This is a genomic window from Tessaracoccus sp. MC1865 (assembly GCF_017815535.1).
GTDB lineage: Bacteria > Actinomycetota > Actinomycetes > Propionibacteriales > Propionibacteriaceae > Arachnia.
In genome coordinates this window covers 461,374-517,851 of sequence record NZ_CP072596.1, presented here as the reverse complement: position 1 = coordinate 517,851, position 56,478 = coordinate 461,374, and the positions used below count along the sequence as shown (strand labels likewise).

Here is a 56,478-nt window from a genome sequence, read left to right as displayed (position 1 = left end):
GTTGGACGCCGAAGAAGCTCCAACTCCCACTCACTGGCGGTGTCACCGAGCGAGCTGTGGTGCCCCAGATCAGGAGTGCCAGGTCCGCGAAGATCAGCACCAGTGCATACGTCGCCAGCAGCTGAAGGAGGTGCTCCTTGCCGTAGGTTCGCCGCATGATCGCCCACTCGACGAGCATGGCGAGCAGGTAGACGGCACCGGCGGCCAGCGGGATCGCAACGACCACGGGGACCCCGAGACGGGTCGAGATCTCGTAGATCCCGTACGCACCAAGCATGTAGAAACTGCCGTGGGCGAGGTTAATGACGCGCATGGCCCCGAAGATGAGGGACATCCCTGCGCCCACCAGGAAGAGCAGAGAGGCGGTGCTGATACCGGTGAACAGGCTGAGCACAATATCTGACATCAGTGTCTCCTTCCGAGAGGGGGCGCCCCGTGCTGTGTGCGTCGGGGCGCCCTGTCCGACTCAGCGATTCTCTTCGGCCTGCTCGCAGGTCAACATGACGCTGTCCGCCTCGACGACCATCACATCCTCGAAGGTCTTGAATCCGTAGTCCGGGTTGACTTCGGGGCTCAGCTTGCCCACGTATTCGGGGAGTGAAGCTTGGTGATCACACTCGCGGAAACTGATGTCGCCCAGGAGGGTGTCCGCAGTGATCCCGGCGAGCGAGTCGCGCACCGCCTGCGGTTCGACAGAGCCGGCCTCTTCCACTGCTTGGGCCCAGAGTTGCGCACCGCTGTAGCCAAGAAGCGACCAGTCGGTGGGCCACTCTTCGTACTTCTCGTGGTACTTCTGGGCAAACTCCTGGACAGCGGCGTCGTCCATGGCATGGAAGGGAGCGCGGGCGTACGTCACGACGCCGTCGGGAATGTCCTCCCCGAGCACTTCCAGGAGGTTCCAGCCGTAGGGCGCGACGACTTCCGCCTGATCGAACAACCCATAGGACTCGGCCTGACGGGTCCAGGTCACGAGGTCCGCACCTGAGATGACCGCGAAGACAATGTCCGGGTCCGAGGAGAGGATCGCGGTGATCTCGGAACTGAAATCCGTGGTGCCGAGTGCCGGGAACTGGGAGTTGACGACTTCGCCCACCCCTGCCTCCTCGATCCGCGCACCGAACTCGCCGACCGTCGTGCGGCCCTGGTTGTAGTCGGGCGCGATGGTGGCGACCTTCAGGCCAGTCTTGCCCTCGTTGGCCTTGATGACGTACTCCGCCACCGCCGTGGCTTCCATATGCGTGTTGGGCACGAACTGGAAGACCCAGTCGGAGTAGTCGGTGGTCGTGAGCGCGATGTCGTTTGCGATGGTGTTGATCAGCGGGATCTCCATCTGCGTGGCGAGCGTGGATTGAGCCACACCCGTTGCGCTCGACACGGGGCCGAACAGCCCGACGACCTCGTCGTCGGTGATCAGGTTGCGAACGTTGGTGGTCGCGGTGGCGGGATCGGCCGCGTTGTCGCGGGTGATGAGTTCAACCTGCCGGTCCAGCACGCCTCCGCCGTCATTGAGTTCCTCAAGGAAGAGCTCGATGCCGCGCTGGTTCTGTTCACCCAGTTCACCGATCGCCCCTGAGAGAGCGGTGTCGAGCCCCATGACGATCGGGCCGTCGCCAGAGTCACCCGTGGCTCCGCCTGCACAGGCGGAGAGCGCGAGAGCCGCCACAGTCGCCATAGCGACCAGGGGGGCCCCCGGAATCTTGGAAAGCTTCATAAAAAACTCCTCACTACTTTGTGTTGAAGTTCACACCGCTGCCTGTGGATCACCTGGCTTGCTGGTGCGGATGGTGCAGCTTTGCACACTGTTTCCACTAGGCAACAGCACCGAACTCTGCATTTTCGCTCTGCGGGAAGCGAATTCCCGCTCTACGGAAAGCTGAGTTTGTGATTGTCGCTCAGCGACAACTTGTAGTAGCGATCAAACCCGATGTGAGCGGCCTAAAGGGTACTCTAGGGGCACTTCCGAGGAGCCGCTGAGGGCCGGCCCGTCAGCGCCGCAGGCCCGGTGCAAGGGCCAGAGCGGCCCCGGCGAGGAGAAGAGCGCCACCCACCGCTGCGAAGAACGTGGGAACCTCCCCGTGAACGAGCCAGGCCGCCAGCATGCCGACGACGGGCACGAGAAGTGAGAAGGGAGCGACCCGACTGGAAGGATTCCTTGCCAGCAGTCCAGTCCAGAGAATGTAGGCGACGCCGCTTGCGCCGAACGCGGTGAACAGGAGTCCGATGTTTGCGGGCACAGCAGCCACCGTCAGGGCAGAATCCCAGGCCCGGTGGATGGCAGCAGTGCCCTCGAACAACACGGACAGGACAAGAAGGGGGACCGGCGGAACGACTGTCATCCACATCGCGAGGTGCAGCGGCCGCACCTCTCGCGCCATGCGTCCCACGACGTTGCCACCGGCCCAACTTGCTGCACCGGCTACCACGAGGATCAGAGGCAGCGCAGCCCCTGCTGACATACGATCCCAGGCAATCACGCCGATGCCACCGAGCGCCACGCCCGTGCCGACGAGCGCCAGACGGCTCAGCGGCTCGTTCAGGAGCAGTGAGGCCAAGAGCACCGTCAGGGGGGCCGAGATCTGGACCACGACGGACGCCAATCCAGGTGGCACCCCCATCGCCATACCGACATACAGGAGGCCGAACTGCCCCGTTCCGATCCACAGTCCATACTGGACAACCCACCTCCAGGAGCCCCGCGGCTTCGGCAGAAACACCATCGCCAGCAGAGCCAGCGGTACGAACCTGAGCGCTGCGCCGAGCAACGGTGGGTAGAAGTCTGAGACGGACGACACTGCGAGGAAATTGATCCCCCAAATGATCACCACCACCATGGCAGCCGCGACGTCACGGCCACTCAAAGCCAGGCCCGCCCATCGCGGTGGGCCTCAGACTGCTGCACTGATCTGACCCGCCGCTTTGTGAAGCAAGGCGAGGTGCTTCTGCTCGACGGGCGTCAAGGATTTCCGCTGCCGCGGGTTGAACCTCGAAGTCGGTCCGCTGACCGACAGGGAGAAGACCGGGAGTTCACTCCCGAAGAACAAAGGGACGGCGAGCGCTGCGATACCTTCCTCGACCTCGGAGTGCTGCCGGCCGTAGCCGTTCTTCCGACATTCCCTCAATTGCTCCAGGAGCGTCTTGACATCGACGATGGTGTTCTGGGTCAGCTTGGGCAGCCCTCCCCTCCCGTAGAGGCGGATGATCTCCTCCTCCGGGCGATACGCGAGGAGGCACTTGCCCACCGCGGTGGAGTAAGCCGGTAGCCGTTTGCCGACGTGGCTTGTCGTCCTCATCATGTGCGGGGACTCGGCCAGTGCGAGGTAGTAGATGCTCCTTCCCCCGAGCAGGCAGAGGTGGACGGTTTCGCCCGACTCGTCGCGCACGCGGGCCATGATGGGAAAGGCGAACTCGATCACGGAGCTGATCTCGACCCCGGTGATGGGCGCCGTCCCCCCGCCAAAAGTGAGCCGGTACTTCCGGTCTGCGGAACGACGGATGAAGGACGACTCTTCGAGTGTTGCCAGAAGCCGATGGGCGCGCGAGGAACTGATGCCCAGGCGTTTCGCCACCTCTGCCAGGCCATAGGTCTCCCCGTCCTCCAGGAGTCGAAGGACGTCAAGTGCCTTGGCGACTGAATCTAGCGTCTCTGCCATGCGGCGATGCTAGCAACCAAGAGCTCGGAACAAGCGATTCTGCGCGGGGCTTTCCGCTGTGCGGAAGTTTCCCCCCTAGTACTTCTGCTGCTCGGGACCCCGTGGCACCATGGTCGCACTCGGGGGGAGCACCCCTGGACCACCGAACAAGGAGGCTCTGTGGATCCAACAAACACTCCAATTTCCGACGGCAGTGCGGTCGTTGAAGAGAGGACCTACGTCTTGCACACCGGGTCCTCACTCAGGGATTACCTGTCAACCTACGAGCGACTGGGACTCCCCGTTCAGCTCCGGATCCTCGAAGGCTTCTTGGGCTACTTCGTGACGGAGTTCGGCACCCAGAATCAGCTGGTCCACCTGTGGACGTACTCCGATCTGGAGGACCGGCGGCGAAGACGCGCGCTCTTGGCCAAGGACCCGCAATGGCTGGAGTGCCTGTCCATCATCCGCCCAATGATCGCCACCATGGAGAACCGGATCATGTACCCGACGCGGTTCTCCCCACTCCCCGACAGTCTTCGCGCAAACGCGTCAACCACCAAGAGATAGGACCAGCACATGACAGAAGAACTCCGATGGGACGACGTCCCGCAGGTCACGCGAGCCGGGCAGGAGGACACGCAGACCCTGCAGTCCGGTGACTGCATCCGAGTATCGGGTGTCGGTCCGCAGCACACGCCGGCGACCAAGCTGTGGTTCGGCAAGGTCACCAACAAGCCCGGCTACCGGTCGCTCCCGCACCATCATGGGGAAGCCGAGACCGGAGGCTATGTCTTGAAGGGCAAGGGACGCATCTACTACGGACCCGATTACGCCCAGTACGTGGACATGGAGGAGGGAGACTGGGTCTGGGTACCGCCGTTCATGCCGCATGTCGAATGCAACATGTCCACCACAGATGATCTCATTTGGCTCACCACCCGGACCCCCGAGAACCTGGTGTTCAACCTGGACGACGTCGAGGATTCTGACCTGGACGGGTACCGACGCTCGTGAGCGCCGGCCGCACGGCTCTCGTCGTGGGCGGTTCAGCGGGTATCGGGCTCGCGACCGCCCACCACCTGGCGCAGCGCTGCGCCGTCGTGGTCCTGGCCGGCAGGGATGCTGACCGACTGCGGCACGCGGCCGAGCAATTTCAGGAGGCGGCAGCCACCGTCGACACTCTCCTACTTGACGTCGGCGATGCCGCAGCCGTCAGCGAAGGATGGGCAGCCCTGCAAGCGCGTTACGGTTCCATCGACATCCTGGTCAACTCGGCCGGAAGCGCGCAGTCCGGCGAGATCGGGGACATCAGCGACGATCAGTGGCTTGGCGCCTTCCAGACCAAGGTTCTCGGGGCCGTGCGCATGATGCGGGCTGTCCTCCCAGGCATGGAGGCCAACGGCTTCGGGCGCATCATCAACGTGGCAGGAACCGCGGGCAAGGAACCGGATCCCTGGATGGTCGTCCCAGGCACGGTGAACGCTGCCCTCATCGCCGTGAGCCAGGCCACGTCCCGAAGCGCCGCGGCCAGCGGTGTCACCGTCAATGCCGTCTGTCCCGGCCCAACCCAGACAGGGCGCTGGGACGGGCTGGTCGCCGCGCATGCGGCCAGGACCGGTGCCGACCTGGACAGAGCCCGTCATGAACTGATCTCGGCAATCCCGACAGGCCATCCCGCATCAGTGGATGATGTCGCGGCGTTGATCGGCTTCCTGGCCTCTGAGCAGGCTCGGCACATCACCGGCACCGCAATCAACATCGACGGTGGTCAAGCCCGGGGCTACTAGCCACCCCTCAACTGGAAGAGCGTGAAAGGAACACAAATGTTTACCCGTGATGGCGAACCCGACGATTCTCCCCCGTTCGACGAGGACGAAGCTGCGCTCGAGGATCTCTACGAGAGTTTCGCCGAGAACGATCTGATCCCCTTGTGGACGCAGATCGCAGACCTCATGCCCATGGAACCGCGACCCAAAGCCCGGCCCCACATATGGAGGTGGGCGACTCTCTATCCGCTTGCCCAGCGCTCGGGGGACCTCGTCCCAGTTGGCCGCGGCGGAGAGCGCCGAGCCATCGGGCTTGCGAACCCCGGGATGGAAGGGAAGGCGTACCTGTCCCCGACGCTCTGGTGCGCCGTGCAGTACTTGGGGCCGCGGGAAACGGCACCTGAACACCGGCACGCCCAGAACGCCTTCCGGTTCGTGATCGAAGGCGAAGGGGTATGGACCGTCGTCAACGGGGATCCGGTGAGGATGTCCCGCGGGGACTTCCTGATTACCCCAGGCTGGAACTTCCACGGGCACTACAACAGCTCCGATCAGCCCATGGCTTGGCTTGATGGCCTGGACATCCCGTTCTCGTACCACAACGACGTCGGCTTCTTCGAGTACGGCTCCGAGCGGGTGACCGACGAATCCTCACCGCGCTTCTCACGTGGCGAACGGCTCTGGGCTCACCCTGGGGTCCGGCCCGTGTCTGCCCTCGAAGAGACCATTTCCTCGCCCCTGGCTGCTTACCGATGGGAGCACACGGATCGGGCGCTGACCGAGCAGTTGCTGCTCGAGGAGGAGGGCCAGCCCGCCACCGTGGCGCCCGGGCATGCCGCGATCCGGTACATCAACCCCACCACCGGGGGTGACGTGATGCCGACCATCCGGGCAGAATTCCATCGCCTGCGGCCCGGGACGACGACGGCAGTCAAAAGGGAAGTCGGCACGAGTGCCTTCCAGGTGTTCGAAGGATCCGGGACCATCCTGATGGACGGTGAGACAAGGAATCTCGAGAAGGGCGACATCTTCGTGATCCCGTCGTGGGTGCCCTGGTCGCTCCACGCCGACACCACTCTCGACCTGTTCCGCTTTTCCGATGCGCCCATCATGGAGCGCCTTCACTTTGCACGAACCCACATCGAAGGAACCGAACGATGAAACTGGCAACACTCCGCCTCGGAGATGAAACCCGAGCTGTGCGCATCCAAGGAGAGGAGGTCATCGAAGTGCCCGGCAGTCATGCTGACGTCGCGTCCCTGATCGTCAGCGGCGTTGCTCTAGACACCGATGGGGGCGTCACCGAACGCGTCCACGACCTACGCAGTGCCCAGTTGGCCCCGCCGATCCTCAAGCCGGGCAAGGTCATCTGCGTCGGCCTCAACTACCGCACGCACATCCTGGAGATGGGCCGAGAGTTGCCCGAGTTCCCCACCCTTTTCACCAAGGTCCCCGAGGCCCTCATCGGGCCGAAGGACCCGATCCAGGTGCCCCCAGAATCGTCGTCGATCGATTGGGAGGGGGAACTTGTGGTGGTCGTCGGAAAACAGGTGCGCCGCGCCTGCCGCGACGAGGCCGAGGACGCCATCTTCGGCTACACGATCATGAACGACATCACTATGCGGGACTACCAATACCGGACGCCCCAGTGGTTCCAAGGCAAGACCTGGGAGAACAGCACGCCGATCGGCCCCGTCATCGTCACGGCGGACGAGCTGTCTCCTCACGCATCGCTCGTTACACGCGTCGACGGCGAAGAGGTTCAGAGGGCGTCGATCGACGACCTCGTTTTCGACGCTGCCGCCCTCGTCCAGTACATCTCAACGATCTTCACACTCAATCCCGGGGATCTGATTGCGACTGGGACGCCCGGCGGCGTGGGTCACGCTCACAAGCCGGCCCGCTACCTGGTTCCGGGTCAGCAGGTCAGCGTCGCCATCGACGGGATCGGGGAGCTCACGAACCAAGTCGTTGCGGAAGACTCGGGACGTTGACGATGCCTGTGCAGGGTCGCGATGACCTGTCCGACGCGCTGGCGGAACTGCGGCTTCGGCAGGGCCAAGGGGCACGAGCCGACTCGGACGCGGCGCCCCACGATGCGCTGCGGTGGGCGCGAGTCGGGACGGCATACTTCGCGCGCCTGCTCCGCAGTCTCCGGGACGCCGACCTGGCCCAGCCGTCGTTGTTGCCCGGCTGGTCAAGGGCGCACGTGGTGGCACACGTGGGCTACAACGCCAGGGCGCTTGCCCGCCTTTGCGAATGGGCCGAGACGGGCGTGGAGACTCCGATGTATTCCTCCCCCGAGGCGCGCAATCACGAGATCGACCGTGGCGCCACCCTCCCCAGCCGCGCGCTTCGCCACCTGTTCGATCACTCCGCCGTGCATCTCAATGTGATGTGGCGCGATCTGGCCGACGCCGCATGGGAGCGCCCTGTTCGCACGGCTCGGGGCCGCCAGGTGCCGGTCACCGAGACGGCCTTCATGCGGGCACGAGAGGTGTGGGTTCACGCCGTGGACCTGGACAACGGCGGATCCTTTCTGGACTTCCCCACCGACTTCCTTGAGGCACTGTTGCGAGACGTAATCGACTCGTGGGAACGACGCGGACCAGAGCCAGCGTTCACCCTCCAACTCCAGGAGACGGGCAGGACCTTCACCATTGGGTCGGGTGAGGGTCCAATTGTCAGCGGCACACTGCCAGACGCCGTGCGCTGGATGACGGGCCGAGGTGATCGGCGGCTGGCGGCGGCGGGCGGTGCTCTGCCGACGCTGCCGGAGTGGTTGTAGACGAAGATGAGGAGGACCCCCTTTCGAGGGGGTCCTCCTGTCTGTAGCCCCGCCGGGAGTGAACCCCGCTCCCGTGTGGGCTCCAAGTTGGGCAACTGCCCACCACCCGCTCACCTGCGAAGCCGCGGGCCGCGTGGTTGGATATCCCCAGGGCCCCCCTCACCCGAAAGGCACAGTCATGGACATCCTGTTCGACACGGCCAACCTGGACGACATCGAGCGGCTCACGCCGATCTACCCTGTCACCGGGGTGACCACCAACCCGTCGATCCTCAAGAGCGAGGGCAAGATCGACTTCTACGCGCACTTCCGCCAGATCCGCTCGATCATCGGCCCCAACCGCACCCTCCACGTGCAGGTGCTGTCCAAGGAAACCCAGGGCATGGTCGACGAGGCCCACCGCCTGCTGGACAAGATTGACGCCAACGTCTACCCCAAGATCCCCCTCACCGAGGCCGGTCTCCACGCCATGCGCATCCTCAAGAGCGAAGGCGTGAAGGTGACCGCCACCGCCATCTACTCCAAGACACAGGGCTTCCTGGCCATCGCCTCGGGTGTCGACTACCTGGCGCCGTACTACAACCGGATGCAGTCGATCGACATCAACACCCGCGAGACCATCGAGGCCTTGGCCGGCTTCATCAAGCGATTCGACGCCCCGAGCAAGATCATGGCGGCCAGCTTCAAGAACATCGCTCAGGTGTCGCACGCACTGCAGAGCGGCGCCGACGCGGTGACGCTGTCGCCGCAGCTGTTGCAGCAGGCGCTGTCCGCGCCCGACATCATCACCGCGGTGGACCGCTTCGTCGACGACTGGGAAGAGATTCACGGCACCACCGAACTGCCTTTCGAGTAGACACCCGGCTCCGCAGAGCGCCTCGCGGTGAAACCAATTTGCCCTGCGGAACAATCGTTTGCTCAAACTGGTTGACAACCCTGGAAGACGTGTCCTAACGTTGGCGTCACGACGTTGCGCAAACGTTTGTGCAACTGGACGAAGTTGTCCCAAGTCGGACGAATCAAAGGAGATCACGTCGTGGAAAGAATCCGGATCCCAGCCAGCGAATACGCTGATCGGGCCAAGCGTGCCGGAGAGTTGATGCGAGAGCGGAACCTGGATGCCTTGCTCCTCTACGGAAACGAGGCCGATTACGCCAACGCCCGGTACTTCAGTGGTTTTTGGCCGGTCTTCGAGCGCGCCGGCGTCGCCATCAACCCCGATGGCAAGACCGCGCTCCTTGTGGGCCCTGAGTCGGACATCTTCGCCAAGGACACCGCCGCAATCCAGGACATCTTCGTCTTGGCGGAGTACCGCGAAGCCGCAGACCCCGCCTACCCGCACCTCAGCCTCCAGACGTTCCAGGACGTCTTCGGCCACCTCGGCATCAGTGGCCAGCAGCTGCGGATCGGCGTGTGCTCCATTCTCGACACCAACGTGGTGGTCTGGAACTCCCTCCAGAGCAATTTCCCCGGTGCGGAACTCGTCGATGCCCGCGACATCATGGTTGAGCTACGTTCGGTCAAGTCCGACGCGGAGGTGGCCTGTCTCAGGGAGGCCGGCCGCATCACCGATCTCGCCGTCCAAGACGTCATCGCCGCCATCCGCCCGGGAATGACCGAGCTCCAACTCGTCGGCGTGGCGCAGAAGTCGATGTACGAGAACGGTGCGGAGTACGAGGGTCTCCCCCAGTACTGCTTCGCCGAGGAGAGCACCAAGCACGCTATCTCCCGCTCCGGCTATCGGGTCCTCAAGCCGGGCGACATCATCCAGCTCAACCTGTCTGCCGCGGTGGATGGTTACAGCCCCGCCATCGGGCTGCCCGTCTCCCTCGGCCCGCTCAAGGGCGAGAAGAAGGACATCGTGGACTTCATCCTCGAGATGCACATGTGGACGGAGCGTGAGTTCGCGGCCGGCCGCGTCGCCGGCGAGATCGCCCGCGACTACGAGCAGAAGTTCCTGGACGCCGGCCGTAAGGACGCCTACGTCTACGGCCCTGCTCACGGCCTCGGCCTCACCGAGGTAGAGGCACCGTGGATGGAGACCAGCTCCGAGTACACCCTGAAGCCCAACATGACCTTCCAGCTCGACACGTTCGGCATCGGATCCAACTTCGGCGTTCGCTGGGAGAAGCCGGTCGTGGTCCGTGAGGGCGGAGTGGACTTCCTCGCCAACCAGATCGGCACGATCTACGAAGTCGGTATCTGAGCCCGCTGGTGTGCGGCCGCCCTCCCCCAGGCCGCACACCAGCCCCATCGCCCGCATCTGAGAAGGTGCACCACCCAAGCTCCTTGCAGAGCAATGCAGCACCGCAAGGCACAACGCCCGACACATCGAAGGGCACCTAGCCAGGTCCGCAAGGACCGCACGTAACGGACGAGGAAGCCTGCCAACGACGGCGGTCCGATCGTTCCCCGACCGGAAACCTCCTGTCGCACCCAGACCGTGGGAGCACCTTCCACGGCCACTACCTCTGGGTTGGTCCGAAGCCGACCCGCCACCCATTTCATGAATGGAGCAGTTATGCGACTCAAGTCTGCAGCAGTGGCCATGCTGGCCGCTGGAGCCCTAACCCTCACGGCCTGCGGAAACGCGACAAGCGACCCCACGGCCACCGAACCCGCCAACGGCACGACGACCAGCACCACCGAGGCAGCAGGCTCGGACGGGCACGTCTTCGGCGAGGACGAGACCCTCATCGGCGGCAGCATCTTCACCCTCCAGTACGCCTGGTTCCTGGGCGCTCAGGAAGGCATGGAGAAGTGGGCCGAGGAGAACCCTGAGGCGAAGGTCCGTTTCCAGTTCGAAGACAGCCAGCAGGATATCCAGACCAACATCTCCAACCTGGAGAATCTTGTTGCCGCAGGCGCCAAGGGCATCGTCGTCTTCCCCACCGACTCCCGCGCAATCATCCCCACCATGGTTGACCTGCACAAGCGCAACGGCACCCAGTTCGTGGTGGGTGACTACCCGCAGCAGCCCGACGACCCGGCAGACGCCGTCTGGAACACCTTCGTGGGCCACGACATGGTGGCGCTGGGCGAAACGGCAGGCCAGGTCGCCGTCGACTACTTCGAGAGCGCCGGCAAGAAGGACCCGACCATCGTCTACATCTCCGTCCCCACCTCCGGCGAGGTGAGCATCGACCGCTTCGAGGGCTTCAGCAAGGTGGTTCTCGAGGCCTTCCCGGACGCCAAGATCATCGAGGAAGGCGACACCGGCGGTGGCGACCGCAACTCTGCGCAGAGCCTCATGGAGAACGTTCTGCAGCGCGAGCCTGTCATTGACCTGGTGGCCGGCCACAACGACGCAGAGGTCATCGGTGCTTACAACGCTGCCGTTGGCGCCAACCGGGCAGCCGAGATCAAGTTCGTGGGTATCGCGGGCGATAAGGAAGTCCTCCAGTACATCCAGGACGGCAACGAGTCGTGGATCGGGGAGGTTCTCCAGGATCCCGTCGTGTTGGGCTACACCGCGATGGACGCCCTGTGGAAGTCCATGGCCGAGGGCGAAGAGATGCCCGAGCAGTACGACCTCCCCAAGCCTGAGGCCATCACGCCGGCCAACGTCGCCGACTACGACTGGCAGAACTGGAGCTGGCTGGGCTGACCGGCCGCCGTGTGGGCGGGCGGGATTCCCGCGAATCCCGCCCGCCACCCTCCCATCCATGAAAGGTTTCCCGCCATGATCAGCATCCTGCCCGAGCCCAAACACCTCATTCACCACGACGGTTCCACGCGAGCTTTCACCCATCTGCGGCTGACGGCCGACGATGTGGACGCGCTGACGCCCGACGAGGTCCGGGATCTCGCGGTGCTCCGCTTCCACAACTACCCGGGCATCTTCGCCGACGCCCCTGACGCGTTCCCCGTGCACGTGCACCAGGGCAGTATCGAGGACGCGGCAGTGAATCTGGCCAAGCCGGAGATGTTCGCGGAGCAGGGTTACGTTCTGGACATCCGGGACGACGGAGTCAGGCTCTCGGCCCAGGCAAGAGACGGACTGATCAATGGCCTCACCTCACTGAAGCAGCTCCTCGCCGAGCGCGAGGTGCGCGGTGACAACCCGCCCGGCACTCTCTCGCTGCCCACCTGCCTCATGGTCGATTACCCCTCCATCCCCGTGCGCGCCGTCGCTCCCACCTTCAGCTGGTACGCCGGCTACGGACGGATCGGGTTCGACATGCAGCTGTGGGGCTACGACGAATGGGAATTGTTCCTGCATCAGTGCGTCGACCAGAAGATCAACCAGCTGAACATGGTGATGTACGGCTATTGGCCCTTCGAGTTCCCTGAGTATCCCGAAACCTCGTTCACCGACATCCCCGTCGAGGTGTGGAACCAGGAGAACGGGCGCTTCATCAAGGTCAAGTACTCCCACCCCAACGTTGCCGACAACTACTTGCCGCGTTTCATCGAACTCGCCCATCGCATGGGTGTGAAGATCATGGCCTACGTGGGCCTCAACTCCTACAACGGCGGATGGACCATCGCGCACCCCGAGAAGCGGATGGTCCCCCCGGCCGGCAGCGACTTCCTGAACGATTTCGATTCGGTGTGCCTCTCGGACAAGGAGTCCGTCAGCTACATCCTCACCGCGATGCGCCGCATCGCCGAACTCGGCTTCGACGGCTACACCTTGGAGGAAAGCGAGGAGGGCTTCTGGTTCTGCACCTGCCAACGCTGCACCGAGCGGTGGGGGCAGCACGCGGACACGCCCGGCGAAGCGAAGCACCAGGCGAACCTGGAGCTGCTGATGAAGATCCGGGAGGAGGTGCGACAGGTCAACCCGGACATCATCATCGGGATCCGGGCCTTCCGCCAGCCACCCCTCGAGAAGGACCCCGCGTGGCTCCAGGCCACCGCCGATGCCCTGCCGGACGACATCGTGCTGTTCTGGGCCCCTGCGCTCTACGTGCCCCCGACGGAGTTCCAGAAGTGGGTCAAGGCGTTCGGCAAGCACCGGATCTGGGCGCGAGACACGGAGTCCAACTCCATCACCTCGACGATGGGCCGCCTGTACCGCACCTTCGAGTCCAACATGATCCGCTACGGGGATGAGCCCAACGTCCAGGTCATCGAACGAGACATCGAGCAGCACATCGGCAGCGTGGAAGCGGACGTCCACGGCATCAACGGCTACATCTTCGAATGGTTCGGCCTGTTCCTGCATCTCTTCGCGCACGGCAACTACGGTTGGGGCTCACGGCTGGAACAGGACGAGTTCTTCGCCCGCGTGGGCACCACTACCTTCGGCCCGGCTCTAGGTGCCCGCGTGCTACGGGTGATGCGGGAGATTCTCACCATCCACGAGAGCCAGATCCCCCTCTACACGACGCCGTTCCCGTTCCAGTCGAACAAGATGACCGACGCGGACATCCCCCGCATCGAGCAGGCCGTCGCCAACCACGAGCCGCTCTTGACCGAGATCCGGGCGATCCGGGCCGAGCTGCAGGTTAACCCGCGCCTGAAGGTGTGGTCGAAGCACTTCGATCGCCTGGAGAACGCCGAGCGTCGCAACCGGGTCATCTATGACCTCGTCCTGGCGGCGTTGGCCTACGAACGCGAGCGCGAGCCCGAGAAGAGAGACCTTCTCCTGGACGAGGTGCTCCATCTCAACGAGCGCGATTTCGACATCGCCAAAGAGATGTTCTTCGACCTCATGCCGGTGGGATGGACCGGGGTCCGCAGCTGCATGATGCCGTATCACGAGATGAAGCGGCTGATCCACAACCTGCGTCACCCGGAGGACACGGACAACGACATCATCTGCTCCGGCATCGAAGCGCTGGGGTGGCTCTGGCTCTCAGACAAGGACGCATCATGAGCGCGGTCGCACAGGAAGTGACACCCCAGGAGATCACCACCACGCCACTGGTCGAGATCCGCAACGCCCGCATGGAGTTTCCCGGGGTACTGGCCCTCGACGGCGTCTCGTTCGACCTGCGCCCCGGCGAATGCCACGCGCTGGTGGGCGAGAACGGCGCGGGTAAGTCCACCCTGGCCAAGTGCATCATCGGCGAGAACACCCTCACCTCGGGCGAGCTGTTCGTGGGAGGCCAGAGGGTCCCGAAGCACTATGACGTGCGGGACTCGCAGGCCCTCGGGATCGCCGTGGTCCATCAGGAGTTCCAACTGATGGAGGAGATGACCGCGCTGGAGAACATCTACGTCGGCAACTACTCGAAGCGTGGGCCGTTCATCGACCGACGCGCCCAGCGTGCCCGCGCGGCTGAACTGCTCACCTACCTGGGCGTCGACATCCACCTCGACGTGCCGGTCAAGTACCTCCGCACCGCCGAGAAACAACTCGTGCAGTTGGCGAGGGCGCTGTCCCAGGAAGCCCAGGTGATCATCCTGGACGAGCTGACCGCCGTGCTGCCCGAGAACGACATCGAGAACATCTTCCGCATCGTCGAGCTCCTCAAACGAGACGGCAAGGGCATCATCTACATCTCCCACCGTTTGGATGAGATCTTCAGCGTCTGTGATCGCTACACGGTGCTGATGGACGGCCGCCACATCAGGACCGGGGACGTGACCGAGTTGACGAAGCCCAAGCTCGTCGAACTGATCGCGGGGCGCGAATTAAGCCAGGTCTACCCCACCCTCAACCCCCCGGACGACGACGTGGTGTTGCAGGTGGAAGGGCTCACCAGCGACGCGTTCTTCGACGTGGATCTGGAAGTGCGCCGGGGCGAGGTTGTGGGCATTGCCGGCCTTGTGGGAGCCGGTAAGTCCGAGTTGCTGCTGGCGATTTTCGGAGACTACAAGGTCAAGAAGGGCACCATCCGTGTCAACGGCGAAGCGGTCTCCATGACGTCCCCGCGCAAAGCCATCCAGCATGGGCTTGGCCTCATCCCTGACGAACGCAAGCGCCTGGGCCTGAACAGCGCGCTGGATGTCAGGAAGAATGCCACCCTTCCTTCGATGCGCAAGTTCAAGAAGTGGGGTGTGTTCATGGACGACGAGGCTGAGCTGCGAAAGTCCTACGACACCTTGGAGTCGCTTCAGCTCCGCTACTCCAACCTATGGCAGCCCACGACAAAGTTGTCCGGGGGAAACCAACAGAAGATCGTCATCGGGAAGTGGCTGATCGCCGACACAGAGATCTTCCTGATGGATGAGCCCACCCGGGGAATTGATGTCGGGGCGAAGAGCGAGATCTACAGACTCATCGCGGCTCTCACCGCCGAGGGAAAGTCGGTGATCCTCGTCTCGCCCGAGATTGAGGAACTGCTCGGCTTATCGCACCGCATATACGTCCTCTACGAAGGGCGGATCCGTGACTCCTTCGAAGGAGACCGGTTGAACCAATCTGAAGTAATGACCAGTCTGTTGGGAGCAGAGAGATGACTACCGCAACCGCAACCTACGCCGCGAAGAGCACCCGCTTCTCTGGAGGCGTGAGGGCCTTCGTCAACGAGTGGATGATCCTCTTCCTCTTCCTGGCGTTGTTCGCCATCTGCTCCGTGACCATCGACCGGTTCTTGGAACTCGGCAACCTCATGAACATCGCGCGCCAGATCTCGTTCCTGTCGATCGTGGCGTTGGGGCAGTTCTTCGTCATCCTCATCGGTCACCTGGATCTGTCGATCGGCTCGGCCATCGGGCTCCAATCGGTTCTCCTGGCCGGTCTCGTCGCGAACCAGGGGCTCAGCATCTGGGTGGCGCTCCTCATGGTCATGCTGAGTTCGATCGTCCTGGGGATGGTGAACGGGCTGTTCGTCATTTACGGCAAGGTTCCCTCCTTCATTGCAACGCTCGTCACCATGAACGTTCTGACGGGCATCGCGTTCCTGTACTCGCGCGGGCTTCCCATCAGTGGTCTGCCGAGCTGGCTCAACTATCTGGGCATGGGGTACCTGTTCTCGGTGCCTGTGCCCGTCTACCTGATGGTGCTGGTCACGGCGGCATGCTACGTCTTCACGCAGCACACCGAGCTGGGGCGGAGCTTCTACGCGGTTGGCGGTAACGCAGACGCGGCGCGGCTGTCGGGGATCAACGTGAAGTTCATCGGCATGGTGGCCTTCATCATCTGTTCGTTCCTGGCCACGCTGGGCAGCATCGGCCTGACGGCCCGCACAATGTCGGGCTCCGCCACGCTGGGCGACGCGATGCTGTTCGAGGTAATGACCGTCGTCGTCCTCGGTGGAACCTCGCTATTCGGCGGCCGCGGAAACGTCCTCGGAGTTGTGTTGGGCGCCTTCCTCATCGGTGTCATCTCCAACGCGATGGTGCTCATCGGCGTGAACACCTATTTCCAGTGGATCGTCAAGGGCCTCATCCTCATTACGGTGGTGCTCATCGACGTGAACTCCAAGCGCAAGTAGAGCAGCAGGTGCATTACCAAGGCGGTGAGAGATGCCCACTCTGAGAGACATAGCCAACGAACTCGGCGTCAGCGAGTCCACCATCTCGCGGGTCCTGAACGGCAAGGGGAGGGTGAGCGAAGAGACTCGCGAGAAGGTCCTGGCCTATGCGGGCAAGATTCACTACTTGCCGAATCAGATGGCCCAGGCCCTGAAAATGCAGCGGGTGAACTCACTTGGCGTAGTGGTACCAGACATCAGCAACGAGTTCTACGCCCTCCTCTTCAAGTCCATCGACCGGTTGGTGAGCCACGCCGGGTACACCCCGATGCTGTTCAACATTGGTGAGGACGCGGCACGCGAGGAGGCCTTCGTCACGCATCTCCGCTCGTCGACTGTGGGCGGGCTGGTAGTCGCCACCGCAGGGGCCGACGTATATTCGTCGCTGCCCGAATCGCTCCTGCAGCAGATCGTCTTCGTTGACAACCTGCCGAAGGGGGACTTCGGCTGCAACTTCGTGGGTGCCGACAACGTGGGGTCCTCCTACAGCCTGACGCAGCACCTCATCGACCGTGGCCACCGCCGGATCGCCACCGTGGTGGGGCCGGCCGGCGAATCCTCCGCTCGTGAGCGTCTCGACGGGTTCGAGGGGTGCCTGGTGGCCAATGGCCTGGCGCTCAATCCGGAGTGGATCGTGCGCACCAACTTCCAGTACGCCGACGGGTACGCCAAAGTGGGCGCCATCATGGAGGGCGATGATCGCCCGACTGCCGTGATCGCGCAGAACAACGTTCTGGCGTATGCCACTGTCCGGATGGCCCGCCAACGGGGAATGACGGTCCCCCGCGACCTCGCCGTCGCTTGTTTCGACCACATCGACACGTACGGATTCATGCGACCCGTCATCACCACGATGGTTCAGCCCGTGGACCAGATCGCCGAAAAGGCCTGGGAACTCCTCCAGGACGGCATGGACGGCCACTACAGCGGCGAGACGCACCTCTTCGATGCCGAGTTCCATCTCGGCGAAACCACCTGAGCAGCATGCAGAACGAAGCAAGACAGAAAGACAATCACATGAATCAGAACCCCATCACCGTGGTCATCGGCACCGACATGGAGACCGACGTCGGAAGCTTCACGCCCTATTACGAGGGCCTGACGAAGGGCACGCCGCTCCTCCTGGATCTCTTCGAGGAGACCGACGTGACCACCACCTTCCTGTTCACCGGGGATTCGGTGGAGGCACATCCCGAGGTGGCCCGTGAGTGCCTCGCCCGGGGCCACGAGGTGGGATCCCACTCGCTTCAGCACGAGACCGTCGGCGACCCGCTCTTCGACCTGCCCGGCACCAAGCCGATCCTAGAACACGAGGTGCTGCCCCGCCTCAGGCTCAACACCGAGCTGATCGAGCAGGCCACCGGGGTCCGCCCGGTCTCGTTCCGCTGCCCCCGGCTGTGGGGCTCCACCGCAGTGGTGAGGGCCCTGGACGAACTGGGCTACGTAGCGGATCTCACCTACCCCATGTACTTCCACCGCGAGCAGTTCGCGCCGTACTTCTCCAGCCTCGAGGACTGGACCCAGCGGGGCGATTCCTCGGTCCTGCAGATCCCGAACTTCGCCGACATGGTGATGGAGTCCAACGACCCTGGCCTGGAGCGAGATCGAGATCAATGGCCCCTGTTCCGCACCAAGGGCGGGCGGTACATGCTGGAGCGCTCGATGGCGTTCAAGCAGTTCTGCGACGGCAAGCAGATCGACACCTACCTCTGCTTCTACATCCATCCCTGGGAGTTCTGGCCCATGGAGAAGAGCTACAACTTCGGCGAGGCCACGGTGATCCCGGAGTCATTCATCACCGAGAACGTGGGTCCGGGCGCCATCGACGAACTGCGCATCCTCATCGAGGGCCTCAAGGCCGAGGGCGCGGTCTTCATGCAGGCGAAGGACGTCCCCGCTCTTGTCAGGGAGCGGCAGTCACAGCGGGTGGGTGTGTGATGGCGGGCAAGAAGACCTGGTACTTCCCCGACGGGGAACTGCCGCCCCCGGGCGACGGGGACCCGCAGGGGCACGAGTCCATCATCATCCTCAATCCCAACTCGGAGGAAGCCCGGGTGGAGGTGGCCCTGTACTGGGCGGACAAAGCACCTGACAGGTTCACCGTCGACGTCGAACCGGAGCGGGTGCGGTGCCTGCGCACCAACGTGACTACCGACATGGGCGGGTTCGAACTCCCGCGCGAGGTCCAGTACGGCATCCGGCTCACCTCCGACGTGGGCATCGTCGCCCAGTACGGGCGCCTTGATGTGCGGCAGCCGAACATGGCGTTCTACACCACTCCCGGATATCACGAAGACTGAGCCAGAAGGAGACGTCATGGAGACACCGCTGCGCAGCATCCTCCTGCGGGAGGCCATGTTCGAGGCCCACGAGCAGCCCCTGCTGGACTCCCCCGGCGCGGCGGTGTCCACCTTCCGCTACGCCTCCGGCGTAGCCGCGCTGCGGCTCGTCACCGAGCGTGTCGAACTCATCGTGTTGCCATTCCGCGGGCAGCAGGTGTGGCGCTACACCGTCGATGGCGAGCCGCTGACCATGATCAGCACGTTCGACGAGCCTTCGGCGTCAACCGCGTTCGGCGAGACCTACGGCGGCTTCCTCCTGCATTGCGGGCTCTCGGGCCTGGGCGCGCCCGGGCCGGAGGACACTCACCCGCACCACGGCGAACTGCCCAACGGCCTCTTCGGTGACGCTCGCCTCCTCCTCGGTGACGGATGGGTCGGGGTTACCGGGCAGTTCCGACACCGCGTGAGCCATACGGCCGACGTCACGTTCCAGCCAACGCTCACGCTCCGCGAGGACGGCACGGGCCTCGAACTCAACGTCCAGATCTCGAATCATCGCAGCAACCCGTTCGGCTACACGTACCTCTGCCACGTGAACTGGCCGCTCTTCGAGGGTGGACGGCTCGTCCAAACGGTCCCGTTCGACGATCAGCACTTCGAGCTTGCTCCACACCCCGCGCAGGAGCCCGCGACGGCCGCTTATCTGGAGGGCATCGGCTCTGACCTGCGCAAGGGGGACTCCGTCGACCCCCAACGCCGGATCGTTCCCGAGTACTGCGCGATCCTCCGGCCGACACCAGACGCCGACGGATGGGCTCACTTCATGCAGACCAGGCCTGACGGGCGGGCGGCGTGCGTGAGCTACGAAACCGAACATCTGCCGTTGGCGATCAGGTGGATCTCGAACACGGGCGAGGAGCAGGCTGCCGGCTTCTGCCTGCCCGCCAGCGCCCACCATCGCGGCAGGGCGGCAGCGGACAGGGACGGTCTGATCCGCTGGATCCCGGGCGGATCCAGCGTCGCCTTCAACATTGAGGTGGACTTCTTCGACCCTGATGAGACTGCCGCCCCGCTCCTGTGACCACCCCGGCGGGCACTCGCGGCCGGCACCTCCTCGCGACGGTAGCAATCGACGATTAGGCGCAGTACTACGGATGCAGTTGATCGACATCACGCCGCTGCGCCCACGATCGGAAAGAGATCCACGACACCACCGAACTACCGTTTGGATAGGCGCCGGTTCCCGTGACCACCTGATATATCACACAAACAGATGGGCACAAGGCAGGGGGCCGATTAGCAGCAAATGCGGTCCAGCTAGGGGCTCTCCTGATGGTGGCTGTGGGCGTGTTTGCGGCCGAGGCGTCCCGAGCAGCCAACCCTCCTCCAGAAATGCAGCGCCGGCAGGGGGCTGCACACCCCGTACGGAGTCCTGCTCACAGAGTGCAGCGCAGTAATCCCCCCGCGCGGCTAAACCTGTAACTATCCGCCCCCTGCGCGAGCAACAGCGAACACCGCCCACCTCTCGAGGTGGGCGGGGTTCTTGTGCGTTTGATACCGCTAACGGTTGAATCGGAGGCTCAACCTGCCTCCCGCTGACGCACACGCTGGCGGCTCATCGTCTCGGCCCCAGAGATCCCCTCATCCATGAGATGCTCGGGCCAGACGACGTCTGGACGCATGACACGGACGCCTTCGACGTCGTGGCCAAGAGGGAAGGCCTCGTCGTGCGTCATTAGGAAGTCGCATTTGAGACGAATGGCGGCGGCAAGATGCGTGGCATCCGCTCCGCCGAGCTTGCCGTCGGGGTTCGCCATATACGGCTTCCACTCCTTGGCGAGCCGGCCAGCCTCTCTCGCCAAGAAGCGGTCGACCTCTGTCCACTCTGTCGCCGGAGCGCGGAACCACTCGCGAACCCTCTCCAGATTGTGATGCTTGTTCCTCACGTCACCAAGGCACAAGACCTCAGCCTCGATGAGTGAGGAAGCGCAGAGAATGATCCGATCATCGTTCACCGCATCGAAGACCTTCTTCGCAATAATCCAGCGATGCTGGCCACTGTCCTTGTCGCGCTCCTTGTTCTTGCCGAGCAAATCACAGTAGATGTTCGAGTCGACATAGATGCGCACGCGTTCACTCACGAATCTGCTCCAGGAACTGGTCAACCGTCATGTCTGTGAACCACTCGGCACCGATACCGAGCAGCTCGTCCGTCGAGGGACGAAGGGAGTTGTCTTCGGGCATCTGCTCGAGGTGTTCCACGTCAATAAGGAGGGGTTGTCCTTGAGCGTTCCGGCGAATCCGGCCGAGAACCGAGACGCGATGCCGCCACAGCGATCGGAGACGATCCGCCAACTGCTCAGGGACGAGGCCTTTCACGACGAGGTTAGTGGAGGTCTTGACGCCCACCTTTACGGCACCCTTCTGCTTGGCGTCAGACAAAGTCGTCAGGTACCCGGTCACAGTTCCGTGGGCCACCTCGAAGGGCCTCACAGCCGCGGCTGCGTTGGCTCTCACTGCCTCATCGAGCGCGACGGGCCGATTGGCCGAGCCGTTGTATGTTGCCAGCGTCACGTGCTGGACGCCGTCTTTAGGTTCGGCCAAACCACCGAGCCTCTGCACTGTCCTCGGCGCAAATAGAGGCGGCACCTCGGGTAGCTCCCGAAGAACCCGCGCCCCAGCTACCAGCGCCTCGGCTGGCACCAGCAAATCGGCCATCTCTCGACGCCGCTGGTGGCGGGCCTCAAGCCTTATCACCAGGACCTGATCCACCCGATCCATGTCAGCCATAACCCACGTCGGCCGAACGGCCCGGAGCAGGTACATCTGGTCGATCTCATGCAGGGACGCAAGGACCTGGTCGACCGTATTGGTGACACGCTTCGCCTCCGCGCGTTCACGCCCTTCGTGAACACGCACCTCGAGACCCGTCGCGGTCGCCATGCGGGTTAGCGTAGCTAGTATCCCGAGAACTCGTGCAGCAACGGACTAGCCTCAGCTCCCCGCGCCTACTGAAGCCTCGATGACTGCATCGTAGGCAGAGTGCACGCGACTCACGCCGCAGAACAAAAAGCGTAGTGAATCACCTATTGTGCGCAGGTTCGAGGCCGGTGTGGTGGGCGGGGAAGGCGAGAAGGTCCGCCCACTCACTGGCGACCATCTGCAACGACTTCCCCGCACCGTGACCGGCTGAGGTCTCCACCCGGAGCCACGCCTCGGCGGGCGACACGGCCTGCAGGGCCGCCGCGAACTTGAAGCTGTGCAGCGGCACCACCCGGTCGTCGTGGTCAGCGGTGAGGATCATCGTCGGCGGGTACTGGGTGCCCTCCTGGATGCGGTGCAGCGGCGAGTAGGCGAAGGCCGCATCGAAGCCCTCGGGGGTGTCGGGGTCGCCGAAGTCACTGATCCACGCCGAGCCGATCGTGAACTTGTGGAACCTCAGCACGTCCAGCACGCCGACGGTGGGCAGCGCCGCGGCGAACAGGTCCGGGCGCTGCGTGAGCGCGGCGCCGACGAGGAGGCCGCCGTTGGAGCGGCCGTAGATCGCCAGCTGCTTCGAGGTGGTGACGCCCGTGGAGATGAGGTGTTCGGCCACCCCGATGAAGTCGTCGAACACGCGCTGCTTGTTGGCTACGCGGCCGTCATCGTACCAGCGGGTGCCGAACTCGCCGCCGCCGCGGAGGTTGGCGAGCGCGAGCGCTCCCCCGGCCGCCAGCCACGCGGACCAGCCGGGGCGGTAGTCGGCGAGGACGGGGATCTTGAAGCCGCCGTAGCCGTAGAGGAGCGTGGGGCGGGGGCCTGAGTGGTCGTCGTCGGGGGTGATGAGGAAGTACGGGACGGGGGTGCCGTCTGCGCTGGGCGCGCGGTGTCGCTCCATGGTGAAGGACGGCGCGAACGGTTCGGAGGCCGCCGAGAGGGTGACGGGCTCGGCGGGGAGGGTGCGGGGGCCCTTCGGCCTGCCCGGCTCCTCCGTCGCAGGGGCAGCCTCGGTCACCGGCAGCGGGACGTGGAAGGACGCGGTGGGGGCGGCGATGGTGCTGAGGCCCACGAAGGCCTCGTCGCGCAGCGGGGAGGAGTCGAGGGCCACCAGGGCGCCGGCTGGGAGGTCGACGGGGCGCGGATCTGAGCCGTCGAGGTTGCGGTACTCGACGCGGTGCTGGGCGTCGTCGAGGTAGGCCAGGAGCAGGCCCTCCCCCGCGGCTTCGACGGCGGCGAGCGTCGCGTCGGATTCCGGGACGACCCCGGTCAGTTCACCGCCGGCCACGTTCAGGCGGATGACCCGGCCCAGCGGGGCGTCGAGGTCGGTGTGAACGTAGATGTGGCCACCGTCGGTGCGGATGAGGGTGTACTCGGCGTCGGCGGTGTCGAGGAGCTTGACGGGTTCGCCGAGGGTGGAGCGACCGTCCGCCGTGGTGATCGGGTAGACCCACAGGCGGTTGACGTTCTCGGTGCCGCGGAAGATGCTCACGACGAGCCAGTTGTCGTCGTGGCTCACCTCGCCGCTGGCCATGGTGTGCGGCTCGTCGGGGAAGGTCAACAGCAGCTCGTCGTCGCCGCCGGGGCGGTGGATCATGAGGCGGGCCACCCCGAGGCCGGCCGTCGCGGTGCCGCGGGCGTCGTCGGCCTCGTCGAACGTGGTGTACAGGAACGAGCTGTTGTCCGGCAGCCACGCGGGGCTGGAGAACTTCGCGGTGACCTCGCCGTCGAGGTCCTCGCCGGTGCGGAGGTCGCGGGTGCGGATGTGCTGCCAGTCCGAGCCGCCGTCGCTGCGGGCGTAGGCCATCAGCGAGCCGTCGCGGGCGACGGTGAAGGTGGACAGCGAGGACGTGCCGTCGTCGCTCCACGTGTTGGGGTCCAGGACGACCTCTCCCCCGTCGACCAGCTCCTCGAGCGTGGGCGCGGTGTACCAGAGGTCCTGCGCGCTGGTGCCGTCGTTGCGGCTGACGAACCAGCGGCCGCCGCGCTTCAGCGGCACGCCCGCCCGGGGTTGCGCGACGATGCGACCCATCAGCTCCGTGAACCAGCCGCGGGCGGGGAGGTGCTGGAGTTGGGCCTCGGTGAAGTCGCGCTGCGCCGCCACCCACTCCTGCACCTCCGGGTTGTCGGCGTCCTCGAGCCAGCGGTACGGATCCGGGACGGCGGTGCCATGGAGGTTGTCGACGGTGTCGTCGCGGCGGGTGTGGGGGTAGGTCATGGAACCAGCCTATGGGGCGTGTTCCAGGAGGGGTGGGGGTGGTGGTTGGTGTCTTCCGTCGATGCACCTCGGTGGCCACTGCTACCGTCCGACCATGACGTCATCGACGATGTCCGCCTACGAGGCGGTCCGCTGGAGCGAACTGGAAGCGCACTGGCAGAAGAAGGCCAACCGCAAGCAGTTGGTGCCGGCACCGATCAGGCGTGCCGCAGCTCGGGCCGGTGATGCGGCTGGCGAGTTCGCCAAACGTGCCGGCACAGCCATCTCCGACCACACTCCTCAAGTCGTCAAGGACAAGCTCGGAGACGCTGGCGATGCGTTTCTGGAACCCACCGTCGAGGCGGCCGGACATCTCATCGAGCTCGTCAACGACTGGATCGTTGAGCTGATCGACCCCGACAAGGTTGTTGCCTTTCATCGGAGACGAGGCCGCGACGTCAACGCCATTCCCGACATCCGCACCCTTGACCTGAGGGAGGCCGACGAACTAGTCCACGGCATGACCCTGAAGTGGCGCACGCTCGGCGCAGCTGAAGGCGCGGGCCTCGGCGCCTTGGCGCTGGTCCCTGTTGCAGGAGGGGCTGCGGCTATCACCTTGGACATCGTGCTGATGCAGATGCTGGCGACGGCCATCGCGACCCGAGTCTGCTACGCATACGGATTGGACCCCAAAGATCCCGAGGCCAAAGAGGTCTTGAGCAGGATGGTCAAACGGACCTTCCGCAAACAGGTACCGAAGGCCGGAATCGCCCGCGACGCCAACTACGCCATGCAGGCGGTCAAGGACCGTGTGCGTTGGAGCGACAAACTGCGCAACGACCATCGCATCGTCCAGGCGCTCGAGAAGCTGATGAAGACGTGGAACAAGGGCAACCTCGTCCCCGTACGCCAGGTGGCCAAGGGCATCCCTGTGGTGGCGCTCATCACAACCACTGGGACCAACGCCTGGGTGATGGGGGATGTGGCCAAGCAGTCGCGCTTCTACGGGCAGACGCTCTTCATGGCCGACAAGTACGGACTCCAACTGCCAGCCAGCCTTGCCGAGCTCGCCGACGACAGGGACCAGGGCCCGGACGCGAGCGAAACATGGACGTAGGACTTGCAAGCTGGACGGGCGCCTTAACGGCAGCGGCAAACCGCACCTCGATGCTTGCGGCGGCGTGAGAGATCCACGGCAGCGGGGTGTACGCCAACAGGTCCAGCGCCGCGTGCAGTCCATTCCTGTAGATATAGTCTGGCATAGGCCGGAGGGGACGCAGCCGCCCTTTCACGCGGTTGCATTGCATGGAAGGTCGTGGACGCTGACGTGAGAGATGAGCACCCCGCGGTTCACTTCGCCCTTGGCGACCCAGGCATAGCGCCGTTCTCAGACCGGCTTTGCGGTGTCCTAGAACCTTCACAATCGACGAGCATCGCACTGGCACGCGCTTTGTCTGTCGGCTGCTTGAGCAGGTTGGACCAGAGCTTGCCCTCTGTCGACGTTTGGGACCCAGCGGCAGGCTCGGGGTTCGCCGGGTTTCTGCTCACTCACGCCTTGGAATCTTCAGGGGTGCACGTTCGTTACCGAGGCCAGGACATAAGTGGCGCCGCGGTGACAACGAGCAGGCGGCGGTTTGAGGGCGTCGCGGATGCGCAGATCGCAGTAGGCAACACGATAGAGGCTGATGAGTTCGACGCCTTCATCGCCGATCTTGTCATCGTCGATGCGCCCTGGGGCATGGATTGGCATAGTTCGAGGTCAGTCGTGGAGTCCCGCAGGATGTCAGGGGCTTTCAGCTTTGGTCTCCCTCCGGCGACGGACGCTACGTGGCTCTTCATCTCCTTGGCGATTGAGAAGCTACGGCCCGCTCGCGAGGGAGGGGGGCGGGTTGCCGCTCTCGTCAACCCGAGCGCGCTAAGCGCGGACAGCAGCGAGCCCATACGGCGAAGGATAATCGACGCTGGACTCCTCGAATCCGTAACACGGTTGCCTGAGGGTCTGGGTCCCACAACGTCAATACCGCTATATCTTCTGACATTCACCAACAAAGTTGATAAGGACCGCAGAGACCGGACAGTGATTGCCGATCTTCAGACACAGTTCACGACGGAACATCGCAGTCGCTCAATGCCGGTCTCGGCATTCCGTCAACTTGAATCAGCGTTGCGGACAGGACGCTCAGGGCCACGAACTCGTTCGGTTGCCCCCAACCAGTTCATACGGAGGGAGGCCCTGCTTTCGCGCGTATCCAGAACGGGCAGCCACCTCCGGTGGCGCCTCACGACTTACTGCGACGCGGTGATCAACGACGAGTTCATCGAATCTCGCTATGGGCCGGATTCCGGAATTTCGATCGAACGTGGCCCGCGCGAGTTCATTGATTTAGACCCCAGCCGGATCTTCGCTGACGACTCGCGCGAAGTGCTGAAGGACTTGGAAGCAAAGGGGTGGCCCAACAGGCGTCTCATCAGTCTGATTTGTGCAGCGCCGTCCGTGCTCTCTCAAGATGGGGGCACGGTCAGCGGAGACCAGATTTTCGTGCCCACCAGCGCAAATGGGGACGCATCCTCGCGCCCACCCGATACCAAGGCGACCGGCCGAGTTCTCGCCGTGCAACTCGACGATGAGAGGGTGCTTGCGCCCTTCCTGGTGGCTTGGCTCAACTCGGAGGCGGGCATCATGAGTCGACAGCGCTCGCTCGAAGCTAGCAGCACCGGCACACTACCCAAGGCATTGCGCTCGGATCCCAGATCATTGATGAGTTGGGCGGACGAACTCATCGTTCCTCTGCCCGAGCCCAGTGTTCAGCGCAGGCTCGCCTCAGCGGATGAACGGTTGGGCTCTTTTCAAGCAGAACTCAGCACTCAGCGTGAGAGCATGTGGTCGGCTCCTGAAAACATCGACGAGATATTGAACAGATTTTCTCGGGCCTTTGACGATTCGCTCAGCTCTTGGCTTGAGGATTTGCCGTTCCCCATCGCCTCCGCCCTGTGGACAGCGAGAGCGGCTTCCTCGCCGGGAGAACAGCAACGCGCGTATCTGCATGCGTGGGAAGCAATCGTGACTTTCCACGCCACGGTGCTTCTCTCCGCGAACCGGAGCGACGTAGGCAACAGTGCCGAACTCGAAGGGTCCATCAGCGAGACTTTAAAAGACCAAAACCTGGGAATTGAACGATCCACATTCGGGACGTGGGTAGTCATCACCGAGCGAACTTCCAAGGAACTTCGCACCGCACTGGCCAGAGGTGATGCTGACGAAGCGGCTCGCATTCGTAGAGCCTTCGGCGATTTGAGCCGCACGGCGATTGAACGTCTAGCTTCAAAGGGCATTGTCACCAAGTTCAAGGAGGTGAACGCCAAGCGAAACAGTTGGCTGGGACACAACGGGTACACATCCGATGACGAGTACCGAGCCCAAGTTCAATCTCTCGTTTCGGATCTCAGAGACCTTCGGCAACTGCTGGGTAGTGTGTGGACCCAACTTCTACTAGTCCGTGCCGGCAGCGCGAGACGTGGACGCGACGGGCTCGTCCAATCCGCAGAGGTAGCCATCGGCACTCGCTCCCCCTTTGCAACTCAGGATTTCAGCGTAGGTGACCTGATGATCGACGGCGAGCTGTATTTAGTTCGAGACGGCTCGGAGTCCCCCCTGCGGCTAGTCCAATTCGTGCAACTCAGGGCCGCTCCGCAGCATGCTCACTACACCACCTACTTCTACAACCGCACCGACGGCATTCGCGTTCGGATGATCAGTTACCAGCATGGCTCTGAGAGCGAACTACAAGACGACCTCGAGGGATTCCGTCACGAGTTCGGCGCACTGAACCGGAACGCGCTTGAGAACAACGCTGGTGTCGAGTGAGATTTGCGGACCGCAGATTGCCTTCTCTGATTCGAGTGCCACGGTCAAGCCCATCAGCATGAGGAACGGCGACAGCTTGCCTATTGATCAAGAAGGGCTGGCAGGCAGGCAGCGACTGTCTCCCAATCCCTTCCTGCAGGGCGGTGGTCAGGGTCGCTGCCGTCCTCTCATGTCACCGGAGACGGCTAGGTCGCTTCTGCGCTCCGGTGAGACGCTGCTGCGCGTGCTGTACGAGAAGGCAGGGCCTCCGGCAGCGGCATGCCCGACCGGGGTCGCGCGACGATGCTGCCCATCAGCTCCGTGAACCAGCCGCGGGCGGGGAGGTGCTGGAGTTGGGCCTCAGTGAAGTCGCGTTGCGCCGCCACCCACTCCTGCACCTCCGGGTTGTCGGCGTCCTCGAGCCAGCGGTACGGATCAGGGACGGCGGTGCCATGGAGGTTGTCGACGGTGTCGTCGCGGCGGGTGTGGGGGTAGGTCATGGAACCAGCCTATGGGGCCAGTTGCTGCCGAGCCGTTCGGAGGTCGCCCTCCCACTGCTGGCAGAGGCTGCGGGCGTCGTCGAGGGCCGCCTGGCGCTCATCGAGGTGCCGGGCGAGCTGTGCGAGGGCGGCGAGTCCGGCGTCGATCCTCTGCACCGGCGAGTCCTCGCCGCGCTTCACGGCCATGAGGTCGCCGATCTCCCGGATGCCGAAGCCCGCCTTCCGCAGCGCGGTGATGACGCGCAGTGCGTCGACATCAACCTCGCGGTAGCGGCGGCGGCCGGAGTCGTCTCTGGGTGGGGCGATCAGGCCCTCCGCCTCGTAGTAGCGGACGGCCTCGACGCTCACACCGACGGTGCGGGCGACGGCGCCGATGGACGAGAGAGTAGCCATGCGCCAAGAATGCCCGCCAGGACGAGGATGCGGACGACGTGGTGCCAGATGTCGAATGGCTCGACGCCGGAGAGGCCCACAGCCAGCGGCGCGATGACGGCGAGGGCCGAACCGAGGATGAGGTTACGGCGGCAGCCTCGGAGCGCGCCGCGGCCGAGGAGGGCGGCGGCTGCCAGGAAGAGGAGGGAGATCCACCAAGCGCGGGGAAGGACGGCGACGGCGAGGACGAGCTGGAGGGCCGCAGCGGCAGCGAAGACGATGCGGAGGGCGATGTTGAGCTGCTTCATGGAGCTGACGCTAAGAGCTGAAGTGCACTTCAGGTCAAGGCGCGAGGGCCGGCGTGTGTGTCGGCGGTTTAGCCACGCTCGCGGAGCTCGCGGCTCAACCAGCGTTGGCGGCGGGATCGGCGATGCTCGCCAGGAACAACGGCCAGCCGGTACGCGTGTCGAGCACGCGCAAGACGTAGGGGCGGTCCACCTCGAACACGCCGTCGAGCATGGGGGCGCTCTCCGCCACCGCCAACTCGGTGACGGCCGCGCCCACGGTGCCCTTCGCGCTGACCTGGAGGATCACCTGCTGCACCCACTGTTCGCCGTAGCCGCCGGGGAAAATGCCGCTGAGGTCGCTGAGGTCGATCTCAGGGAGGGCCTCCATGAGGTCCGTTTTGGATTTGAGGTCGAACGACGGCATGACCACCATCACCTGCTGCTCCGAGGCGTCGTTGAGGGCGGCGGTCGCTGCCTCGAGGTCCTCCGCGGCCAATTCCTCCGGGCCCGTCCCCTCGTCGGGGAGCACGACATCGGCGGCCAGATTGTCGTCGTAGGGCAGCCGCACGGCCGTCCAACCGTCGCCCTCGGCGAGGCGGGCCGTCACGATGCCGCTCACGCCGTCCACCTCACCCGCGCCGGCCGGGCCGGTGAACGGGACCTTGCGCTCCTGCTCGAACGGGGTGCGCCACGCGGCGGCGAACAGGACGGCGTCCTGCAGCACGGCGACCGTGTTGGGCTTGACCTTGACGCCCGACTTCTCGATGAGGCCGGCGGTGTGGAGCTTGACCCACTCGTCGAGGCTGGCCTGCGCCTCCGCGCGCGGGGACTGCGCCGCGGCCGCGTCGTAGAACTCTGCCAGGCGGTCGAGGAAGGGCTGCTCCACCGTCGCGTCGACTGCGAGGACGCGGCTGGCCTGATGGACGACGGGGGTTTCCGGCGGGTCGTTGACGTCCACCTCGTCGGGGAGGGAGTCGTACGGGGCGAGCGCCTGCCGGAGGGCGCCGAACGCCTTGGCGCGCTCGTCGCCGGTGAGGCCCAGGATGTCGTCGAAGCTCTGCAGCGAGACGGTCTGCGCGCCCTCGGCGGCCTGGGCCATGGACATGCTGAGGGAGCTCGGGGAGGTGAGGCGGTTGTTGCCTTCGGTGTTCTGGATGACGCGCCAGGCGACCTCCTGGGAGACGCGGGCCGCCTCGTCGACGTTGGGGGTGGTGTCGTAGGGAAGGTCGAGGACGGCCGCGGCGCCCTTGACCTCTGTCGCGGGTTCGGCGGTGACGGTGCAGGCGGTGAGGGCGAGGGCCGTGATGAGGCTCAGCCAGCGGATGTTCATGATTCCTCGCTCGGGTTGGAGATGGCCGCCAGGAACAGGGGCCAGCCGGTGCGGGTGTCCAGCACGCGGAAGACATACGGGCGGTCCACCGTGAACGTGCGCACCTCTACCGACGATCCGGCGCTCGTCGCGATAACCATCTCGGTCACGGCGGCGCCGACGGTGCCCTTGGCTGTCACGATCAGCTTGGCCTGCTGGGCCCACTGGGCCGCGAAGCCGTCCTCGACGATGCCGCCGAGGTCGCTGAGGTCGATGTCCGGGAGGGCCTTGAGGAGGTCGGTCTTGGCGGCGAGGTCGAAGGCCGGCATGGTGACGTCCACCGGCTCCGGCTCAGCCTGCGCCAGCACGAACCGGGCCTCGGCGAGCTCACGCTCGGTCAGCTCCACGGGGTCGACGCCGGGGCGGGGCAGAATCACGTCGGCCGCCAGGGCGTCGTCGTACGGGAGCCGCACGGCCGTCCAGCGCTCACCCCCGGCGAAGCGGACGGAGAAGGTGCCCGCGAGCCCGTCCACGGGCTTCACTCCGTCGGGGGTGTCGAACGGGATGGCCGGCTCGCCCGTGAACTCCTGCGCCCAGGCGGCGGCGAACAGAAGCGCGTCCTGGAGGACGGCCACGGTGGAGCCGTCGGGCGTCACGGCGGATTGCGGGATCAGGCCGGCGGTGTGCTTCTTGACCCAGGCGTCCAGGTTGGGTTTGGCGTCGGCGAGGGTCACCTGTTCGGCGGGGGCGTCGTAGAACTCGGAGAGGCGGTCCAGGAAGGGCTGCTGGAGCTCGGAGTCGACGGCCAGCACCCGGCTGGCCTGGTGCACCACGGGGGTCTCGGGCGGGTCGTCGGCATCCACCTTGCTGGGGAGGTCGTCGTACTCGAGGAGGGATTGGCGGAGGGCCCCGAAGGCGCGGGCCCTGTGGTCGCCGGCGAGGCCGAGGGCGTCGTCGATGCTCTCGAGCGACGCGCCCCGAGCGCCTTCAGCAGCTTGAACGAGGGACATGGACAGGGACGACGGCGAGACCACCCGGTTGAGGCCCTCGCCGTTCTGGACGGCGAGCCAGCCGAGCGCCTCGGAGGCGTCGGCCGCCTCGTCGACGGAGGGCGTTGACTCGTAGGGCAGGTCGAGGACGGCGACGGCGCCCTTCGCCTCGCCTGCGTTGATCGCCGGGGCGGGTTGGGCGCAGGCGGTGAGGGCGAGGGCCGTGATGAGGCTCAGCCAGCGGATGTTCATGATTCCTCGCTCGGGTCTGAGACTGCGGCCACGAACAGCGGCCAGCCGGTGCGGGTGTCGGAGACGCGGAAGACGTACGGGCGGTCGACGATGAACTCGCGCTCCGCGGAGCCCCCGCTGCTCGTGAAGACGGCCATCTCGGTCAGCGCCGCGCCGACCGTGCCCTGGGCCGTGACGATCAGCTTGGCCTGCTGCACCCACTGCCCCGCGAAGCCGCCGTCGAAGATGCCGTTGAGGTTGGACAGGTCCAGCTGGGGCAGCGCGTTCAGGAGGTCGGTCTTGGCGGTCAGGTCGAAGGTGGGCATGGTCACGTTGATGGGCGCGGGCTCGGCGGCATCCAGGGCCCCGCGGGCGGCCTCGAGATCCTCGACGGTGAGGCTTTCGGGGGCCACCCCCGCCGTCGGGAGGATGACGTCGGCGGCGAGGTTGTCGTCGTACGGGAGCCGCACGGCCGTCCAGCGCTCCCCCTCGGCGTAGGCGACCGGCAGGATGTCGGAGACCCCCTCCACCGTCTTGGCCCCCGCCGGGGTGGTGAAGCTGATGGGCTGCTCGTAGCGGAACTCGTCGCGCCAGGCGGCGGCGAACAGCAGGGCGTCCTGCAGGACGGCCACGAAATCGGGTTTCGGCTCGATCGCGGACTGCTCGATGAGGCCGGCGGTGTGCTTGGTTGCCCAGGCGTCGAGGTTGGCCTTGGCGTCGTCGAAGGTGGTGGACTCGGCCTGGGCGTCATAGAAGAGGGCGATGCGCTCGAGGAACGGCTGCTTCAGCTCCGAGTCGATGGCCAGCACGCGGCTGGCCTGATGCACGACGGGAGTCTCGGGCGGGTCGTCGGCGTCGAGGCTTGCGGGGAGGGAGTCATAGGGCAGCAGCTGCTCCCGGAGGGCGGCGAATGAGGCGGCCCGGGAGTCGCCGGTGAGGCCGAGGGCGTCGTCGATGCTGGCCAGCGATGCCCCCTCCGCGCCCTCGGCCGCCTGCACCAGCGACATGACCAGGGATGAGGGCGACACGACGCGGTTGGGGCCATCGGCTGCCTGGATGACGTCCCAGCCCAGCTCCAGGGAACGCGTGGCGGCGAACTCCGGGGAGACCGTGACGGACTCCTCACCGGAGGCGGCCTGGGGCGTCCCCTCTGCTTCCGGGGCTGCCTCTTCGACGGGGGGGTGGGTGGATTCGGCGACCTCGGCCACCGCGTCGGTCACCGGCGCGGAGGCGGGCTCGGCCACGGGCCCGGCGCCGTTGCCCAGGTTCAGCGCCAGCGGCAGGATCAGCGTCCCGGCCAGCGCGAGGGCACCGGCGGCGACCAGCCCACGGGTGCGCCGACGGCGGCGGAGCGCCCCCCGGAGCAGGCCTGCGGGAACTGTGGGGTGGGGAGCGGCGCGGTTGAGTGCGTCCTTGATGTCGTCGTCGTTCATCTCAAGCCTCCTGGGGCGTGAGGTGCGTCGACTCCCGGAGGGCGGCGCACGCTCGATGGGCGTACTTCTTCACCGCGCCCTGGCTGATGCCCAGCGCCTCGGCCACCTCCGCGATGGGCCGGTCCTCGACGTAGCGCATGGTCACCACCGCCCGCTGCATGCGGGGAAGGGTGGCCAGGGCGCGCAGCACGTCGAGCCGGAGCTCGGCGGTGGCGTCCGCGGCGGGTTGGTCGTCGTCGGGGACCTCGCTGGGGATCTCGGATCGCCAGCTGAGCCGTCGCCACCAGGAGATGTACGTGCGGTACATGGTGGTGCGGAGATAGGCCTCGAACTTGTGGTCGTTGGCCAGGTTGTCATAGGCGCCCAACGACTTCGCCAACGCGGTTTGGAGGAGGTCTTCCGCGTGCTGGGAGTCGCCGGTGAGCACCCACGCGGCGCGGAGGAGGTCGCCACCACGGTGGGCGATGAACGCTTCGATGCCCTGCATGGCCACCTCCTCACCCTAACGACGCGGTGGGGGTCGCGGGAGGTTGTCACGGAGAAGCGGTCGGTTGGGCTGGGTGGGGCGGGGCGTGGCGGACAGGGGGGCGCGGGTAGGGGCATCGGCATCGGGCCGGGCAGAGTGAAGTTGTGCAGCAAGTCCGCTGCACAACTCAACAACGCCCGGCTGGGGGCGGCGCTCCCGGGCCGGGCAGAGTGAAGTTGTGCAGCAAGTCCGCTGCACAACTGCACTCTGCCTCCACCCCTCGACGGCGGGCCGGGCGTCGACGGCGCCCCGGCGGCTCACCCGGCGAAGAGCGCGTCGAGCTCGGCCGCGAACTCCGCCGAGGGGGTCCAGCGCATCAGGCTGTCTTCGCCGCGGAACTCGTAGCTGTCGCCGCGCTGCTCGAGCCGGATCTCGTCGCCCCACACGTTGCGGAGCACCAGGGTGCGCTGCCCGGCGTCGCCGCTGCCCGCGGCCTCGGTGGGGACGGAGTTGGCCAGGGCCTCCGCCCCGATCTGAGCAGCCACGGATTCACGCAGCTCCACGTTCTTCGTCGGCTCGCCGGCCTCCAGGGCGCAGGCGTAACCGCCCACCACCTCGTCCAGCTCGACTGCGAACAGCGCCTGGTTGAACGTCACGGGGCACGCCTGCGCCGGGGTGTACTCGCCCGCGGGGCGTCCGAGCTGTTGGCGCTGCGCCAACCAGCGGGCCTCGATCTCGTCGCGGAAGAACGCGTCGCTCCCCTGCAGGCTGGTGTCGCCGTCGGTGAGTTCGGTCGAGTCCTGGATGTCGCCGGTGAAGGAGGCCTTGCGACCGTTGTCGTACTCGAAGATCACGGTGTAGGACTGTGCGGTCTCCGGGGCGTCAGCCTCGGTCAGCGGCGGCTGGGCGTAGAGGGCCTCGACGAGCCCGTCGACGTCCACGACGAGCGGCTCCAGCGGGCCGACCGTGCCGTAATCGGATGTGCAGAGCCAGGCGCGGGCCGCACCCGTGTCGATGGTGCCGATGTTGATCCAGCTGCCCACCGGCTCGTCGACCTCGTTGTAGCAGACCTCGGCTCCGGGCTGGCTGTCGCGTCGCGTCGACAGCGACACCTCCGGCGACGGCTCCATCGCGGTGGGCGAGGGCTGAGCCGTCTCCTCCGGCGAGGTGGTGGGCGCGGCTGAGCTCACCGTCGGTTCCGGGGACGCGACGAGGTTCGGCGTCCGCTCCGACGACAGGTTGAGCGCCAGCGGAACAGCCAGCGCGATCACCAGCCCGGCCGAGAGACTGCCCGCGACCATCTGGCGGCTGCGGCGCCGGCGGCGGGCGGCGGCGGCCCAGCCGTTGGGGGCGGGCGCCTGGGGTACGGACTGCTTGAAGAGATCGTGGAGGTTGTCGTTCATGTCACTCACCCCTTCCTGCGAGGTGCTTGGACGCGCGCAGGGCGGCGCGGCCGCGGTGCGAATGCGTCTTGACGGTGCCGGGTGAGATGCCCAGGCGTTGGGCGATGTCGTCGGTGGGGAGATCCTCGAAGTACTGCAGCACCAGCACGGCGCGCTGCATGCGGGGCAGCTCGTCGAGGGCGCGGATCAGGTCAAGGTTGACGCCGTGCGGGGTCTCGGGCGCGGCCGAATCCGCCACGAACTCGGCCGCCTTCTCGTTGCGCCAACTGAGCTTGCGCCACCACGACACGAACGTGCGGTAGATGGTGGTGCGGACGTAGGCCTCGAACTGGTTGTCGTTGTCGAAGCCGCCGTAGCGCGTGAACGTCTTGGAGAGGGCGGTCTGGACGAGGTCTTCGGCGTGGTGGGAGTCGCCCGTCAGCAACCACGCGGCGCGCCAGAGGCCCCGGCCGCGCTGCGTCACGAACCCCTCGAAGCCGAGGGTCGCCTCACTGACGTCGTCGTTCACACGGCTCACCCTAACCGCGGCCGGAGCCGGGATGGCGAGTGTTACGGCAGGCACGGCGTCTCCTGGGTTGGCGAAGTGTCACCCCCAGCACGCGTCGAGGGGGCGGCTCGGTGCACAGGGTCGGCGAAATGCCTGAGTTGGGGCGGTGAGTCGGTGCGCCGCGGCTGCCCGCGCGTCGAACCGGCCAGGCAGAGTGAAGTTGTGCAGCGGACTTGGTGCACAACTTCACTCAGCCCACCGTCGTGGCCGCTGCCCCCACCAAGCGTTGTCGAGTTGTGCAGCGGACTTGGTGCACAACTTCACTCAGCCCACCGTCGTGGCCGCTGTCCCCACCAAGCGTTGTCGAGTTGTGCAGCGGACTTGGTGCACAACTTCACTCAGCCCTCAGCCACCACGGGCCCCAACCCCGGGTGGGTAAGCTCATCGACATGCGTGGCGAATACAAGGTTCCTGGCGGCAAACTCGTGGCGGTCGACGTCGAGCAGGAGGGCGACAGGCTCAGCCGCGTGGCCATCTCCGGCGACTTCTTCCTCGAACCCGACGAGGCCCTCGACGACATCAACGGCGCGCTCCTCGGCATGCCCACCACGTCGTCGGTGGTGGAGATGGCCGAAGCCATCACCGCGCGGCTGCACTCCGAGACGCAGATGATCGGCTTCACGCCCGAGTCGGTGGGCATCGCGGTGCGCCGCGCCCTCGGGCACGCCACGGACTGGTCAGACCACACGTTCGACGTCATCGGCCCCGTCTCCATGGACCCGCGGATGCACGTGGCGCTCGACGAGGTGCTCGCCGCGGAGCTCGCGAAGGGCGAGATCCGCCCCAGCCTCCGCATCTGGGACTGGGACCGGCCGCTGGTGGTGATCGGCTCCTTCCAGAGCTACAAGAACGAGATCGACGACGAGGGTCGCGAGCGGCACGGCATCGACGTGGTGCGGCGCATCACGGGCGGCGGCGCCATGTTCATGGAGCCCGGCAACTGCGTCACGTACTCGCTGGTGGTGCCGGTGTCGCTGGTGGAGGGCCTCAGCTTCGAGCGCTCCTACGAGTTCCTGGACCAGTGGGTGATGGGCGCGCTGAAGGAGCTGGGCGTCAACGCGCGCTACGTGCCGCTCAACGACATCGCCTCGGACAAGGGCAAGATCGCCGGCGCCGCCCAGCGACGGGTCACCGGCGGCGTCGTCGTGCACCACGTGACCATGGCCTACGACATCGACGCCGACAAGATGCTCGAAGTGCTGCGCATCGGGCGCGAAAAGATGTCCGACAAGGGCACGAAGTCGGCCAACAAGCGCGTCGACCCCCTGCGGTCGCAGACCCAGCTGCCCCGCGACGAGATCCTGGCGTCGTTCCTGAAGCACTTCGAGTCGCTCTACTCCACGCAGCGCCGCGACTACTCCGACGAGGAACTGGCGAAGGCGAAGCACCTCGTGGAGACGAAGTTCAGCTCCGAGGAGTGGACCAAGCGGATCCCGTGACGGCCTCCGGGACCGTGGGCTCAGGCGAACGTCGGGCGACGGATCCCGCCCGCCCGGTGACGTAGCCCAGCGCCCACACGATCCCCGACGCCAGCGCGGTGTACAGCACCGCGAGCGTGGCGTTGATGCCGTTGGTCTGGGTGAGCGCCAACCCCTGGGTTCGGATCAGCAGCCCCAGCGCCAACTCGAGGACGGTCAGCGCGGCCAGCACGACGGCGGGCGTGCGCAGCTCTAGGCTGCGCGCGGCCTTCGCCACCGTCGCCGCGATCAGCACGAGCGCCGCGGCAGCCATCACGATGCGCGCCACCTGCAGCGCCGGGTACTTGTCGATGTCGAGCACCAGCCACAGGGGCCAGCTGATGCAGCGGGTGAACGAGCCCGTGCCCGCCGACGTCACGCCCGCCACGACGATCCCCAGCAGGTGCATGGAGATCAGCACGACGAGGGCGCCGAGGCCCAGGCGTCGCACCGACGGCGGGCCGGCGTCGTCGCCCCGGGAAGTCACCGCGGCCGACGCGACGGTCATCAGCGTCATGGCGATCATCGCGCCGCCGACGTCGATGAGGGCCAGGCCGAGCGGCAGGGTGAACAGGATGATCATCATCCCGAACACCGCGGAGCCTACGGCCAGGCCCAGCGCCACCCAGGGGAACACGCGGACCCGCACGTCGGCGGAGCGGCGCCCGAGCCACCCCGCCCAGCCCGTGAACACCAGGGAAAGGAAGGCGATGAACCGGTGCACGAACTCGATGGCGGGGTTGTTCAGCCACTCGAACTGCGGGGCGGGCGCGACCTGGTCGGCGTAGCAGACGGGCCACGCGGGGCAGGCCGAGCTGGAGTCCGTGGCGCACACCACGGAGCCCAGCACGATCGTCGTGAAGAGCAGCGCCGCGGCCACCCTGAACACCGTCGTCGAACCCACCTCTTGGCCTCCTTGCCGTCGGACGCCGAAAGCCTATCCAGCGGTTCCCTGGCCGCCCGGGCGGGCCGGGCTAGAGGCCGAAAACGCGGTCCAGCTGGGCCTGCACGTCCGGCGACGGGGTCCACACGCGCGGGCCATCGGCGATCCAACCGAACGAGCCGTCCTCGCCGCGGAGCAGCGTCATGGGCTCGCCGTACTTGTTGACCCACACCAAGGTGCCCTCGCCGGCGGCCCAGTCGTCGGGCTGCGGGGCACTCTCGAACGTGGCGGAGATGGCCTTGACCAGCTCCTGCGGCAGGTCCACCGGCAGCGCGCCGTCGGGGCCGAGGCAGGCCACGATCTGGGTGGCGCCCTCCGCCTCGGGGCTGAAAGGGACCAGCGAATCGGCCCGCGGGCACAGCTCCTGCGCGCCGTAATACATCCCGGCGCCCTCATCCCCGGTCTGTTCGTGGAACAGGTCCACCAGCACGCCGACAAGGTCGCCGTCCTTCTGGACCGCGCCCGTCGCCGGGCCGCAGCCGTCCGCCCGCACCGCCGCCACGTCGCCCTCCATCCCGGCGTACACCACGTACACCTCGGGCCGGGTGCCGTCGGACGGGAGGGCGCAGACCCCCTCGAGCACCGGGAGGCCGTTGAACGCCTCCACCGCGCGCTCCACGAACGCCGGCTCGTACAGGCCTCCGGGCGCGATCAGCCGGGGCCCACCCTCGGGGCTCTCGAAGCAGAAGTAGACGCCGGTGATGTCGCCCTCGATGACCGCAGGGGTTTCGGCGGCGGTGTTGCGCGCCGCGGTGCAGTCCGGCCGCTCCGGCACGTACGGCTGCTGGGTGACGGGGTTCCCGAGCTGGCCGACGAGGGCGTCGAGCTCTGCCGCGAGGTCGCCCTTCGGGCGCCAGACCTGGTTGGGGCCCACCACGTAGCTTCCGCTGGCGAAGCGGGTCAGCGTGACGGACTCGCCCCACGCGTTGGCGAGCACCAGCCGTGCGGTGGGCTCCCATTCGCCCAGGGCGCCGTCGACGGCGTTGGCGGCCACGTCGTCCTTGACGCGCTGGAGCACGTCCGTCGGCAGCTCGACGCCCTCGCTCTTGGTGCCGGTGCCGTCGTCGGGCCGGCACAGGGCGCCCTGCGTGGCGCCGTCGACCGTGGCCGGCAGGATGGCACCGATGGACGAGCAGACCTGCTCCGACGAGAGGCTGGACGTGGGCGCGGAGCCCTCGGCGCGCTGCGCCTGCCACAGGCCCGCGAGCGTGTCGAGGAACGCGTCACCGCCGGAGCGGTTGCCGACGCTGCGGCAGCCGTGCAGCTCGCCACGCACGGGCGTCATGGTGCCGTCGGCCGCCTCGGCGACCACGACGTAGGTGAGCGTGTACTCCATCGTGCAGGCCTGGTTCGGGTCGGCCTTCGGGAGCTCCCGGAATGCGGCCAGGGCCTCATCGACCCCCTGCGTCAGCGGGTCCTGCGGCCCGGTGCGGGAGAAGCCGATCTCACCCGGCTCGTCGCACAGCCACAGCCGGACGGCCTCCTCCGGAAACTCGTTGGCTGTGGACTGGTCCGCCCCGGAACACGCGGCCTCGCGGTCCTCGGCTGCAGTCGCCACCGGCTCGGTGCCGACGGGCGCAGGCACCGCGGTGTCGTTGGACTTGTTCACCAACTGCAACGCGAACGGGCTCACGACGGCGAGCGCGGCCACCATGGCCAGCGTGCCGACGGTCACCCGACGGCGACCCGCGCGACGGCGGGCATCCTCGGACCAGGCACCGTCGCCCGGGCGGGGCAGGTCGCGCTTGAACATCTCGGACAGCTGGTCGTCGCTCATGACCGTTCCTCCTCGGACAGGTGAAGCGAAGCGCGCAGAGCCGCGCGCCCCTGGGAGGTGTGTGCCTTGACGGTGCCCTCGGCGATGTCGAGCAGCTCCGCGACCTCGGTGACCGTGCGGTCCTCCAGGAACCGCAGCACCATCACCGCGCGCTGCATCTTCGGCAGCGCGGCCAAGGCCCGGACGACGTCCATGCTGACCGCCTGGTCTGCGCTGGCGGTCGGGCTGTCGGGCAGGTCGTCCGACGCCAGCTCGGCGTTCCACTTCCGCCGCCACCACGACACATAGGTGCGGTAGATGGTGGTGCGGACGTAGGCCTCGAACTTGGCGTCGTTGGCCAGCACGGTGTAGCGGCCGTAGGTGCGCCCGAGGGCGGTCTGGACCAGGTCGTCGGCCTTGTCGCGGTCGCCAGTGAGCAGCCACGCGGCCCGCCAGAGATCAGCGCGGCGGGCGCGGACGAACGAGTCGAAACCCACTGCCGTCTCGTCGACGGTGGGCTGGGCTTCGAACACGAGTACCTCCATACCTGTTACGACGCGTTGGCCCAAGTATGGGGTTTAGTCGCTGGGGCCGGCGATGGAAAACCTCCAACTATGTAGATGCACGGGCATCCATATTTGAGGAGGCCCGCACGCCTACATAGCTGGAGCCTTGACGCTCTGAGGGTCTGGCCTTTCATCGGGGCGTCGCAGGGGAACTCACAGGGTTCATGACCTTCGAAAGCGGCGTATCGCGTGGACTCCGCCCTTCGCGCGTCGTACCACCGCAGGCCCGGCTTGTTCATGCCCATGCCAAGTCGAGAACGTCCACAACTGCCGAGAGTCTCGTTCGTTCTGGGGACTGGAGCCGCTGAGTTGTACGATTCGGCTGTTCCAGCGGCTATCCTGGGTGTCATGACTGAGATGACTGTGAGCGACGCCCGGGCCCGCCTCGCCGATGTCGTGGACGCGGCCCGGGTCGGGCACGACCCGGTCTATCTGACCCGTCGCGGGCAGCGGGTGGCCGCGGTCATCGACGCCGACGACCTGGATCGGCTCATCGCGGCCGCGGAAGACCTGGCCGACCTCGAGGCCGCCCGTGCGGCACGTACCGAGATGGTCGATGGCGAGTCGGCGATCCCCTGGGAGCAGGTCAAGGCAGACCTCGGCCTGGCATGAGCTACCGGATCGAGGTCGCGCCCGCTGCGGTTCGACAGCTACGCAAGTTGGACAGGGGCGCCCAGCGGCGGGTCCAGGCGGCGATCGAACTGCTTGCCAGCAGACCGCGCCCTAGCGGTGCCAAGAAGCTGGTTGGCGGTGACGGTGAGTGGCGTGTCCGGACCGGTGACTATCGGATCGTCTACGAGATCCATGACAACGTGCTGCTCGTCCTCGTCGTTGCCATCGGCCACCGCCGCGACATCTACGAACGCCGGTAACCAACTCGCGCGGTCGACGCTTGGCTTCTGGAGCAGGTTGCTCCAGCCTATGACAGGCTGCGGGCAGACCCGGATGGTGCGCTGTCTGTAGGCGAGGTCCGTGCGCGGCTCGTGTCCCTGCGCGGCCAGTGACCTACACGGTCCGGTTCGCGCCGGAGGCGGCAGATCAACTCGAGGTGCTGTACCGGAAGATTGCTTCGTCAGCGTCGCCGCCGGTTGCTGCCGATGAGCACCCCCTGGCCCGGCTCTCGTAACAGTCTCCCAGTAGTGGCACACTCGCAAACATGAGGGTAGTGCGCATCATTCCGGACGTGCTGGTCAAGGACATCACCGCAGCCGACGACTTCTACGGCGACTACCTGGGTCTGCGTCGCGAAGACCTGGGCCTGGATTGGGTGACCCGCTACGTTGCTCCCTCGGGCGCCAACCTACAGTTGCTCACTCGAGACGGCGCTGCGTCCGATGCCCCAGCCATCTCGATCGCCGTTGACGATGTCGATGAGGCCTACGCCGAAGCCGTTCGTCGCGGGTACGAGATCGTTCACCCGCTCACAACCGAGCCGTGGGGCGTCCGCCGCTTCTTGGTACGAACACAAGACGGTCATGTCGTGAACATCCTGCGTCACCGCGAGTAGGCACGGATCTGCAGCGGTGCGCGAGGGAGACCTCTGCGGCTTGCCTGGCACCCCGGCACGACCGCCCGCACCGCCGCCGTCGGCGAGTGCTCACTCACCTGGTGGTGCCTGCTTCTGGCGCGGGAAGGCTTCGTGGAGTTGCCACTGGAGGTCCGCGATCTGCGCTTCGTCCAGCGGTCCGCGTTCGGTCAGTAGCGACTTGAGCTTCTTGGGCCACATCACTGCCACTTCGTTGACGGTGAACGCGCCGCCGAGCAGCGGCCAGTCCGCGTCAACGAAACACAGCACACCCCGCACTGGTACTTCTGGCCGCTCGGCCAGGGCCGCGCGGACCAGGTCTACCTGCTTCTGCATCCCCGTCACCAGCGCTGTCCGGTCTCGCCCCCCGACGGTCAACGACTCGGTCCGTGGCCTCAGCAAGCCTCCCTCGACTCGTAGCGCTGGCCGGGCGTTGCGGTAGCGCTTGGCGTCCACCACGAACACCCCGCTGGGGCACACGACCAGATGATCGATGTTCGCCCTGGTCCGGGGAATGCGGCGATCGTGCAGCACACGCAGCGAGTCCGCAGCCATGGACGCCAGCATGCCACCGAGCATCCGCTCGCCCTCAGCGCCCACCGACCACGCCCGCGTCGACTGAGGGTCGTCGAAGACCGCCAGCAGGAACCGCCCCATACGCGGGTGGTTGCCCAATACCCGCTCGGCCCGGGCCGCATGGCGCCGCTGGTACTCGGCAGCCGCAGATGCGCCGCCCTGCCCATCAACCACCCCCAACGAGGGCACCTTCTCCACGTCAGGCCCTGGACGAACCGCAGCAGCTGCGACGGCTGCGATGGTCTCGTCGACAAGCACTCCCGGAGCAGTGGGATCTGTTTGGCGCAGTGGAGCCTGGGGTGGGCACGTCACGCAGGCCACCGTCTTGGTAGACCGGTCGTAGTCCGCGGTCGTGCCCGCACTCAATGCCGAGCCGCAGCTTGAGCAGGTGCCCGCATAGCGCAGCCGCATCCGCTTGACGTCCACCCGGGCCGCATCCTCAACCATGAGGAACAAAGTAGTGGTCCATCGACGGCGAATGTCGACGACGTCTCCGCTCGGCCACCAAACCACGGGACCCCGAAAGCGGCTAAGACGCCGATCAAGACAACCCCGATTACGCGCCGCCTCGTAAAATCGTGATGTGAACGGCCTCCCAGCAGGCACCCCCGGCGGGGTGCCCACGCCGGCCCTTCGGGACTCGGCGGTCGCCGGCGCCGCGGCCACTGCCGTCGCGCTCGGCGCCTCCGAACTCGTGGGCGCGCTCCTGCCCGGCGGCCGGTCGCTGGTGGAGGCCGTCGGCGACACCGTGATCGATCTGGTCCCGGGCTGGCTCGAACGCTCGGCCATCGCGATCCTCGGCACTGCGGACAAGCCCGTTCTCATCGTCGGGATCTTGGCCGTCTCCCTCATCGTGGGTGCGGTGCTGGGATGGGTGGCCCGTCGAAGCCTGCCGCTGGCCACTGCCGGGCTGACAGCCTTCGCCCTGATGGGCGTCGTCGCTGCGACCGGGGACGAGCGCTCCACCGCCTGGGCCGTCGTGGCGGCGGGCCTGGCTGGCGCGGCCAGCGGGGTCATCGCCCTGGTGATCCTCACCCGCGCCGCGCCAGCCCGGTCTGCCGCCGCGGCCGGTCCCAACGGCCGCGGCGAGGCACGGCCGGGACGCCGAGCGTTCCTGCAGGCGGTCGCCATCGCGGTGGCCGTCGCCGGCGCCACCGCCGCGGCCGGCCGGTGGCTCACGTCGTCGCGCCGCGTAGAGGAGATCCGCGCGCTGCTGCGGCTACCCGCACCGGCAACGCCCGCTCCCCCGGCCCCGCCTGATGCGGACCTGGCGCTCGCCGGGCTGACTCCGCTGTACATCGCCAACGACGACTTCTACAGGATCGACACCGCCCTCTCCATTCCCCAGGTCGATCCGGAGCAATGGTCGCTGGAGGTCCGCGGCCTGGTGGATCGCCCGTTCACCCTGACCTACGACGATCTGTTGGCGATGCCGCACGTCGAAACCGACATCACGCTGACCTGCGTCTCCAACGAGGTGGGCGGAGGCCTGGTCGGAAACGCCCGGTGGCAGGGCGTGCCCCTCCGGGCCCTGCTGGAACGCGCCGGGGTGCAGGACGGCGCCACCCAACTGCTGAGCAGATCGGTGGACGGGTTCACCGCAGGCTTCCCCACGGAGACCGCGATGGAGGATGGCGCGCTGGTGGCCCTGGGGATGAACGGCGAGCCGCTCCCGGCTCTCCACGGCTTCCCCGCCCGCCTGGTGGTGCCCGGCCTCTACGGGTACGTCTCGGCCACCAAGTGGCTGTCCGTCATCGAACTGACCACCTTCGAGGCCGAGGCCGGGTACTGGATCCCCCGGGGATGGGCGCGCGAGGGTCCCATCAAGACGCAGTCCCGCGTCGACGTCCCCCGCGCGGGGTCCAGCGTGACGGCGGGGCGCCAGCCGATCGCCGGCGTGGCATGGGCACCCACCCGCGGCATCGAGATGGTGGAGGTCAGCATCGACGGCGGCCCGTGGAAGGAGGCGCGCCTCGCCGCGAGCCTCAGCGTCGACACATGGCGCCAGTGGGTCTACGAATGGGACGCGACGCCCGGGTCCCACACCATCGCGGTGCGGGCCAGCGACGGTTTGGGGGACACGCAGACTGACGTGCGCACACCGGTCGCGCCCGACGGTGCATCGGGGCACCACACCATCGAGGTGAGGGTGGAGCAGTGAGCGGGGATAGAGGCCTGTTCACGCGCGACCCGCGCGGGTAAAGTTGCTGGCCACGCGGGCCGACGCCGTCTCGTCGGCCCGAATCCCAATGAGGGGAAGATCATGACTGACGCCCACCCGGCCCCGTACTACACAGGCCCTGCCCGCACCGATGTGGAGTTCCTAGAGGTGGCGGAGATCCCCACCGTGGTGCAGAAGTTCACCGACTATCCGCTCTCCGCGATGTCCCAGGCGATGGACGGCGCCGTGTCCGCTCTGTTCCCCGCGCTGGAGGCTCAGGGGCTCCATCCGGTCGGCCCGGTGTTCACCCTCTACTATCAGATGCCCGGAGTGAATGCGACCTTCGAGGTGGGGGTGCCGGTCGACCGCCCCCTGACCACACCTGTCACAACCCCATCCGGGGCCTCGCTCCACGGCTCGGTCCTTCCGGGCGGCCCCATCGCGACCGTCTCGCACGTCGGCTCCTACGACCGGCTGGGCGAGGCCTGGGGCGTCTTCCTCGAGAAGGTCGAGTCTGCCCACAGGAAGGCGGGGCTTCCCTTCTGGGAGATCTACCTGACCGAGCCCACCCCCGAGGCCGACCCGGAGTCGATGCGCACGGAACTCGTCATCGTGCTGGCCGACTGACGCCCTGGATTCGGGCGCGCAGCTCATGCTCGTCCACCGACACCACATGGAGGGTGAAGGCGCGGCCGTCTTCGAGCTCAACGCTCAACCCATCCTGGGCGGGCCGCCAGTGTCCTGGGACTTCGACGGGGCCATCACCGGGGGCGTCGTGCACGGCGACGAAGGAGCCGCTCCCGTCCACCGCGAATCCCGCCACCGAGCGTGACAGCGGAGCCTCCTCCCGAGGGACATAGACGCCGACTCCGTCGTCGTCCGTGCGGATGGGGCCGCGCCAGTCGCGGAACAGGCCCGCTGGGACGTCGGCGGGCCCGACGGGGTGGAAGAACGCGTGACCGAAGGCAGTAGACCGGACGGCGTGGAAGGGGTAGGTGACCGTGGCGTCGTCAACCTCGCCCGCCACCTCGCGGAAGTACACATCCACCGTGCCGCCGCGGATCCCGAGGGTGTGCAGCTGAATCTCCTCAATGGCGACACCGGCTCCGTGGCCGCGTGGGCCCAGCGCGACAACCGTCACCACCTCCGTGTCCCAGTCAACCGGGTGCTCCATGGGCAGCTCACCATCGAAGAACTCAACGAAAGCAGCGTGGTCACGCAGCACCGTCGAAACGGCGTCGCGGGGGCCGTCGTCGGCCTGGGCCAGGGTGGTGAAATCGAGGGGTTCGGTGTCCGGAGTAGGGATGGGCATGGTGGGTCCTCCTTCTCCCTTGGCGAGGGTGTTCCCACCCTAACCGGGAGCATGCGCACATAAGGCAGATGCGAACCCTCTTCCTTTGCCGGGGGCAGGTGGCTAGGCTCACCTGACCGCCTGGAAGCGTCAACCCCGCCCAGCTAGGAGCGCACCATGACCGCCGCTGATCACCCCGCCGTCGTCGCACTGTCTGCCGCCATCGAGAATGCCGCCAACCTCCTGCGGATCCCCAGGGAGGGCGTCGCGCTGGAGGGCATGGAGGCGCGGGACTGGCCCGATTCCTGCCTGGGTCTCGCCGAGGACGACGACGCGTGCGCGGACGTCATCACGCCGGGCTACCTCATCCGGCTGGGCGACGGCTTCACCTACCACGCCGATCAGCAGGGCAATGTGCGCCGGGCCCGGGGGGACAACCCGCGTCCCGACACCGAGATCAGGCTGCGCTACTCCGTCTCCGGCGGTATCGCCGGCCGGTCCACCTCCTACGAGACCGACAGCTACCAGCTGACCAAGGCTGAAGATGATGAGCTCCGCCGCCTCATCACGGAGGCGGACTTCTTCACCATCCCCAACTCCCTGCCTGACTCACCGGTGGCGGACGGCATCACGGCGCGACTCTGGATCGCGGTCGGAAGGCGCTCCCACGAGGTGGTCCGGGGCGACGGCATCGACGCGGAGGACACCGAGGCCTTCCACGCGCTGGTGGCGTGGGTGGATGCGCGGACGCCTCCGTTGTTCCCGGAGGTTTCCGGCAACCTGGTCTGACCCCGCTCTCCGCGTCAACCAGCGACTACTGGCGAACACCGATCGTCAGCAGCAGGTTCGCGTAGATGCGCTGCTCGCCCGAGGCGATCACGATGCCGACGTCGTCCTTCTTCGCCTCGTCGTAGAAGTCCCAACGGGGGATCTCCACGAACTCGACGCCGGGCAGGGCCGCCTTGTACTCGTCGTGGGCGTCGATCTTCTCGGGGCGCAGCTCCGGCGGGGCGTCGGCGGCGGGCACCATGATGCCGGCCTGCTCAATGGGGACGGCCTGCTTCAGCACGTCAAGGATCTGCGAGACGTTGAGCAGCCCGGGCGCGAGGTTGAGGTAGATGCGGCGGGCGCGCGGGTTGGCGCCCGTCTCGTGTGGGTAGTTGCCATCGGTGATGAGGATCTTGCTGCCGTGACCCGCGCGGCCAAGCGCGTTCAGCAGCTCGGGGTGGATCATGGGGCCGTTGAGCATGGGGTTTCCTTTCGGGTGTTTACGTGCTGTCGCGGACGATCAGCGTGGGCGTGATCAACGACGACTCCGCAGGCTCGCCGTTCAACAACAGGTTCAACGCCTTCACGGCCTGCTCCCCCATCGTGAAGAAGTCCTGCCGGACGGTGGTGAGGCCGGGCAGGAACCACTCGGAACCCGGCACGTCGTCGTAGCCGACGACCCGCACGTCGCCGGGCACCCGGCGGCCGGCCAGTTGCAGCGCCGACATCGAGCCCAGGGCCAACTGGTCGTTGGCCGCGAAGATCGCGTCGACGTCCGGCGGCAGGTCCGGCACCAGGGCAGCCGCGGCGGAGGCGTCCCAGGAGTTGGCGAACAGCACGGTGGGCTCCAGGCCCGCCTTGCCCATGGCCAACTTGTAGCCCTCCAGGCGCTCCTGCGCGTCGATCCAGTCCTGGGGACCGGCCACGTGCAGGATCCGCTGCGCACCGCGGCTGATGAGGTGGTCCACCGCGGCCACCGCCCCCGCCCGGTGGTCCACAGCCACGCCGACGGCCGGCGAGGGGAGGTCCTTCGTCTCGCCCACGCACACCGTCGGGAGGCGGCTGGCGATGGTGTCGATCCACGGGCGAGACTCCGCCCGCCCGCCGAGCACGATCACGCCGTCGGCGCTCACCGGCACCAGGTGGTGCAGCTCCCGATGGTCGATGTCCGGCGACCCGAACACGGAGGTGGACGTGTGCAACTCGAGGTTGGACAGCGCCTGGCAGATGGCGACGAACGACGTGGCGTGTCCGTGGAACAGCGGCACGGCGTCGATGATGTGCACGGAGCCGGTGCGCGCCGCCGACAGGGAGCGGGCTGCGAGGTTGGGCTGGTAGTTGAGCCGCTCGATGGCCTCCAGCACCCGGGCGCGGGTGGCCTCGGCCACCACGTCGACGCCCCGCACCACGCGGGAGGCGGTCTGGATGGAAACCCCGGAGGCCTCTGCAATGTCTCGCAGGTTGGCGCGTTGCTGACCGGCCTTCATGACCGCGGCTCGAAGGTCTCGGTACGGGCGGTGCTGGCGATGGCGTCGTTGCGGTTGGCCGGGTCCAGGTGGCCCATGATCTCCAACTGCGCCAGCAACGAGCCGAGCACGGAGGCCTCCACGGGTCCTGCGATCACCGGCACCCCCAGCGCGTCGGCGGTGAGTTGGCACAACAACTTGTTGCGCGACCCGCCCCCCACCAGGTTCAACTGCGTGGCGGGAGTTCCGGTGAGGGCGGTGAGGTCCGCGATGCCGCGGGCGTAGCGGGCCGCGAACGATTCCAGCACCACCCGCGTGACCGCCGCCTCGTCGAGGTCGTCGACGGCGACACCCTGGGCAGCGAGCGCCCCCAGCACCCGCCTCTCCATCTCGCCCTTCAGCACGAACTGCGGCTCGTCGGGGTTGATGGTGGCGCCCAGCGACGGCGAGGCCTCAGCCCGCCGGATGAGCTCCACGATGTCGTGGGTGCGGCCCTGCTGCTCCCAGTCTCGCTGGAGTTCCTGCAAGATCCACAGGCCCGTGATGTTGAACAGGGGGCGCAGGCCATCGTCGGCGCGGGCCTCGTTGGTGAGGCCCAGCGCGCGGGCCTCGTCGGAGAGCAGCGGTTCGTCGCGCAGCACGCCCAGCACGGACCATGATCCGCAGCTCAGGAAGTACGAGTCCTGGCTCACGTCGCGCTGCAGCGCGTGCACGGCGCAGGCGGTGTCGTGGGCACCGGCCCGCACCACGGTGAGCTGCTCGAGCCCCTCGACGATGCACCGGCCCACCACGTTGAGCTCGCTCGTCACGTCGCCCACCCACGAGCGCGGGATGCCCAGCGCCTCGAACACCTCGTCGGAGAATTCGTGGGCGCCTGGGCGGATCAGCGCCGACGACGACGCGTGGGAACGCGACCAGCCGCGGGCGCCGGACAGCAGATAGGTGAAGTAGTCAGGCAGCAGGAGGATCTGCGACGTCCTGGCCGCCACCTCCGGCTCCTCCTGAAGGAACGCGAACAGCTGGTTCGCGGTGTTGATGGTGGCCGGCGCGATACCGGTGGCGGCCCACAGGGCCTCGTCGGATAGGCGCTCGCGGAAGGCCTCATGGGTGCGGATCGTGCGCTCGTCCCGGTACGCGCGGCCGGGAGTCAGCTCCATGCCGTCGTCGCCGAGTGCCACGTAGTCGACTCCCCAGGTGTCGACGGAGACGCTCACCGCGTCGGGGAAGCGGGCGACGGCGTCGCGGAGCCCCTCGACCACCTCGCCCCAGATGACATCGAGATCCCAGGAGAGGTACCCGTCGCGCATCCGGGCCTCGTGCGGAAAGCGGCGGACTTCGACTTCCTCGATGCGGCCGTCGCGGAACGTGCCGGCGATCACTCGCCCGGTCGACGACCCGAGATCAACCGCAAGGGCGGTGACGGTGGACACTTCTCTCCTCCTGGATGGTGGTGCGCGTTCCCTGGGCCAGCCGCGCACGGCCGGCCCAGGGAACCAACAGCGCTACTAGTTGTACATCGGGCCGAACTGGGCGCAGGCGCGGAAGTCTGCTCCCTCGAGGTCAGCCGTGCCGAAGCCCAGCCAGTTCTTCGGGCGGAAGATCCGCTCGCGCTCCACGTTGTGCATGTTCACCGGGATGCGGAGCATCGACGCCAGCGTGATCAGCTGGTGGCCGATGTGACCGTACGAGATGGCGCCGTGGTTGGCGCCCCAGGCGTTCATGACCTCGTAGACGCTGGTGAAGGCACCCTCGCCCGTCAGGTTCGGCACGAACCAGGTGGTGGGCCACCCGGGATCCGTGCGCAGTTCGATGGTCTTGGCCACCTCGTCGGGCAGTTCGACGGTGTAGCCCTCGGCGATCTGCATGACCGGGCCGAGGCCGTCGACCCAGTTGATGCGCGTCATCGTGACGGGCACCTCACCGGCGGAGCGGAAGTGCGTCGAGAAGCCACCGCCGCGGAAGTAGCCGGTGTTGGCAGGATGGAACGTCGTCTCGTCGATCATCGCCTGGATGTCGTCGTCGCTGAGTTCCCACCAGGGCTTGATGCAGGGGTTGCCGTCGGCGTCCTTGGCGGCGAACGTGCCGTCGAGGGTGGTGGCGCCGGAGTTGCGCAGGTCGATGACACCCGCCGCTGCGCGACCCTCGGGACGGTGGCCCGTGACGCGCTCGATGGCGTCGGCGCTCCAGTAGGTGCGCACGTCGGAGAAGATCTGCGCCGTGTTGGTCAACAGGTAGTTGAACATCATCGACGCGCCGTTGAGGTTGTCGTTCTCCGTGGCCTGGATGAGGGGCTGCCTCTTGCCGTTCCAGTCGAACTGCGTGTTGAGCAGCGTCTCCATCAGGTCGCCGTTGGGCAGGTAGTCGGTCCACTGACGCTGGCCCTGGAAGCCGGAGACGAGCGCGCCGTGACCGACGGCCTCCTCCTCGAAGCCCATCTCGGCGAGCTTCGGGTTGCCGATCATCAGGTCACGGCCGATGAGCACCATCTTGGTGCTCCACTCCCACCACTTCTCGTGGTCCTCGGCGGAGCGCTGCCACTCCTCGGGGTTGAAGTCCTCACCCTGCTTGAGGTTGTCGCGCACCCACGTGTACGCAATCTCGTATTCGTCCTTGTCGTAGATGCCCAGGTTGATGCGACGCTCGATCTCGACCATGTCGATGTACTCGTTGCGCATGCCCAGCCAGTAGTTCCAGAACTCCTCCTTCACCACGCAGCCGGCGATGCCCATGGACACGCCACCGATGGAGAGGAACGACTGGCCGCGCATCAAGGCGACGGCGAGGCCGGCCTGTGCGTAGTCCAGCAGGCGCTGACGCACGTCGGCCGGGATGGACTCGTCGTCGGCGTCCTGCACCTCTTCGCCGTAGATACCGAAGGCGGGGATGCCCAGCTGTGCGTGGCCGGCCAGCGCGGCGGCCAGGTAGACGGCACCCGGACGCTCGGAGCCGTTGAAGCCCCAGATCGCGTGCGGCATGGTGCGGTCCATGTCGATGGTCTCGGAGCCGTAGCACCAGCACGGCGTGACCGAGAGGGTGAGGCCGACGTTCTCGGCCTTGAACTTCGCGGCGGCGGCCTGGGCCTCCGGCACGCGACCGATCGTCGAGTCGGCGATGACCACCTGGACGGGGGTCCCGTCGGGGTACTTCAGCTCAGACTCGTAGAGTTCCTTGACGCGCAGCGCCATACCCATCGTCTGGTCCTCGAGCGCCTCGCGCACGCCGTTACGCCGGCCGTCGATGATGGGACGGATACCGATCTTCGGGTAGTTGGTCACGAATCACACCTTCTTTGTTCGTTACTAGTGGTTCAGGTTTCCGGCACGGTGTGCTCCGCGCAGGCGGCCGGGTGGCTGCGTCGGATGAAAAGGGGCCCCTGTCTGCGTGTCCCACGCGAGGCAGGCAAACGCGGACAGGCGCCCCTAGGGATTGTTCATGAGGTGGGGTGGGCCCGGGCGGGCCCACCCTCACGCATCACTCGTAGAGGTTGGCGGCGATCTCGGGATCCTCGATGTTCGAGGCGTCGTACCAGGCGAAGCCGGAGTCGATGACCTTCGGCAGCTCCTGTCCGTTGATGGCCTTGATGGCGGCGACGACGGTCTCGTAGCCCATCTTGACGGGGGCCTGGGTCACGGCGCCGGCCTGGTCGCCGGATTTGATGGCCTCGATCTGGGTCTTGCCGGAGTCGAAGCCCACGACGACGACCTCAGCGCCGGATTCCTTGGCGCCCTGGATGGCGCCGGTGGCGGCGGCCTCGTTGGTGCCGTAGATGCCCTTGAGCTCGGTGTTGGCCTGGATCATGGACTTGGCGGTGTTGGCGGCGAGGTCGACCGCGCCGGCAACCTGGGGCTCGAGAACGGTGACGTCAGGAGCGTTGTCCTTGATCCAGTTCTGGAAGCCGTCGCAACGCTGCTTGCCGGTGGCGGAGGTCTGGTCGTGGCAGATCAGGCCAACCTGGCCGGAGCCACCGATGAGTTCGACCATGTGCTCAGCGGCGTTCTCAGCGGCTGCGGTGTTGTCGGTCGAGACGGTGGTCAGCGGGATGTCGGAGTCCACACCGGAGTCGAAGGCGATGATCGGGATGTTCGCAGCCTCGATCTCGTTGAGGAGATCCGAAGCGGCGCCCGAGTCGAGGGCGGCGAAGCCGATGGCGGCGGGCTTGGAGTCCAGGGCCGTCTTCAGCTGGTTGAGCTGCTCGGTGACCTGGGTCTCGTCCTGCGGGCCGACGAACTGAACCTTGTAGCCCAGCTCTTCGCCGGCCTGCTCAGCGCCTTCCTTCACGGCCTGCCAGAAGCGGTGCTGGAAGCCCTTGGAGACGAGGTAGATGGTCTGCGTGCCGTCGCCCTTGGGGACATCGCCGTCCGCAGGGGCTTCTTCAGAAGCGGATTCGGAGGGGGACTCTTCCTCAGCCGGGGCCGAGGTCTCTTCCGCGGGTGCCGAAGCGCTGGTCTCCTCTGCCGGGGCGGGAGCTTCGGTCTCGGTGGAGGTGGACGTGCCGCAGGCGGTGAGGCCCAGGCTGAGCACGGCTCCGAGAGCCAGTGCGGAGCGCAACATGCGCATAGCGGTTCCTTTCGGTTGTTGGGAGGACCGCCCTCCCGGTACAGGGTGTTGTTGTGCGTGAGTGGTGGACGGGGGGCGGGTCAGACCGCAGCAGCTCTGGCGCGGCGGACGTTGTCGATGAACACGGCCAGCAGGACGACGACCCCAGTGGCGACGAGCTGCCATTCCTGTGCGATGCCCATCATCTGGAGGCCCTTGCGGAGGGTCTCCATGATGAGTGCGCCGACGACGGTGCCGATGATGTTGGCACGGCCACCGGCGAGTGAGGTGCCACCGATGACGACGGCGGCGATGACGTTGAGTTCGAAGCCCACGCCCTCAGCGGGTTGGACGAAGCCGAACCGCGACGAGTAGAGGATGGCGCCGAAGGCCATGAAGACGCCGGCGGTGACGTAGACCATCGTCTTCCAGAACCGCACATTGACGCCGGAGAGGCGGGTGGCCTCCTCGTTGGAGCCGATGGCGATGGCGTAGCGGCCGAGCAGCGTCTTGTTGAGCATGACGCCGGCGATGATCGCGAAGAGGATGAACCACAGGATGGCGTTCTTGAGGCCGGGGATGAGCTCGCCGTTGAACAGCCAGGTGTACTGCGGGTTCTTGATGCTGATGGTCTGCTTGTCCGACACGACGAGCGCCAGGCCGCGGGCCGCCATCATCATCGCCAGCGTGGCGATGAACGGTGGTAGGCCGAGGAAGGCGATGTTGAAGCCGTTGATCAGGCCGATGAACGCGCCGACGAGGATGGTCAGCGCGAGGCCCGCGCCCAGCGGCAGGTTCAGCCACGGGTCGGCCGCGAGGAACGCGCCCGCCGCGACGGCGACCAGGCTCATGCCCGTGCCGACCGAGAGGTCGATGCCGGCCGTCGCGATCACGAAGGTCGCGCCCAACGCCATCACACCGACGTAGGCCGACTGGGAGACGATGTCCAGCGCGACGCCGAGCGTGGCGAAGTTGGGCGCCACGAGCATGAAGACGATGTAGATCAGGACCAGCGCGAGGAAGACGAAAATCTGCTGAAGCGACGACTTCAGGTAGCCCTGGACCGGGCTCGTCGTCTGCTTGGTGGTGGCTTGAGTGCTCACGCTGCGGTTCCTTTCAACTGAGCCTTGCCGAGGGTGGCGAGCTCCATGATGCTTTCCTGGGTGGCGTCCTCGTTGTCGAGGATGCCGGTGATGTGTCCGTGCGCCATCACGACGATGCGGTGCGAGACGCGCAGCACCTCCGGCAGTTCGGAGGAGATGACGATGATGGCCTTGCCCGCGGCGCTCAACTGTTCGATGAGGTCGTAGATCTCCTCCTTGGCACCCACGTCGATGCCTCGGGTGGGCTCGTCGAAGATGAGGATGTCGGAGTTACGCACGAGCCACTTCGCGATGACGACCTTCTGCTGGTTGCCACCGGAGAGCTTGCCGAGGAGCTGGTTGACCGACGGCGTCTTGACCTTGAGCTTGTCGGAGAACTCCTTGCCGACGGTGCGGATCTTGCCGTCGAGGACGAACCCGCCGATGCTGAAGTCGTTCATGGCGGCGAGCACGGCGTTGTACTTGATGTCCTGCTCGAGCAGCAGGCCGTAGGTCTTGCGGTCCTCGGAGAGGTAGCCGATGCCTGCGCGCACCGCGTCTGCGGCGGAGCGGATGTTGATCTTCTTGCCGTGCACGTGGATGTCGCCGGAGGTGCGGGGGTCTGCGCCGAAGACTGCGCGGGCCACCTCGGTGCGGCCGGCGCCGACGAGGCCGGCGAAGCCGAGCACCTCGCCCTTGCGCACGTCGAAGTTGATGTCGTGGAGGAGCTTCCTGGTGTTGAGGTTCTCCACCTTGAGCAGCACCTCGTCGCTGTCGACGGTGGTGCGGGGTCGCGCGTCGCCCGAGACCTCGCGGCCCACCATCATCGAGATGATCTCGCGGATCTCCACCTCGTCGGTGGTGACGGTGCCGATGTACTGGCCGTCGCGCAGCACGGACACCCGGTCTGTGATCTCCTCGATCTCCGGCATGCGGTGCGAGATGTAGATCAGGCCGGTCTCCGGGGTGACGAAGTCGCGGATCATGCCGAACAGGGCGTCGGTCTCCGAGATGGTCAGCGCCGCGGTGGGCTCGTCCATGATCAGGATCTTGGTGGACTCGAACGACAGGGCGCGCGCGATCTCCACCATCTGCTGCCGGGCCACCGAGAGGTCGCCGACGCGGGAGGTGGGGCGGATGCTCATCCCGAGGCGTTCGAAGAGCTCGCTCGCCTCGCGGTTGAGTGCCTTGTCGTCGACGAAGCCGCCCTTGCTGCTGCCGGGGCGCCCGAGGTACAGGTTCTGGGCGACGGTGAGGTCCGGCACCATGTTGAGTTCCTGGTGGATGATGCTCAGGCCCAGATCACGGGCGTGGTTCACGTCGCGGACGGTGACCTTCTGGCCCTGCAGCCAGATCTCCGCGCCCGGATCCGGCGTGTAGATGCCCGTCAGGATCTTCATCAGCGTGGACTTGCCGGCACCGTTCTCGCCGCACAGACCCAGCACCTCGCCGGCGTTGAGGTCCAAATGGACGTTCTGCAACGCTTTGACGCCTGGAAACGTCTTGCTGACGTTCTTCAGCTCAAGAAGTTTGCTCACGTGTACTCCTTCGTACTTTCGCCGGAAATCCCGCAACTATGCGGCTCTCTGAACGACGATGTTAACGCTAGCACTCCTCCACGATTGATGCAGGGTTTGTTATCAAACCGTGACTCATCGCTCTTCGGATACGACACCGCCGCCGATTCAGCCGTCCCCCGGGCCATGCCTTCGATGACACCACCTCCCCGGAAGCCGCGTGGCTGGCCCGACGAACCGCTAGGTTGCCAGCCAGACCACCATTGCGAGGAGAAACCCATGCCCCTGCCCTCCGCCTGGAGGCGCGCAGCGACGGTTGCCATTGCGGCCATCGTCGGGCTCGCACCCCTGACCGCCTCAGCAGACCCCGGAGACCCGGACCTGCGTGTGCCGCGCGACAGCGCCACCGCCGAAGAGCGCACCGCCCGCTGGCTGAACGCCACCAAGTGGTTCGTCGAGTTCGAGAGCGAGCCCACCGCCAGCGGCGGCAGCCGCACAACGATCCAGCGTCAACACCGCTCGTTCGCCGAGGAGGCGCGCCGCGCGGGCCGCCCCGCGAACGTCATCAGGAACTACGAGCGCCTCTTCAACGGCGTGGCCGTCACCGCTGACACCGCCACCGCCGAGCAGTACGCAGAGCTCCCAGGAGTCAAGGCCGTCCACCCGGTGCGCATATTCTCCGTGCCGGAACCGCAGGACGTCACCCCACGGCTGATCACCGCCATCGCGCAGACCGGCGCGGACATCGCCCAGACCGAGCTCGGCCTCACCGGTGAGGGCGTCAAGGTGGGCATCATCGACACCGGCATCGACATCGACCATCCGGATTTCGGCGGCAGCGGCACCAACGGCTCCACCGGCTTCCCCAGCGCGCGGGTGGCCTACGGCTACGACTTCGTCGGCGACGACTACAACGCCGATCCGACGTCGACCTCCTACCAGCCCGTCCCGAAGCCCGACGGCCGCCCGGACGACTGCCAGGGCCACGGCACCCACGTGGCCGGCATCGTCGGCGCCGACGGTGAGGTCACCGGTGTCGCCCCCGGCGTCACCCTCGGCGCCTACCGCGTGTTCGGCTGCAACGGCTCCGTAGACGACCAGGTGATCCTCGACGCGCTGGAGCGCGCGGAGGCCGACGGCATGGACGTGGTCAACATGAGCCTCGGCGCCGACTACGACTCCTGGCCGGAGGCCCCCACCTCCAAGGCGTCGGACCGCCTCGTGCGCAACGGCGTCGTGGTGGTCAACGCCGCCGGCAACGCCGGCGACAGGTACACCATGACGATCGGCTCTCCCGGCACGGCCGGCCTCGCCATCAACGTGGCGTCCTTCGACAACTCGCACGTGACCATGGGCGAAGTGCTGTTCACCACGGCCAACGGCCCCGTCTCCGCAGGTTTCCTGGGCGCGACGGGCTCGCCAGACGCGACGTCGGCGCTGAAC

54 protein-coding genes and 1 pseudogene (2 of these 55 cut by a window edge) are annotated in these 56,478 nt (G+C 66.5%); 27 read left to right on the top strand and 28 right to left on the bottom strand.

The annotated features are described in order from the left end of the window. The 4 genes from J7D54_RS02185 to J7D54_RS02170 form a co-directional block, all read right to left on the bottom strand. Positions 1-406 carry the start of a branched-chain amino acid ABC transporter permease gene (locus J7D54_RS02185; protein ID WP_182762531.1) on the bottom strand. 455 nt of this gene lie to the left of the window's left edge, so only the first 406 of its 861 coding nucleotides appear in the window; its start codon is at positions 404-406; its stop codon lies beyond the left edge, outside the window. Between the two features lie 60 nt (positions 407-466). Continuing rightward, positions 467-1,711 carry an ABC transporter substrate-binding protein gene (locus tag J7D54_RS02180; RefSeq protein WP_182762533.1) on the bottom strand — a complete coding sequence of 415 codons (1,245 nt, stop codon included), beginning with the start codon at positions 1,709-1,711 and terminating at the stop codon, positions 467-469. 274 nt (positions 1,712-1,985) lie between these two features. Further along, the gene (locus J7D54_RS02175) at positions 1,986-2,831 is read right to left on the bottom strand and encodes an EamA family transporter (protein WP_182762534.1); all 846 of its coding nucleotides are present in this window, start codon (positions 2,829-2,831) and stop codon (positions 1,986-1,988) included. 54 nt (positions 2,832-2,885) lie between these two features. Next, on the bottom strand, positions 2,886-3,650 hold the full coding sequence (locus J7D54_RS02170; protein ID WP_182762536.1) for an IclR family transcriptional regulator: 765 nt from the start codon (positions 3,648-3,650) through the stop codon (positions 2,886-2,888). A gap of 159 nt (positions 3,651-3,809) precedes the next feature. On the opposite strand from J7D54_RS02170, the gene J7D54_RS02165 reads away from it, so the two are divergent. From J7D54_RS02165 to J7D54_RS02090, 16 genes are all read left to right on the top strand, one after another. After that, on the top strand, positions 3,810-4,199 hold the full coding sequence (locus J7D54_RS02165; RefSeq protein ID WP_182762538.1) for an NIPSNAP family protein: 390 nt from the start codon (positions 3,810-3,812) through the stop codon (positions 4,197-4,199). Between the two features lie 9 nt (positions 4,200-4,208). Next, positions 4,209-4,646: a cupin domain-containing protein gene (locus J7D54_RS02160; RefSeq protein ID WP_182762540.1), complete on the top strand. Its 438-nt coding sequence runs from the start codon at positions 4,209-4,211 to the stop codon at positions 4,644-4,646. Continuing rightward, on the top strand, positions 4,643-5,419 hold the full coding sequence (locus J7D54_RS02155; RefSeq protein ID WP_182762542.1) for an SDR family oxidoreductase: 777 nt from the start codon (positions 4,643-4,645) through the stop codon (positions 5,417-5,419). The genes J7D54_RS02160 and J7D54_RS02155 overlap by 4 nt, the downstream gene beginning before the upstream one ends. 36 nt (positions 5,420-5,455) lie before the next feature. Further along, positions 5,456-6,559, top strand: coding sequence for a cupin domain-containing protein (locus tag J7D54_RS02150; RefSeq protein ID WP_182762545.1), 1,104 nt, complete (start codon positions 5,456-5,458; stop codon positions 6,557-6,559). Further along, entirely contained in the window at positions 6,556-7,392 is an 837-nt protein-coding gene (locus J7D54_RS02145; protein WP_182762546.1) for a fumarylacetoacetate hydrolase family protein, read from the top strand. Before J7D54_RS02150 ends, J7D54_RS02145 begins: the two co-directional genes overlap by 4 nt. Before the next feature lie 2 nt (positions 7,393-7,394). After that, positions 7,395-8,186: a maleylpyruvate isomerase family mycothiol-dependent enzyme gene (locus J7D54_RS02140; protein ID WP_182763332.1), complete on the top strand. Its 792-nt coding sequence runs from the start codon at positions 7,395-7,397 to the stop codon at positions 8,184-8,186. A 178-nt stretch (positions 8,187-8,364) separates the two neighbouring features. Further along, complete coding sequence (locus J7D54_RS02135) at positions 8,365-9,042, top strand: fructose-6-phosphate aldolase (RefSeq protein ID WP_182762548.1); 678 nt, start codon at positions 8,365-8,367, stop codon at positions 9,040-9,042. 180 nt (positions 9,043-9,222) lie between these two features. Further along, positions 9,223-10,392, top strand: a complete 1,170-nt coding sequence (locus J7D54_RS02130; protein WP_256437887.1) for a Xaa-Pro peptidase family protein — start codon at positions 9,223-9,225, stop codon at positions 10,390-10,392. Positions 10,393-10,707: 315 nt separating this feature from the next. Continuing rightward, on the top strand, positions 10,708-11,793 hold the full coding sequence (locus J7D54_RS02125) for a sugar ABC transporter substrate-binding protein (protein ID WP_076062631.1): 1,086 nt from the start codon (positions 10,708-10,710) through the stop codon (positions 11,791-11,793). 75 nt (positions 11,794-11,868) lie between these two features. Continuing rightward, positions 11,869-14,010 (top strand): glycoside hydrolase family 20 zincin-like fold domain-containing protein, encoded by a 2,142-nt coding sequence (locus J7D54_RS02120; RefSeq protein WP_076062624.1) that lies wholly within the window; start codon positions 11,869-11,871, stop codon positions 14,008-14,010. Beyond that, entirely contained in the window at positions 14,007-15,539 is a 1,533-nt protein-coding gene (locus J7D54_RS02115) for a sugar ABC transporter ATP-binding protein (protein ID WP_076062623.1), read from the top strand. Before J7D54_RS02120 ends, J7D54_RS02115 begins: the two co-directional genes overlap by 4 nt. Continuing rightward, the gene (locus tag J7D54_RS02110; protein ID WP_076062622.1) at positions 15,536-16,516 is read left to right on the top strand and encodes an ABC transporter permease; all 981 of its coding nucleotides are present in this window, start codon (positions 15,536-15,538) and stop codon (positions 16,514-16,516) included. The genes J7D54_RS02115 and J7D54_RS02110 overlap by 4 nt, the downstream gene beginning before the upstream one ends. 31 nt (positions 16,517-16,547) lie before the next feature. Further along, positions 16,548-17,534, top strand: coding sequence for a LacI family DNA-binding transcriptional regulator (locus tag J7D54_RS02105; protein ID WP_182762552.1), 987 nt, complete (start codon positions 16,548-16,550; stop codon positions 17,532-17,534). Positions 17,535-17,572: 38 nt separating this feature from the next. Further along, positions 17,573-18,493: a polysaccharide deacetylase family protein gene (locus J7D54_RS02100; protein ID WP_182762554.1), complete on the top strand. Its 921-nt coding sequence runs from the start codon at positions 17,573-17,575 to the stop codon at positions 18,491-18,493. After that, positions 18,493-18,855: a sensory rhodopsin transducer gene (locus tag J7D54_RS02095; protein ID WP_182762555.1), complete on the top strand. Its 363-nt coding sequence runs from the start codon at positions 18,493-18,495 to the stop codon at positions 18,853-18,855. Before J7D54_RS02100 ends, J7D54_RS02095 begins: the two co-directional genes overlap by 1 nt. 16 nt (positions 18,856-18,871) lie before the next feature. Then, entirely contained in the window at positions 18,872-19,918 is a 1,047-nt protein-coding gene (locus J7D54_RS02090; protein WP_182762557.1) for a DUF4432 family protein, read from the top strand. 499 nt (positions 19,919-20,417) lie between these two features. On the opposite strand, the gene J7D54_RS02085 is transcribed toward J7D54_RS02090, so the two are convergent. The 3 genes from J7D54_RS02085 to J7D54_RS02075 form a co-directional block, all read right to left on the bottom strand. Then, on the bottom strand, positions 20,418-20,978 hold the full coding sequence (locus J7D54_RS02085; RefSeq protein ID WP_182762559.1) for a type II toxin-antitoxin system VapC family toxin: 561 nt from the start codon (positions 20,976-20,978) through the stop codon (positions 20,418-20,420). Next, entirely contained in the window at positions 20,971-21,780 is an 810-nt protein-coding gene (locus tag J7D54_RS02080; RefSeq protein WP_182762561.1) for a hypothetical protein, read from the bottom strand. The genes J7D54_RS02085 and J7D54_RS02080 overlap by 8 nt, the downstream gene beginning before the upstream one ends. A 139-nt stretch (positions 21,781-21,919) precedes the next feature. Further along, a complete protein-coding gene (locus J7D54_RS02075; protein WP_182762563.1) occupies positions 21,920-24,031 on the bottom strand; it encodes a prolyl oligopeptidase family protein in 2,112 nt (703 codons plus the stop codon). 94 nt (positions 24,032-24,125) lie between these two features. On the opposite strand from J7D54_RS02075, the gene J7D54_RS02070 reads away from it, so the two are divergent. The 3 genes and pseudogenes from J7D54_RS02070 (at position 24,126) to J7D54_RS02065 (ending at position 27,875) form a co-directional block, all read left to right on the top strand. Next, positions 24,126-25,127 carry an EcsC family protein gene (locus J7D54_RS02070; RefSeq protein ID WP_182762565.1) on the top strand — a complete coding sequence of 334 codons (1,002 nt, stop codon included), beginning with the start codon at positions 24,126-24,128 and terminating at the stop codon, positions 25,125-25,127. A 198-nt stretch (positions 25,128-25,325) separates the two neighbouring features. Continuing rightward, positions 25,326-26,084: pseudogene (locus J7D54_RS14410) on the top strand (class I SAM-dependent DNA methyltransferase); the annotation flags it as partial. A 225-nt stretch (positions 26,085-26,309) separates the two neighbouring features. Beyond that, positions 26,310-27,875 (top strand): hypothetical protein, encoded by a 1,566-nt coding sequence (locus tag J7D54_RS02065; protein ID WP_245244079.1) that lies wholly within the window; start codon positions 26,310-26,312, stop codon positions 27,873-27,875. Between the two features lie 185 nt (positions 27,876-28,060). Here J7D54_RS02065 and J7D54_RS02060 read toward each other — a convergent pair whose 3' ends face one another. The 9 genes from J7D54_RS02060 to J7D54_RS02020 form a co-directional block, all read right to left on the bottom strand. Next, on the bottom strand, positions 28,061-28,354 hold the full coding sequence (locus J7D54_RS02060) for a hypothetical protein (protein WP_182762569.1): 294 nt from the start codon (positions 28,352-28,354) through the stop codon (positions 28,061-28,063). A gap of 9 nt (positions 28,355-28,363) precedes the next feature. Beyond that, complete coding sequence (locus J7D54_RS02055) at positions 28,364-28,747, bottom strand: MerR family transcriptional regulator (RefSeq protein ID WP_182762571.1); 384 nt, start codon at positions 28,745-28,747, stop codon at positions 28,364-28,366. Continuing rightward, positions 28,699-29,034 carry a hypothetical protein gene (locus J7D54_RS02050; protein ID WP_182762573.1) on the bottom strand — a complete coding sequence of 112 codons (336 nt, stop codon included), beginning with the start codon at positions 29,032-29,034 and terminating at the stop codon, positions 28,699-28,701. The genes J7D54_RS02055 and J7D54_RS02050 overlap by 49 nt, the downstream gene beginning before the upstream one ends. A 94-nt stretch (positions 29,035-29,128) precedes the next feature. After that, positions 29,129-30,343, bottom strand: a complete 1,215-nt coding sequence (locus J7D54_RS02045; RefSeq protein ID WP_182762575.1) for a serpin family protein — start codon at positions 30,341-30,343, stop codon at positions 29,129-29,131. After that, a complete protein-coding gene (locus tag J7D54_RS02040; protein WP_182762577.1) occupies positions 30,340-31,563 on the bottom strand; it encodes a serpin family protein in 1,224 nt (407 codons plus the stop codon). The genes J7D54_RS02045 and J7D54_RS02040 overlap by 4 nt, the downstream gene beginning before the upstream one ends. Then, complete coding sequence (locus tag J7D54_RS02035; protein ID WP_182762579.1) at positions 31,560-32,975, bottom strand: serpin family protein; 1,416 nt, start codon at positions 32,973-32,975, stop codon at positions 31,560-31,562. The genes J7D54_RS02040 and J7D54_RS02035 overlap by 4 nt, the downstream gene beginning before the upstream one ends. A gap of 1 nt (position 32,976) precedes the next feature. Further along, on the bottom strand, positions 32,977-33,462 hold the full coding sequence (locus J7D54_RS02030) for a SigE family RNA polymerase sigma factor (RefSeq protein WP_182762581.1): 486 nt from the start codon (positions 33,460-33,462) through the stop codon (positions 32,977-32,979). A 296-nt stretch (positions 33,463-33,758) separates the two neighbouring features. Further along, complete coding sequence (locus J7D54_RS02025) at positions 33,759-34,844, bottom strand: hypothetical protein (protein WP_182762583.1); 1,086 nt, start codon at positions 34,842-34,844, stop codon at positions 33,759-33,761. Between the two features lies 1 nt (position 34,845). Then, positions 34,846-35,352, bottom strand: coding sequence for a SigE family RNA polymerase sigma factor (locus J7D54_RS02020; protein ID WP_182762584.1), 507 nt, complete (start codon positions 35,350-35,352; stop codon positions 34,846-34,848). A 428-nt stretch (positions 35,353-35,780) separates the two neighbouring features. Between J7D54_RS02020 and J7D54_RS02015 the strand changes: the two genes are divergently transcribed. Then, on the top strand, positions 35,781-36,830 hold the full coding sequence (locus J7D54_RS02015; RefSeq protein WP_182762586.1) for a biotin/lipoate A/B protein ligase family protein: 1,050 nt from the start codon (positions 35,781-35,783) through the stop codon (positions 36,828-36,830). Here J7D54_RS02015 and J7D54_RS02010 read toward each other — a convergent pair. The 3 genes from J7D54_RS02010 to J7D54_RS02000 form a co-directional block, all read right to left on the bottom strand. Beyond that, positions 36,796-37,752 carry a COX15/CtaA family protein gene (locus J7D54_RS02010; protein WP_182762588.1) on the bottom strand — a complete coding sequence of 319 codons (957 nt, stop codon included), beginning with the start codon at positions 37,750-37,752 and terminating at the stop codon, positions 36,796-36,798. The genes J7D54_RS02015 and J7D54_RS02010 overlap by 35 nt on opposite strands. Positions 37,753-37,822: 70 nt before the next feature. Next, complete coding sequence (locus J7D54_RS02005) at positions 37,823-39,568, bottom strand: hypothetical protein (protein WP_182762590.1); 1,746 nt, start codon at positions 39,566-39,568, stop codon at positions 37,823-37,825. Further along, complete coding sequence (locus J7D54_RS02000) at positions 39,565-40,080, bottom strand: SigE family RNA polymerase sigma factor (protein WP_198928318.1); 516 nt, start codon at positions 40,078-40,080, stop codon at positions 39,565-39,567. Before J7D54_RS02000 ends, J7D54_RS02005 begins: the two co-directional genes overlap by 4 nt. Positions 40,081-40,461: 381 nt before the next feature. On the opposite strand from J7D54_RS02000, the gene J7D54_RS01995 reads away from it, so the two are divergent. The 3 genes from J7D54_RS01995 to J7D54_RS01985 all read left to right on the top strand — a co-directional run bounded on the left by J7D54_RS01995 (position 40,462) and on the right by J7D54_RS01985 (position 41,620). Then, positions 40,462-40,725, top strand: a complete 264-nt coding sequence (locus J7D54_RS01995) for a type II toxin-antitoxin system Phd/YefM family antitoxin (RefSeq protein ID WP_182762593.1) — start codon at positions 40,462-40,464, stop codon at positions 40,723-40,725. Then, on the top strand, positions 40,722-40,985 hold the full coding sequence (locus tag J7D54_RS01990; protein WP_182762595.1) for a type II toxin-antitoxin system RelE/ParE family toxin: 264 nt from the start codon (positions 40,722-40,724) through the stop codon (positions 40,983-40,985). The genes J7D54_RS01995 and J7D54_RS01990 overlap by 4 nt, the downstream gene beginning before the upstream one ends. A gap of 284 nt (positions 40,986-41,269) precedes the next feature. Next, on the top strand, positions 41,270-41,620 hold the full coding sequence (locus tag J7D54_RS01985; protein ID WP_076063732.1) for a VOC family protein: 351 nt from the start codon (positions 41,270-41,272) through the stop codon (positions 41,618-41,620). Positions 41,621-41,710: 90 nt separating this feature from the next. On the opposite strand, the gene J7D54_RS01980 is transcribed toward J7D54_RS01985, so the two are convergent. After that, complete coding sequence (locus J7D54_RS01980) at positions 41,711-42,661, bottom strand: nuclease-related domain-containing protein (RefSeq protein ID WP_198928317.1); 951 nt, start codon at positions 42,659-42,661, stop codon at positions 41,711-41,713. A gap of 136 nt (positions 42,662-42,797) precedes the next feature. On the opposite strand from J7D54_RS01980, the gene J7D54_RS01975 reads away from it, so the two are divergent. Both J7D54_RS01975 and J7D54_RS01970 read left to right on the top strand, forming a co-directional pair. Continuing rightward, positions 42,798-44,375 (top strand): sulfite oxidase, encoded by a 1,578-nt coding sequence (locus tag J7D54_RS01975; RefSeq protein ID WP_209455184.1) that lies wholly within the window; start codon positions 42,798-42,800, stop codon positions 44,373-44,375. 102 nt (positions 44,376-44,477) lie between these two features. Further along, positions 44,478-45,002, top strand: coding sequence for a GyrI-like domain-containing protein (locus J7D54_RS01970; RefSeq protein ID WP_182762597.1), 525 nt, complete (start codon positions 44,478-44,480; stop codon positions 45,000-45,002). Here the strand turns inward: J7D54_RS01970 and J7D54_RS01965 are convergent. Beyond that, positions 44,983-45,687: a hypothetical protein gene (locus J7D54_RS01965; RefSeq protein ID WP_182762599.1), complete on the bottom strand. Its 705-nt coding sequence runs from the start codon at positions 45,685-45,687 to the stop codon at positions 44,983-44,985. The two genes, J7D54_RS01970 and J7D54_RS01965, sit on opposite strands and share 20 nt — an antisense overlap. Before the next feature lie 156 nt (positions 45,688-45,843). Between J7D54_RS01965 and J7D54_RS01960 the strand changes: the two genes are divergently transcribed. Next, positions 45,844-46,455, top strand: coding sequence for a protealysin inhibitor emfourin (locus tag J7D54_RS01960; protein ID WP_182762600.1), 612 nt, complete (start codon positions 45,844-45,846; stop codon positions 46,453-46,455). Between the two features lie 25 nt (positions 46,456-46,480). On the opposite strand, the gene J7D54_RS01955 is transcribed toward J7D54_RS01960, so the two are convergent. From J7D54_RS01955 to J7D54_RS01925, 7 genes are all read right to left on the bottom strand, one after another. Continuing rightward, complete coding sequence (locus J7D54_RS01955) at positions 46,481-46,915, bottom strand: RbsD/FucU family protein (RefSeq protein ID WP_182762602.1); 435 nt, start codon at positions 46,913-46,915, stop codon at positions 46,481-46,483. A 19-nt stretch (positions 46,916-46,934) separates the two neighbouring features. After that, positions 46,935-47,921: a LacI family DNA-binding transcriptional regulator gene (locus J7D54_RS01950; RefSeq protein WP_182762604.1), complete on the bottom strand. Its 987-nt coding sequence runs from the start codon at positions 47,919-47,921 to the stop codon at positions 46,935-46,937. Continuing rightward, complete coding sequence (locus tag J7D54_RS01945) at positions 47,918-49,330, bottom strand: rhamnulokinase family protein (RefSeq protein WP_182762606.1); 1,413 nt, start codon at positions 49,328-49,330, stop codon at positions 47,918-47,920. The genes J7D54_RS01950 and J7D54_RS01945 overlap by 4 nt, the downstream gene beginning before the upstream one ends. A 75-nt stretch (positions 49,331-49,405) precedes the next feature. Then, complete coding sequence (locus J7D54_RS01940; protein ID WP_182762608.1) at positions 49,406-51,175, bottom strand: L-fucose isomerase; 1,770 nt, start codon at positions 51,173-51,175, stop codon at positions 49,406-49,408. A gap of 196 nt (positions 51,176-51,371) precedes the next feature. Next, on the bottom strand, positions 51,372-52,451 hold the full coding sequence (locus J7D54_RS01935; protein WP_245244077.1) for an ABC transporter substrate-binding protein: 1,080 nt from the start codon (positions 52,449-52,451) through the stop codon (positions 51,372-51,374). An 86-nt stretch (positions 52,452-52,537) separates the two neighbouring features. Beyond that, on the bottom strand, positions 52,538-53,539 hold the full coding sequence (locus tag J7D54_RS01930) for an ABC transporter permease (RefSeq protein WP_245244075.1): 1,002 nt from the start codon (positions 53,537-53,539) through the stop codon (positions 52,538-52,540). Then, a complete protein-coding gene (locus tag J7D54_RS01925) occupies positions 53,536-55,056 on the bottom strand; it encodes a sugar ABC transporter ATP-binding protein (RefSeq protein WP_182762612.1) in 1,521 nt (506 codons plus the stop codon). The genes J7D54_RS01930 and J7D54_RS01925 overlap by 4 nt, the downstream gene beginning before the upstream one ends. A gap of 258 nt (positions 55,057-55,314) precedes the next feature. Here J7D54_RS01925 and J7D54_RS14370 point away from each other — a divergent pair, with 258 nt between their 5' ends. Then, positions 55,315-56,478, top strand: the start of a protein-coding gene (locus J7D54_RS14370; RefSeq protein WP_182762615.1) for a S8 family serine peptidase. Its footprint extends 2,013 nt past the window's final position; the window shows 1,164 of its 3,177 coding nt (coding positions 1-1,164); its start codon is at positions 55,315-55,317; the stop codon falls past the right edge of the window.

What these genes read in the sequence shown, in the direction of transcription:
- J7D54_RS02045 (WP_182762575.1), bottom strand. Translation starts at nt 30,343, where the DNA reads ATGAACATCCGCTGGCTGAGCCTCATCACGGCCCTCGCCCTCACCGCC.
- J7D54_RS02060 (WP_182762569.1), bottom strand. Translation starts at nt 28,354, where the DNA reads ATGACCTACCCCCACACCCGCCGCGACGACACCGTCGACAACCTCCAT.
- J7D54_RS02145 (WP_182762546.1), top strand. Translation starts at nt 6,556, where the DNA reads ATGAAACTGGCAACACTCCGCCTCGGAGATGAAACCCGAGCTGTGCGC.
- J7D54_RS02070 (WP_182762565.1), top strand. Translation starts at nt 24,126, where the DNA reads ATGACGTCATCGACGATGTCCGCCTACGAGGCGGTCCGCTGGAGCGAA.
- J7D54_RS01935 (WP_245244077.1), bottom strand. Translation starts at nt 52,451, where the DNA reads ATGTTGCGCTCCGCACTGGCTCTCGGAGCCGTGCTCAGCCTGGGCCTC.
- J7D54_RS02125 (WP_076062631.1), top strand. Translation starts at nt 10,708, where the DNA reads ATGCGACTCAAGTCTGCAGCAGTGGCCATGCTGGCCGCTGGAGCCCTA.
- J7D54_RS02110 (WP_076062622.1), top strand. Translation starts at nt 15,536, where the DNA reads ATGACTACCGCAACCGCAACCTACGCCGCGAAGAGCACCCGCTTCTCT.
- J7D54_RS01990 (WP_182762595.1), top strand. Translation starts at nt 40,722, where the DNA reads ATGAGCTACCGGATCGAGGTCGCGCCCGCTGCGGTTCGACAGCTACGC.
- J7D54_RS02150 (WP_182762545.1), top strand. Translation starts at nt 5,456, where the DNA reads ATGTTTACCCGTGATGGCGAACCCGACGATTCTCCCCCGTTCGACGAG.
- J7D54_RS01950 (WP_182762604.1), bottom strand. Translation starts at nt 47,921, where the DNA reads ATGAAGGCCGGTCAGCAACGCGCCAACCTGCGAGACATTGCAGAGGCC.
- J7D54_RS01995 (WP_182762593.1), top strand. Translation starts at nt 40,462, where the DNA reads ATGACTGAGATGACTGTGAGCGACGCCCGGGCCCGCCTCGCCGATGTC.
- J7D54_RS02005 (WP_182762590.1), bottom strand. Translation starts at nt 39,568, where the DNA reads ATGAGCGACGACCAGCTGTCCGAGATGTTCAAGCGCGACCTGCCCCGC.
- J7D54_RS01960 (WP_182762600.1), top strand. Translation starts at nt 45,844, where the DNA reads ATGACCGCCGCTGATCACCCCGCCGTCGTCGCACTGTCTGCCGCCATC.
- J7D54_RS02105 (WP_182762552.1), top strand. Translation starts at nt 16,548, where the DNA reads ATGCCCACTCTGAGAGACATAGCCAACGAACTCGGCGTCAGCGAGTCC.
- J7D54_RS01970 (WP_182762597.1), top strand. Translation starts at nt 44,478, where the DNA reads ATGACTGACGCCCACCCGGCCCCGTACTACACAGGCCCTGCCCGCACC.
- J7D54_RS02115 (WP_076062623.1), top strand. Translation starts at nt 14,007, where the DNA reads ATGAGCGCGGTCGCACAGGAAGTGACACCCCAGGAGATCACCACCACG.
- J7D54_RS01980 (WP_198928317.1), bottom strand. Translation starts at nt 42,661, where the DNA reads ATGGTTGAGGATGCGGCCCGGGTGGACGTCAAGCGGATGCGGCTGCGC.
- J7D54_RS01955 (WP_182762602.1), bottom strand. Translation starts at nt 46,915, where the DNA reads ATGCTCAACGGCCCCATGATCCACCCCGAGCTGCTGAACGCGCTTGGC.
- J7D54_RS02100 (WP_182762554.1), top strand. Translation starts at nt 17,573, where the DNA reads ATGAATCAGAACCCCATCACCGTGGTCATCGGCACCGACATGGAGACC.
- J7D54_RS02120 (WP_076062624.1), top strand. Translation starts at nt 11,869, where the DNA reads ATGATCAGCATCCTGCCCGAGCCCAAACACCTCATTCACCACGACGGT.
- J7D54_RS02080 (WP_182762561.1), bottom strand. Translation starts at nt 21,780, where the DNA reads ATGGCGACCGCGACGGGTCTCGAGGTGCGTGTTCACGAAGGGCGTGAA.
- J7D54_RS02075 (WP_182762563.1), bottom strand. Translation starts at nt 24,031, where the DNA reads ATGACCTACCCCCACACCCGCCGCGACGACACCGTCGACAACCTCCAT.
- J7D54_RS02055 (WP_182762571.1), bottom strand. Translation starts at nt 28,747, where the DNA reads ATGGCTACTCTCTCGTCCATCGGCGCCGTCGCCCGCACCGTCGGTGTG.
- J7D54_RS02175 (WP_182762534.1), bottom strand. Translation starts at nt 2,831, where the DNA reads ATGGTGGTGGTGATCATTTGGGGGATCAATTTCCTCGCAGTGTCGTCC.
- J7D54_RS02090 (WP_182762557.1), top strand. Translation starts at nt 18,872, where the DNA reads ATGGAGACACCGCTGCGCAGCATCCTCCTGCGGGAGGCCATGTTCGAG.
- J7D54_RS02160 (WP_182762540.1), top strand. Translation starts at nt 4,209, where the DNA reads ATGACAGAAGAACTCCGATGGGACGACGTCCCGCAGGTCACGCGAGCC.
- J7D54_RS02040 (WP_182762577.1), bottom strand. Translation starts at nt 31,563, where the DNA reads ATGAACATCCGCTGGCTGAGCCTCATCACGGCCCTCGCCCTCACCGCC.
- J7D54_RS02025 (WP_182762583.1), bottom strand. Translation starts at nt 34,844, where the DNA reads ATGAACGACAACCTCCACGATCTCTTCAAGCAGTCCGTACCCCAGGCG.
- J7D54_RS02135 (WP_182762548.1), top strand. Translation starts at nt 8,365, where the DNA reads ATGGACATCCTGTTCGACACGGCCAACCTGGACGACATCGAGCGGCTC.
- J7D54_RS02095 (WP_182762555.1), top strand. Translation starts at nt 18,493, where the DNA reads ATGGCGGGCAAGAAGACCTGGTACTTCCCCGACGGGGAACTGCCGCCC.
- J7D54_RS02035 (WP_182762579.1), bottom strand. Translation starts at nt 32,975, where the DNA reads ATGAACGACGACGACATCAAGGACGCACTCAACCGCGCCGCTCCCCAC.
- J7D54_RS02180 (WP_182762533.1), bottom strand. Translation starts at nt 1,711, where the DNA reads ATGAAGCTTTCCAAGATTCCGGGGGCCCCCCTGGTCGCTATGGCGACT.
- J7D54_RS02140 (WP_182763332.1), top strand. Translation starts at nt 7,395, where the DNA reads ATGCCTGTGCAGGGTCGCGATGACCTGTCCGACGCGCTGGCGGAACTG.
- J7D54_RS01965 (WP_182762599.1), bottom strand. Translation starts at nt 45,687, where the DNA reads ATGCCCATCCCTACTCCGGACACCGAACCCCTCGATTTCACCACCCTG.
- J7D54_RS01985 (WP_076063732.1), top strand. Translation starts at nt 41,270, where the DNA reads ATGAGGGTAGTGCGCATCATTCCGGACGTGCTGGTCAAGGACATCACC.
- J7D54_RS02170 (WP_182762536.1), bottom strand. Translation starts at nt 3,650, where the DNA reads ATGGCAGAGACGCTAGATTCAGTCGCCAAGGCACTTGACGTCCTTCGA.
- J7D54_RS02050 (WP_182762573.1), bottom strand. Translation starts at nt 29,034, where the DNA reads ATGAAGCAGCTCAACATCGCCCTCCGCATCGTCTTCGCTGCCGCTGCG.
- J7D54_RS02015 (WP_182762586.1), top strand. Translation starts at nt 35,781, where the DNA reads ATGCGTGGCGAATACAAGGTTCCTGGCGGCAAACTCGTGGCGGTCGAC.
- J7D54_RS02030 (WP_182762581.1), bottom strand. Translation starts at nt 33,462, where the DNA reads ATGCAGGGCATCGAAGCGTTCATCGCCCACCGTGGTGGCGACCTCCTC.